Genomic DNA, 56280 nt, shown 5'->3' with positions numbered 1-56280 from the left:
CACCAGGTTGGCGTACAGCGGCAGGATCATGAACGGCAGGTAGGAATAGACCACGCCGATGTACACCGCGATGTTGGTGTTGAGGATCTGCAACGGTTCGCTGATCAGCCCGATGGACATCAGGAATCCGTTGAGCAAGCCGTTGTTGCTGAGGATGCCCATCCACGCATACACGCGGATCAGGATCGCGGTCCAGGTCGGCATCATGATCAGCAGCACCAGCACGGTCTGCATCTCTTTGCGCGCGCTGGCGATGGCGTAGGCCATCGGGTAACCGATCAGCAGGCACAGCAGCGTGCTGAAGAACGCCATTTTCAGCGAGCCCAGGTACGCGGCGATGTACAACTCGTCGTCGCCAAGCATCGCGTAGTTGGCCAGGTTGAGCACCAACTGCAGCTTCTGCTCAACGAAGGTGTAGATCTCGGTGTACGGAGGGATCGCTACATCGGCTTCGGCAAAGCTGATTTTCAGCACGATGAAAAACGGCAGGGCGAAGAACAGGAACAGCCACAGGAATGGAATCCCGATGACCACCTGCTTGCCGCTGGGGACGATGCGGAGCAAGCGCCGCTTGAGCTTCTTCATGTTCATGAGCGAAGTACCACGCCGCTGTCGTCTTCCCACCAGACGTAAACCTGATCACCCCAGGTGGGGCGCTGGCCACGGCGCTCGGCGTTGGCCACGAAGGACTGCACCAGCTTGCCGCTCGGCAACTCCACGTAGAACACCGAGTGGCCGCCCAGGTAGGCGATGTCGTGGACCTTGCCGCTGGACCAGTTGTGTTCGCAGGTCGGCATTTCGGTGGTGACCAGCAGTTTTTCCGGGCGGATGGCGTAGGTCACCGACTTGTCTTCCACCGAGGTGGCAATGCCGTAGCCTACGTAAATGTCGCGGTCCAGATCAGCGCACTTGAGCACCGCGTGGCCTTCGGCGTCGTCCACCACTTGGGTGTCGAAGATGTTGACGTTGCCGATGAACTCGCACACCAGGCGGCTGGTGGGGGTTTCATAGATATCGATCGGGCTGCCGATCTGGGCGATCCAGCCCAGGTGCATGATTGCGATGCGCTCGGCCATGGTCATGGCCTCTTCCTGGTCGTGGGTCACCATCACGCAGGTCACGCCGACGCGTTCGATGATTTCCACCAGCTCCAGTTGCATCTGCGAACGCAGTTTTTTGTCCAGGGCGCCCATAGGCTCATCGAGCAGCAGCAGCTTCGGGCGCTTGGCCAGGGAACGGGCCAGGGCCACGCGCTGGCGTTGGCCGCCGGACAACTGATGCGGCTTGCGCTTGGCGTACTGGCTCATCTGCACCAGCTTGAGCATCTCGGCCACGCGGGCGTCGATCTCGGCCTTGGGAATCTTGTCCTGTTGCAGGCCGAAGGCGATGTTCTGCGCCACGGTCATGTGCGGGAACAGCGCATAGGACTGGAACATCATGTTGATCGGCCGCTCATAGGGCGGCATATCGGTGATGTCCACACCGTCGAGGTAGATGCGGCCTTCCGTTGGCCGTTCGAAGCCCGCGAGCATGCGCAGCAAAGTGGATTTGCCCGAACCCGAACCGCCGAGCAAGGCGAAGATCTCGCCTTTCTTGATTTCCAGGGACACATCGTCCACGGCAATCGTCTCGTCGAACTTCTTCGTGACCCGGTCGATTTTGACCAGCACCTTTTTCGGTGTCTGGTCGCCCTCGAGGGCTTTCTTATAGGCGCCGGAGGCAACTGCCATTTACGAAACTCCCAAAAAAATAGACTGCGGTTCACCCGAGGCGGGCGAACCCAGGAAAGTTGTGCCTTATTTGCCCGTCTTGACCTTGGTCCAGCTACGGGTCATTAAACGCTGCACCTTCGGGGGTAGCTCGAAGTTGACGAATGTCCGGTCGAGAACCGCCTGCGGTGGGTAAACCGCTTCGTCGGTGCGTATCGATTGCTCCATCAGCTTGTCCGCCCCTGGGTTAGGGTTGGCGTAACCGACGACGTCGCTGACCTGGGCGATGACCTCAGGTTGCAGCAAATAGTTGATGAAGGCATGGGCCTCCTTGACGTTGGTGGCGTCCTTAGGGATGGCCAGCACGTCGAACCACAGGTTGCCGCCTTCTTTCGGAATGACGTAGGCGATGTTCACGCCTTTGCCCGCCTCGCTTGCGCGAGCCTTGGCCTGGAACACATCGCCAGAGAACCCGGCGGCCACGCAGATATTGCCGTTGGCCAGGTCAGAGATGTATTTGGATGAGTGGAAGTAGGTCACGTAGGGCCGCACTTTCAGCAGCTTTGCTTCGGCCTTTTTGTAGTCTTCCGGGTTGGTGCTGTTGGGGTTCAGGCCCATGTAGTTGAGCACCGCGGGCAGCATTTCATCCGCCGAATCCATGAACGACACACCACAGGTGGCCAGTTTTTTCATGTTTTCCGGTTCGAACAGTACGGCCCAGGAGTCGATATGGTCGACGCCCAGCACTTCTTTGACTTTGTCGACGTTATAGCCGATGCCATTGGTGCCCCACAGGTACGGCACGGCGTACTGGTTGCCCGGGTCGTTCTTTTCCAGGCGCTTGAGCAGTGCCGGGTCGAGGTTGGCGTAATTGGTCAGCAACGATTTATCGAGCTTCTGGAACGCCCCGGCCTTGATCTGCTTGCCGAGGAAGTGATTGGACGGCACCACCACGTCGTAGCCGGTGTGCCCGGCCAGCAATTTGCCTTCCAGGGTTTCATTGGAGTCGAACACGTCGTACACAGGCTTGATGCCGCTCGCCTTCTCGAAGTCGGCCAGGGTGTCGGTGCCGATGTAATCCGACCAGTTATAAATATGCACGGTCGGTGCAGCCTGCACGCTGATAGCCAGCGTGATACCTGCACTCAGCAGCATGGCTTTGCGAAATAAAGAAATTGGCAAGTGGAGGTCCTCTTAAATAGTTGGGCCCAAAGTTGTTGCCCGGCAACAAAACCGGCGCGCAACTTACCCTCGATAAACCGATCCGGCAAAACTTTCTGTCATTTAATTAATGTGTGGGAGAGAGTTTCCCCCTCCCACAGGTTTCAAGGCTTACTTGCCTGATTTGATCTTGGTCCAGCTGCGTGTCATTTCACGCTGGGTCGCGGCTGGCAGGTCAGCAATGGCGTAGAGCTTGGCTTGCACATCCGCCGATGGGTAGATGCCTGGGTCGCTGGTGATGTCCTTGTCGACCAGGGCGGTAGCCTTCTCGTTACCGTTCGGGAAACGCACGCTGTTGGTGATCGACGCCATGACTTCCGGCTTGAGCAGGTAGTTCATGAACTTGTAGGCCGCGTCGACATTTTCGGCATCCTTAGGAATGGCGACCATGTCGTAGAAACTGCCGGCGCCTTCTTTCGGAATGTCGTACGCCACTTTGACCTTGCCACCGGCTTCAGCCGCGCGGGACTTGGCCTGCTGGATGTCACCCGAATAACCCACGGCTACGCAGATGTTGCCGTTGGCCAGGTCGGAGATGTACTTGGAGGAGTGGAAGTAACCGATCGAAGGACGGATCTTCAGGAACAGTTCTTCGGCTTTCTTCAGGTCATCTTTCTTCTGGGTGTCGGTCGGCAGGCCCAGGTAATGCAGGGCAATCGGCAACATTTCAGTCGGCGAATCAAGGAAGCTCACGCCGCAGCTTTTGAGCTTGGCGATGTTTTCAGGCTTGAGCAGCGTGTCCCACGAGTCGATCTTGTCCACGCCCAGCGCAGCCTTGACCTTCTCCGGGTTGTAGCCAATGCCGATCGAGCCCCACATGTACGGGAAGGCGTGCTTGTTGTCAGGGTCGCTGACCGACACGGCTTTGAGCAGGGATTTGTTCAGGTTGTCGTAGTTGGACAGCTTGGACTTGTCCAGCTCCTGATAAACGCCGGCCTTGATCTGCTTGGCCAGAAAGTTGTTCGACGGTACGACGATGTCATACCCAGACTTGCCGGCCAGCAATTTGGCCTCCAGGGTCTCGTTGCTGTCGAACACGTCGTACACCACTTTGATGCCCGACTCTTTTTCAAAGTTGGCGATGGTGTCCGGTGCGATGTAGTCGGACCAGTTGTAGACGTGCAGCACTTTATCGTCTGCCTGGGCCGCGCCTGCCATTGCGCCCATCAGGGACAAGGCGAGGAGGGTCTTGCCCGCGTTCTTCAAACCTAATGCCTTCATTTGGTGATGCTCCAATTTTTTCTTTTTTGGGCCACAAGCTATGTATGTTCCGCAGCCCAGCCAATGGGCAACAAAACAGGGCGACAGTCTGGCAAGTTCAGGGGCCGGCTTTCAACCAAAGCCCCCACATTTATAACCACTCGGTGCGCTGAGCACTGAGCCTAGCACTTAGCCTTGCAATGCCGCCAAAGTCAGGTCCAGGCACTGACGAGCCTTGGTCACCAGCTCGTCGATTTCCGTCTTGCTGATCACCAGCGGCGGCGAAATGATCATGGTGTCGCCCACGGCGCGCATGATCAGGCCATTCTCGAAGCAGAACGTGCGGCAAATCATGCCCACGCCCTTGCCTTCGTAACGCTTGCGCGTGGCCTTGTCCTGCACCAGTTCAATCGCACCGAGCATGCCGACGCCACGCACTTCACCCACCAGAGGGTGATCCGCCAGCTCCCTCAGACGTTTCTGCAAATAGGGTGCCGTTTCGTCATGTACACGCTTAACAATCTGTTCATCGCGCATGATGCGGATGTTTTCCAGTGCGACTGCCGCCGCTACCGGATGACCGGAGTAGGTGAAGCCATGGTTGAAATCGCCGCCTTCGTTAAGCACGGCCACCACGTCATCGCGCACGATCAGGCCGCCCATGGGGATGTAACCCGAGGTCAGGCCCTTGGCGATGGTCATCATGTGCGGCTTGAGGCCATAGAAATCGCTACCGAACCACTCACCGGTACGGCCGAAACCGCAGATCACTTCGTCAGCGACAAACAGAATGTCGTACTTGGCGAGGATTTCCTTGATGCGTGGCCAGTAAGTCTCAGGCGGTACGATCACGCCGCCGGCACCCTGAATCGGCTCGGCAATAAAGGCACCGACATTGTCCACGCCCAGTTCCAGGATCTTCTCTTCAAGCTGGTTGGCAGCCCACACGCCGAACTCTTCGGGGCTCATATCGCCGCCTTCGCCGAACCAATACGGCTGGGCGATATGGACGATGCCCGGAATCGGCAAATCGCCCTGCTCGTGCATATAAGTCATGCCGCCCAGGCTGGCGCCGGCCACGGTGGAGCCGTGGTAGCCATTCTTGCGGCTGATGATGGTTTTCTTGTTCGGCTGGCCTTTGATCGCCCAGTAGTGGCGGACCATGCGCAACATGGTGTCGTTGCCTTCGGAGCCGGAACCAGTGAAGAACACGTGGTTCATGCCGGCTGGGGCGATGTCGGAAATGGCCTTGGCCAGTTCCAGCACCGGCGGGTGAGCGGTCTGGAAGAACAGGTTGTAGTACGGCAGTTCTTTCATTTGCTTGGCGGCGGCGTCGGCCAGTTCATCGCGACCGTAACCGATCGCCACGCACCACAGGCCGGCCATGCCGTCGAGGATCTTGTTGCCTTCGCTGTCCCACAGGTACACGCCGTGGGCTTTGGTGATGATTCGTGGGCCTTTCTCTTTCAATTGCTTGAAATCGCTGAACGGCGCTAGGTGGTGATCACTGCTCAAGGCTTGCCATTCACGGGTTTGTGGGTTGTTGCTGGACATACCGATCTCCTAGACTTTTCAGTGAAGGGCGCGCCGTTCAAAGGGCGCGCCCGGCGCATCAGACGGCAAAGAGCAGGAATTCCCGCTCCCACGAACTGATGACGCGCTTGAAGTTTTCATGCTCGGCCCGCTTGACCGCGACGTAGCCTGTGATGAATTTGTGCCCCAGGTATTTCTCGATGGTCTTGCTGTTTTCCATACGCTCCAGGGCATCTTCAATGGTCAGCGGCAAGCGCAGATTGCGTCGCTCGTAACCACGACCCACCACCGGCGCGCTCGGGTTATGGCCTTCGACCATGCCGATAAAACCGCACAGCAGGCTGGCGGCAATCGCCAGATACGGGTTGGCATCGGCGCCCGGCAGGCGGTTTTCCACGCGGCGGTTCTGCGGGCCGGCATCCGGTACGCGCAGGCCCACGGTGCGGTTTTCTTCGCCCCACTCCACGTTCACCGGCGCCGAGGTATCCGGCAGGAAGCGGCGGAACGAGTTCACATTGGGCGCAAACAACGGCAGCAATTCAGGGATGAATTTCTGCAGGCCGCCGATGTGGTTGAGGAACAGCTCACTCATGGTCCCGTCCTCATTGGAGAAGACGTTCTTGCCGGTGGCGATGTCGATGATGCTCTGGTGCAGGTGCATAGCGCTGCCGGGCTCGCCGGTCATGGGCTTGGCCATGAAAGTGGCAGCCACATCGTGCTTGAGCGCGGCTTCACGCATGGTGCGTTTGAACACCAGAATCTGGTCGGCCAGGGATAGCGCATCGCCGTGACGGAAGTTGATTTCCATCTGCGCAGTGCCGTCTTCGTGGATCAGGGTATCGAGGTCCAGTTCCTGTAGCTCGCACCAGTCGTAGACGTCTTCGAACAGTGGGTCGAATTCGTTGGCCGCTTCTATAGAGAAGGACTGCCGACCAGTTTCCGGGCGACCGGAACGCCCAATCGGCGGTTGCAGTGGGAAGTCCGGGTCTTCGCAGCGTTTGGTCAGATAGAACTCCATCTCCGGCGCCACGATGGGCTGCCAGCCTTTATCGGCGTAGAGCTTGAGGACTTTCTTGAGCACGTTGCGCGGCGACAGCTCGATGGGGTTGCCTTGCTTGTCGTAGGTGTCGTGGATCACCTGTGCGGTGGGCTCGATGGCCCAGGGCACCAGGAACACCGCGTTCTGGTCGGGGCGGCAGATCATGTCGATGTCGGCCGGGTCGAGCAATTCGTAATAAATGTCGTCTTCGACATAGTCGCCGGTCACGGTCTGCAACAGAACGCTCTCGGGCAGGCGCATACCTTTTTCGGCGATGAACTTGTTGGTCGGCGAAATCTTGCCTCGGGTGATACCGGTGAGGTCGCCAATCATGCATTCGACTTCTGTGATCTTGTGGTCTTTCAACCAATCGGTGAGCTGGTCGAGGTTGTTACTCATAAATGCCTCTGGGCTGGGTTTCCTGGCATCCATTAAAGGCCAGGCGTTGGTTGACGCAGCATCCGCGTCGTTTCTTCACTCAGGGTAGGAGCTTACCTGCCATTTGGGGTGGTAATGCATTCCTCACGCCAAAGTCGTGCAGAATCATGAGCGGCACCCGGGGTCGGCGCCCTTCAGAGGCGAAGGCGCGGTGAGTGAAGGGGCAGGAAAAAGGTCGCCCGAGGCGTCAAGAATATTGGCCGGGGCATGGGTATTCACGCAGGATGGGTGAACGGATGACAAAGCCCGTGTGAAGCAGGCCGAGACGCCGATTAGCGGCAGGCGAGACATGAAGCACCCCGGTATTATTGCTGTTATGGGTTTGAATCGAGCTTAGCCTTGTTCATTTTTTTACACAACACCCCCGTAAAAAATACAACACGGCCCGCTCAAGGCTGCGGTGCCCAAGCCGTTCAAAGCGGAAAAAACGCCCCGAAAAGCCCCAAAAAAGCCGTCACGGCGCTTTTTTAGGGCAAAAAAGGCCTCGCTTGACTTCGGCATGCCGTTCGGGTTGACTGAAACCAGAAAAGATCAATGATTGATATTTTTAACAACAAAGGTGTTGCATCATGTCGGTACCCCCGCGTGCCGTTCAGCTTAACGAAGCGAACGCGTTCCTTAAGGATCATCCTGAGGTTCTGTACGTAGACCTTCTAATTGCGGATATGAATGGTGTGGTGCGCGGCAAGCGCATCGAACGCACCAGCCTCCACAAGGTTTACGAGAAGGGCATTAACCTGCCTGCCTCTTTATTTGCCCTGGATATCAACGGCTCGACGGTGGAAAGCACCGGCCTGGGTCTGGACATCGGCGATGCTGACCGAATCTGTTATCCAATCCCCGACACCCTGTGCAATGAACCTTGGCAAAAGCGCCCTACCGCGCAGCTGCTAATGACCATGCACGAACTGGAAGGTGAACCTTTCTTCGCCGATCCGCGCGAAGTCCTGCGCCAGGTTGTAAGCAAATTCGACGACCTCGGTTTGACCATCTGCGCCGCCTTCGAGCTTGAGTTCTACCTGATCGACCAGGAGAACGTGAACGGCCGCCCACAACCGCCCCGCTCGCCGATCTCCGGCAAACGCCCGCACTCGACACAGGTCTACCTGATCGACGACCTCGACGAATACGTCGACTGCCTCCAGGACATTCTGGAAGGTGCCAAAGAGCAAGGCATCCCGGCCGACGCCATCGTCAAGGAAAGTGCCCCGGCGCAGTTCGAAGTGAACCTGCACCACGTGGCCGACCCAATCAAGGCCTGCGACTACGCCGTACTGCTCAAGCGCCTGATCAAGAACATCGCCTACGACCATGAGATGGACACCACCTTCATGGCCAAGCCTTACCCAGGCCAGGCAGGCAACGGTTTGCATGTACACATTTCGATCCTGGACAAGGACGGCAAGAACATCTTTGCCAGCGAGGATCCCGAGCAGAACGCCGCATTGCGTCACGCGATCGGCGGTGTGCTGGAGACCCTACCCGCCCAAATGGCGTTCCTGTGCCCTAACGTCAACTCCTACCGCCGTTTCGGCGCACAGTTCTACGTGCCGAACTCGCCGTGCTGGGGCCTGGACAACCGCACCGTGGCGATTCGCGTACCAACCGGCTCGGCCGATGCGGTGCGTATCGAACACCGCGTAGCGGGCGCCGACGCCAACCCTTACCTGCTGATGGCTTCGGTCCTGGCAGGCGTGCACCACGGTCTGACCAACAAGATCGAGCCTGGCGCTCCGGTGGAAGGCAACAGCTACGAGCAAAACGAGCAGAGCTTGCCGAACAACCTGCGCGATGCCCTGCGCGAGTTGGACGACAGCGAGGTGATGGCCAAGTACATCGATCCTAAGTACATCGATATCTTCGTCGCCTGTAAGGAAAGTGAGCTGGAAGAGTTCGAACACTCCATCTCCGACCTTGAATACAACTGGTACCTGCATACCGTGTAAGCGGTTGCCGCGATAAAAAAACGCCACAGGCTTTGGGTCTGTGGCGTTTTTTTTATGGGGCTGTTCTGAGAGACCGGGTCGGTCTTATCGGGGGCAAGCCCCCTCCCACACTTGGTATGTATTCACAGATCAAAAATGTGGGAGTGGGTTGCCCCCGATAGCTGCCTGGCAGACAACACAGATTCCTGCTCATACAATGCCCGCTGCCTTGTAGGAGACTTCCATGACCACCCGCCCCGCCGCCCCTCGCAAACCCCGCGCCCGCAGCCAGGCGCGGATCGATGCGATTCTCGATGCCGCCCGCACCCTGCTGGCCGCCGAAGGCGTGGCAAGTCTGTCGATCTACAGCGTGGCAGAACGCGCGCAGATTCCACCGTCGTCGGTTTATCACTTCTTCGCCAGCGTGCCGGCGCTGCTGGAGGCGTTGACCGCCGATGTGCATGGGGCCTTTCGTGCGGCGATTCAGGCGCCCATCGATCATGAACCCCTCAAGCAATGGCGCGATCTGTCCTGCATCGTCGAGCAACGCATGCTCACCATCTACGACCAGGATGCCGCCGCGCGCCAATTGATCCTGGCGCAGCATGGCCTCACCGAAGTAACCCAGGCCGACCGCCAACATGATCTGGAACTGGGCGACCTGATGTTCAAGGTTTTCAACCACCACTTCGAGGTGCCGACACTGCCCAGCGATGTGGATGTGTTCGCCCTGGCGCTGGAGCTGAGCGACCGCGTGTACGCGCGCTCGGTGCATCAGCATGGGCTGATCACGCCGCGCATGGCCGAGGAAGGCATGCGGGTGTTCGATGCGTATGTGGGGCTGTATCTACCGGCTTACCTGCCCAAGCGTTGAGCCTTGCGTTGACTGGGGCGATCCCATCGGGGGCAAGCTGAACTGGCCTAATGATTTTGGACACTTCAATCGGGCGCTATGATGGCGCCCAAATCTGAGGTGTTTGGATATGCGTAAATCTTATTCGAGTGAGTTCAAGCTCAAGGCTGCCAGCATGGTGCTGGACGAAGGCCAGCCGGTTACCGAGGTGTGTGCCAGTTTGGATATAGGCCCTACCGCCTTGCGTCGTTGGGTTGATCAGGTACGCAAAGAGCGTTTGGGCTCGACGCCGGTAGGCGCCAAGGCGATTACCGCCGACCAGCGAGAAATTCAGAGGCTCAAAGCCCTGCTCAGGGAGAAAGACCTGGACATCGAAATCCTAAAAAAGGCCAGTGCTCTCCTGCTTTTGGACGCCAAAGATCATTCACGCTGATCGATGAGCTGGACGAGCAGTACGGCGTTAATCGGTGTTGCCGGGCGTTCGGCGTCAACCGCAGCAGCTTTTACGCTTGGCGTCAGCGCCAAGGTAAGGCTAACCCTCAGCGAGAGCAGCTTAAAGCCGCGCTGGTCAAGCATCACAAGGCATCGCGAGCTTCTGCGGGAGCGAGGACTTTGGCGAAGGAGCTGCAAGAGAAAGGGCATCGCATCGGCCGGTACTTGGCTCGCAGTTTGATGCGCGAAGCGGGGATCGCCAGCCGCCAGCGCCGACGCCATAAGTACAAATCGTCCGGCGTAGAAGCTTTGGTGGCACCGCACGTGCTCAAGCGTGAGTTTGATGTCACGGCGGTCAATCAGGTGTGGTGTGGCGACGTGACGTACATCAAGGTCGGCAAGCGGTGGCTGTATTTCGCTGCGATTCTGGATTTGTTCGCCCGTCGGATCGTGGGCTGGTCGTTTTCGATGATTTCCGATGCCACGCTGACCTGCGAGGCTTTGCGGATGGCGGTTGAGCTCAGAGGTCGTCCTAAAGAGGTGCTGTTTCATTCAGACCAAGGCTGTCAGTACACCAGTCATAAGTTCAGGAATGAGCTGCTGGCGCATGGCCTGCGGCAAAGCATGAGCCGTAAAGGTGAATGCTGGGATAACGCTCCGATGGAGCGTTTCTTTGGAAGTTTGAAATCAGAGTGGGTGCCCGAGACGGGTTACGCATCAGAACATGAGGCCCGAGCAGACGTGCAGCGTTATGTCTCGCGCTACAACATCACCAGGCCCCACAGTTACAACGATTACCGGTCGCCGGTCGTCAGGGAGAGACTGGCGGCATGAACCTTAAATGGTGTCCAAGAATACTTGACCAGTTCAAGCCCCCTCCCACACTTTGACTTGTGAATACTTTCAAAAGGTAGGAGGGGGCTTGCCCCCGATGACGACCTCAAGCCAGTTCACAACTTGGCGATCGACACCTCGGTTGATTTCACAAAGGCAATCACTTCACTGCCAATGACCAGCTCCAGCTCTTTGACCGAGCGAGTGGTGATCACTGAGGTGACGATGCCGGAGGCGGTCTGCACGTCAATTTCCGACAACACGTCACCGACCACGATTTCCTTGATGGTGCCTTTGAACTGGTTACGCACGTTGATGGCTTTAATAGTCATGTCGTTCTCTCTTCATGGGGATAGGTGAGTTATTGCGCCCAACGCAATTGCGTCGGCAGCGGTGAAACAGGTTCGGGGTCGGGCGGTGTACCGGGTAGTGACAGCACGCGGTTGAGTACCTCGGCTTCCAGCGCGGCCAGGCGGTGGGAGCCACGGGCCCGTGGGCGGGGCAGGTCAACGATCAGGTCCAGACCGATTTCACCGTCTTCGATCAGGATCACCCGGTCGGCAATCGCCACGGCTTCGTTGACGTCATGGGTCACCAGCAGCACGGTAAAGCCATGCTGCTGCCAAAGGTTTTCGATCAGTTGCTGCATCTCGATGCGGGTCAGGGCATCCAGCGCGCCCAGCGGCTCATCGAGCAACAGTAGGCGCGGTTGGTGGATCAGCGCGCGAGCCAACGCCACGCGTTGCTTCTGGCCACCGGACAAGGCCGCCGGCCATTCATTGGCGCGCTCGGCCAGCCCCACCGCGTCCAAGGCTTGCAGTGCTTTGGCACGCCAGTCGCCTTTGAGGCCCAGGCCCACGTTGTCGATGATCTTTTTCCACGGCAGCAGACGCGCTTCCTGGAACATCAATCGCGTGTCTTCACGGGCCGCGCTCAGGGGTGCGGAACCGGCTAGCAGCTCTCCGCCGCTGGCGTCGTCCAACCCGGCCAGCAGGCGCAGCAAGGTACTTTTGCCGCAACCGCTGCGCCCCACCACGGCGACGAATTGCCCCGCCGGAATGTGCAGATCGATGCCCTTGAGCACTTCCCGCGTGCCGAAGGCTTTGCGCAACTTACGCACCGCCAGGGGAATCCCCTTGAGCAGGCGTGGAGGTTGTTGAGCGGTCATGCCGCACCTCCTTTATGCGTTTGGTACGCCGGATGCCAACGCAGCCACACCCGCTCCAGACCGCGCGCGGCCAGGTCCGCCAGTTTGCCGAAGATCGCGTACATCACGATCGCCAGCACCACCACGTCGGTTTGCAGGAATTCGCGGGCATTCATCGCCAGGTAACCAATACCGGAACTGGCCGAAATGGTTTCCGCCACGATCAGCGTCAACCACATAAAGCCCAGCGCAAAGCGCACGCCCACCAGGATCGACGGCAACGCGCCCGGCAGGATCACCTGCCAGAACAGGCTGAACCCGGACAACCCGTAACTGCGCGACATCTCCACCAGCGCCGGGTCGACGTTGCGAATGCCGTGGTAGGTATTCAGGTAGATCGGGAACAGCGTGCCGAGGGCCACCAGGAAAATCTTCGCCGTTTCGTCAATGCCGAACCACAGGATTACCAGCGGGATCAGCGCCAGGTGCGGCACGTTGCGAATCATCTGCACCGAGCTGTCGAGCAGGCGCTCGCCCCATGTCGACAGCCCGGTGATAAAGCCCAGAGCGAGGCCGATAGCGCCGCCGATCACAAAACCCAGGCCCGCGCGCCAGCCGCTGATGGCCAGGTGCGTCCAGATTTCACCGCTGCGCACCAGGTTAACCCCGGCCTCGATCACCGCGCTCGGCGCCGGCAGGATGCGCGTCGACAACCACCCCGCCGACACCGACACCTGCCACACCGCCAGCAACAGCAGCGGCAGCACCCAAGGCGCCACGCGATGGCTCACTTTTGCAAGGTTCATCGCGCCGCCTCAGCTCTGTGACGCCGCTTTGGGAAGAATATCGTTGGCGACCATTTCGCCGAACGGGCTCACGTATCCGGCGCTTTTCGGCAGTTCTGGACGCTCGACATCCAGGTGCGGAAACAGCAATTCGGCCACGCGGTACGACTCTTCCAGGTGCGGATAACCGGAGAAAATAAAGGTGTCGATGCCCAGCGCTGCGTATTCTTTTACGCGCTCGGCCACGGTTGCGCCGTCGCCTACCAACGCTGTACCCGCCCCGCCGCGAACCAGGCCGACGCCAGCCCACAGGTTGGGGCTGACTTCGAGGTTGTCGCGGTTGCCGCCGTGCAAGGCGGCCATGCGTTGCTGGCCCACCGAATCGAAGCGCGCCAGTGAGGCTTGGGCGCGGGCGATGGTGTCGTCGTCCAAGTGGGAGATCAGTTTGTCGGCAGCTTTCCAGGCTTCGTCATTGGTTTCGCGCACGATCACATGCAGACGAATGCCGAAGCGTACAGTGCGCCCGAGCTTGGCGGCCTTGGCCCGCACTTGTTCGATTTTCTCGGCCACGGCGGCCGGTGGTTCGCCCCAGGTCAGCACCATTTCCACCTGTTCGGCCGCCAGGTCCTGGGCCGCTTCGGAGGAGCCACCGAAGTACAGCGGCGGCCGTGGCTGCTGGATCGGCGGGTAGAGCAATTTGGCGCCTTTGACGCTGATGTGTTGGCCGTCGTAATCCACGGTTTCGCCTTCAAGTACGCGGCGCCAGATACGGGTGAACTCCACCGAGGCCTGGTAGCGCTCTTCGTGGCTTAGAAACAGGCCATCACCGGCCAGTTCTTCGGGGTCGCCACCGGTCACCAGATTGAACAACGCCCGCCCGCCGGACAAACGATCCAGGGTCGCGGCCTGGCGCGCGGCCACCGTCGGGGAAATGATCCCCGGGCGCAGTGCGACCAGGAACTTGAGACGTTGGGTCACCGGGATCAGAGAAGCGGCCACCAGCCACGAGTCTTCGCAGGAACGCCCGGTGGGGATCAGCACCCCGCCGAAGCCCAGGCGATCGGCAGCCTGGGCGACTTGTTGCAGGTAACCGTGGTCCACGGCGCGAGCGCCTTCGGCAGTGCCAAGGTAATGACCGTCGCCGTGGGTAGGCAGGAACCAGAAAATATTGAGGCTCATGGAGTTGTCTCCTGAAGAAGTCGGATTACGGCGCTTTAGCAACAGCGGCCGGAGGCGTCCAGATCACGTCCTTGATGCTCAAGGGCTTGGGGATCAATTTGAGTTGGTAAAAGCTGTCGGCGATTTTCTGTTGAGCGGCCACCACTTGCGGGGTCAGGAACAGCGCGCCGTAGCCCTGGCGTTTTACCGAGGTGAGGGTGATGTCAGCCGGCAGGCCGAGCAGCGGCGCGACTTGGTCGGTGACTTCCTGCGGGTTGGCTTTGGACCACTCGCCCACGGCACGCACCTCTTCCACCAACGCGGTGATCACGTCGGGGTGCTGTTCGGCGTAGGGTTTGGTTGCCAGGTAGAACTGATGGTTGTCGGCGATGCCAGTACCGTCACGCAGGGTACGTGCTTGCAGTTGTTGCTCGGCGGCGGCCTGGTAGGGGTCCCAGATCACCCACGCATCCACACTGCCCCGCTCGAACGCCGCACGGGCATCGGCAGGCGGCAGGAATACGGTCTGCACATCGCTGTATTTCAGGCCGGCGTCCTCCAAGGCGCGCACCAGCAGGTAATGCACGTTGGAGCCTTTGTTGAGCACGATTTTCTTGCCCTTGAGCTCGGCCACCGATTTGATCGGTGAGTCTTTGGGCACCAGGATCGCTTCGCTGGTCGGTGCCGGTGGCTCGTAGGCCACGTAGAGCAGATCGGCACCGGCCGCCTGGGCGAAGACCGGCGGGGTTTCGCCGGTCACGCCGAAGTCGATGGAGCCGACGTTCAGACCTTCAAGCAACTGCGGGCCGCCAGGAAACTCGGTCCACTGCACCTGCACGCCTTGGGCGGCCAGACGTTTTTCCAGGGTGCCCTTGGCCTTGAGCAGGACCAAGGTGCCGTATTTCTGATAACCGATCCGCAGGGTCTCGGCGGCGTGAGCTTGAACAATGGCGCCGAAGGACACAGCCGCAGCAAACAGTGCGACCAGACCACGACGCAAGATGACAGTGCGCATGGCGCTCTCTCCAAAAATGCGATGAGGGGTTTTGGCTGCACCTGCTTGGCCGTTGGCGGCTGAGTAAGGTGAGTGTTTCCAGGTTTCAGGTTTCAGGTACGGCTTAAATGCTCCAGCGAGCACTCAACAAACGTTCATTCAATACATGCGGATCAAGGGGTTTCGGGCGACGGGCCATGGCGCCGTAGAGCGTCTCCAGCGCCTCGTACAACCGCTGCTCCAGCACCGGCACCAGCTGCGCCTGGGCGCTGCCTTCGCCATAGGCGATCTGGCTGTCTTCGGCAAAAATGCCGTGGAGCAACTCCTGCGCCTTGAGCGCCGACAGCACTGGCTTCAACGCGTAATCCACCGCCAGCATGTGCGCGATGCTGCCGCCGGTAGCCATTGGCAGCACCACCTTATGAGCCAAGGCCCGCTCAGGCAGCAGATCGAGCACGGTTTTCAACGCGCCTGAGAACGAAGCCTTGTAAACCGGCGTGGCGATCACCAGGCCGTCGGCGTTGGCGACCTGCTCCAGCAGGTCGATGACCTTTGGGCTGTCGAACCGAGCGTGCAGCAAGTCTTCGGCCGGGAAGTCCCGTACCTGGTAACTCACTACTTCCACGCCTTTGTGTTGCAACCACTGACGGGTTTTTTCCAGCAAGACCCCGGAGCGGGAACGCTGGCTGGGACTGCCTCCGAGTGTTACGACCAACATGCAGGAATTCCTTGAGCAAGTGCCGGCGGTTCGCTGAAGTGGCGATGGCGCCAAGATGGAACAGACCTTATCAGCTGATTCATATATCTATAAATCTTATTTTTTCATTTGTTTATTCCTTAAAAACATATGCACTTTATCAATCGCCAGGCGAAAAAAAAGGCCGTGGAAACGGCCTGAAAACCCCTGCTTTGATTCAGTTACAGATGCGGTACATCGTCTGCGAGAGGAGGGCTTGCCCCCGAGGCGATAGCGTCAACGATTGGGCTGCGGGGTCAGCCGCAGGTACGGCTTCACTGCGCGATAGCCCTTTGGAAAGCGTTTCTTGATCTCGTCCTCGTCCTTGAGCGACGGCACGATCACCACTTCATCCCCGTCTTGCCAGTTGGCGGGCGTGGCGACCTTGTGGTTATCGGTCAATTGCAGCGAGTCGATCACCCGCAGGATTTCATGGAAGTTGCGCCCGGTGCTGGCCGGGTAGGTGATGGTCAGGCGAATCTTTTTGTTTGGGTCAATTACGAACAACGATCGCACGGTGAGGGTGTCGCTGGCATTGGGGTGGATCAGGTCGTAGAGATCAGAGACCTTGCGATCGGCATCGGCCAGGATTGGGAAGTTGACGGTGGTGTTCTGGGTTTCGTTGATGTCTTCGATCCACTTGTGGTGCGAGTCCACTGGGTCAACCGACAGCGCGATGGCTTTGACGCCGCGCTGGGCGAATTCGTCTTTGAGCTTGGCGGTGAAGCCCAGCTCGGTGGTGCATACCGGCGTGAAGTCGGCCGGGTGGGAAAACAACACTCCCCAGCTATCGCCCAACCACTCGTGGAAACGAATTTTGCCGGCGCTGGAATCCTGTTCGAAGTCGGGGGCGATATCGCCCAGTCTGAGGCTCATGGTGTGGCTCCTGATGAGTGCTTATGGAGCCCACTGTGCATGGGTTGTGGCTATTTTAAAAAGAATAAATATCGATTTATCTAGACGATAAAAGAATATTAAAAATCGTTCATTGGACGGCGAAACGGAGGCGGTGCATCATCAATTTCAAGGTTCGAGAAGGCCTTGAGACGCTGCACAAAGAGGGGTTCAGGAAGGGCTTACGGGGGTGAGCCCGACTTGAGTAAACGAAGAAACCTCGCAATATGCGAGGTTTCTTCCATACAACCTTACAAGAAGCTGTAGGTGTAGTTGAAGATCAGGCGAGTCTGATCCTGGTCTTGGATGCCGGTGCCGCTACCACGGTAAGCACCGTGACGCAGAGTGGTACCAAAGCCTTTGAGCACACCTTGTTGGATGGTGTAGTCGATACGCATATCGCGTTCCCACTCGGACTGATCACCACCACCGCCCACGGCTTTGATGTTGTCGCCATGCAGGTAGGCAATCGAGGTTTTCAGGCCTGGAACACCCAGTGCGGCGAAGTCATACGAGTATTGACCGAAAGTCGTGTTTTCACCCGCACGGACGAACGAGTTGATCATGCTGTCGGTGAACAGGTAGAAGCTCGAACCGCCAGCACCTTCGTTACGACCGCGACCATCCACGACACTGCCCTGGTTCAGCCAGACGAAACCGCCGTCATCGCTGACGCGCTGGTGGCCGACCATGAAGGCGTTGCCACCCAGGGAGTAGGTGAACATGGCGCTCCAGGTTTTGTTATCAACCTCGCCAGTGTTCTTCGCGTAGCCGCCGTTGTTGTTGAAACGGTAGCCAACGTCGCCGTTCTTGCCGTCGGAGCTGCTGTCGAAGTAACGCAGATCGGTCTTGAACGATTGACCTTCACTGATCGGGTATACGTGGACCAGGCCCAGGAAGTGCTGCTTGTAGTAGTCTTCCAGGTTGGCGTAGTAGTACTGCAGCGTCAGGTCTTTGGTGACCTTCCAGTCGGCACCGCCAAACATGAACTTGTTGCTTTCCTGGGTGCCGCCGTTAACGGCCAGCCCGGTGCTGTTGCTCGACGCACGGCCAGTAGCGTGCTCAAGTTGACCGGCGTTAAAGGTCACATTGTCGATTTCTTTGGAGGTAACAGTGCCGCCTTCAAAGGTTTGCGGCAGCAGACGACCGTCGCTCGCAATCAGGATCGGCAGGTTCGGTGCCAAAGCCCCACCCAGATGCGCTTCGGTCTTGGAGAAGCGGGCCTTGACGTTGGCACTTGCGCTGCTCCAGCTGCTCACCGCAGAACCGTCGGTGTCACTTGGCACGAAGGTGTTGCTGTTCGGGTGATGGCCTTTGCCGCCATCTAAGTGGAAACCGACCAATGCCTGAGCATCAATACCAAAACCAACCACGCCTTGAGTGAAGCCAGACAGGTAGTTGAACTTCAAGCCGGTGGCTGTTTCGCGCTGATCACTGCCGCCGTCACGTTGATCGTTATCGAAATACAGAGTGCGCGAGCTGACACTTGCCTTGCTATCTTCAATGAAACCAGCAGCGCCTGCTTGCTGAGCGATTGCGCCCAGGGCTACAGCCAATGCCAAGGTGGACTTCTTCATGTACCGCTCCTCTCGTTTCTAATTTTTGTAGTTCTTTGGTCTCGGGTCTGACGCCCTCGATCCACAGATGCGCGATTAGCGCCAGATAGTGACTACCAAGTCAATCGTAACCTAGTGTGTCTACTACTTTCGTCTAACCGCTGTTGATTTGGTCCCTGCAGGGTAATGAGTTTTTCATACACCCAAAAAGAATTGTTTCATTCTTTTTCATACTGTTTTGGAATAAGCCATTGCGTAGATCGGGTAGGTCAGAGTAGACGAACCTATCTGGATGGTAATTCCTAAAAAGTATTTTTTTTGGCGCTATTTAGATCAGTAAAAAGTAGACGTAATGCTGCATACGTCACTCACGATCAAAAAGGCGACGCCATGATGGCTAAACGCATATCCTCCCGTCAATTTGTTACAGTTTTTGTATCGCAACAGCTTCTTTTGATTACAGTGTCGTAGCAACCGAAGGGCCAGGGCAGCGTCTTCGCCACGCAATCTACGCCGTACAGCGCTTACGGTATCGGTCAAAATCAAGCTTTCTGAAGGGTTTGTGGCGCTTTACGACTGTCACGTTGTCGCACCCCAAGCGCTCGGCAAGTTCTGAAAAAGCCCACAAAAAAGTAGGCGCGAGCTGACTCGCACCTACAGTCTTACGCGGCGCTTAGAGGGCTTTTTCGAAAATCTTCGAATTGCGCTGGTAGTTGTACAGCGAGGCGCGCGCGGACGGCAGACGGTCCACGCTGCTTGGCACAAACCCACGCTCCCGGAACCAATGGGCAGTGCGGGTGGTGAGGACGAACAACGTTTTCAAGCCCTGAGCCCTGGCGCGGGTTTCGATGCGCTCAAGCAGCTCATCGCCGCGCCCGCCGTGGCGGTATTCGGGGTTCACCGCCAAGCACGCGAGTTCACCGGCATCCGAATCGGCGATCTGGTACAGCGCCGCGCAGGCGATGATCATGCCTTCGCGTTCGACCACGCTGAACTGCTCGATTTCGCGCTCCAGCACTTCCCGCGAGCGGCGCACCAAAATGCCCTGCTCTTCCAACGGGCTGATCAGGTCGAGCAGGCCACCGACGTCCTCAATCGCCGCCTCGCGCACCAACTCGAATTGCTCCTGAGCCACCAACGTACCGCCACCGTCGCGGGTGAACAGTTCGGTGAGCAGCGCGCCGTCTTCGGCATAGCTGACGATATGGCTGCGCCCTACCCCGCCCCGGCAAGCCTGGGCCGCTGCGTCGAGCAATTCGGCTTGGTAGTTGCTGCTGCCCAGGCGCTGCAAATGCGCCGGCACTTGCTGCGGACGCAACTCGCGCACCAAACGCCCATGTTCATCGATCAGGCCGAGATCGGCACCGAACAGCAGCAATTTATCGGCTCCCAAGTCGATCGCGGCGCGAGTAGCGACATCTTCGCAGGCCAGGTTGAAAATCTCTCCGGTGGGCGAGTAACCCAGGGGCGACAGCAAGACGATAGAGCGCTCGTCCAACAGGCGATTGATGCCCTTGCGGTCGACCCGGCGCACTTCGCCGGTGTGGTGGTAGTCCACGCCTTCGAGTACGCCGATGGGGCGTGCAGTTACCAGATTGCCGCTGGCCACCCGCAGGCGCGAGCCCTGCATGGGCGATGAGGCCATGTCCATCGACAGGCGCGCTTCGATGGCGATACGCAGATGGCCGACCGCATCGATCACGCACTCCAGGGTAGCGGCATCGGTGATGCGCATGCCTTCGTGGTAAGCCGGGGTGAGGCCGCGCGCTTCAAGGCGCGCTTCGATCTGTGGACGCGAACCGTGCACCAGCACCAGGCGCACGCCCAGACTGTGGAGCAGCACCAGGTCGTGGACGATATTGCCGAAGTTGGGATGGTCCACACCATCGCCCGGCAACATGACCACAAAGGTGCAGTCGCGGTGGGCATTGATGTAAGGGGAAGCATGACGAAGCCAATTGACGTATTCGGGCATAACACCTGGGCCTGTAATAAAAAGCAGCCAAAAAAGGATGAATCGTGAAAGCGCACGGCGGGCTGATGGTTATCGTCGGAACAGGCTTGGCGACACGCTCACTCTCCTTCTATGTACGAACAGGCAGGGGTTAATTTATGCGGGTTTCAGGCAGTAATGTTCGATCAAATCCCGCAATAGACGCACTGTAGGCGTCAGGCGTGACATTTCGAGGTATTCGCCCGGCTGGTGCGCACAGGCGATATCGCCAGGGCCGAGCACCAGGGTTTCACAACCAAGGCGCTGAAGATAAGGCGCTTCGGTGCCGAACGCTACTGCTTCGGCACGATGACCGGTCAAACGTTCCGCAACCCGCACCAGCTCGGCGTCTTCCGGCTGCTCGAATGGCGGCACCGCCGGGAACAGCGGCGCGTAGTCGATCTTGACTTGATGGCGCTCGGCCAACGGTTGGAGCTTCTGCCGAATGGCATCGCGCAACACTTGAGGGTCCATGCCGGGCAGGGGGCGCAAATCGAACTCCAGGGAGCATTGGCCACAGATGCGGTTGGGGTTGTCGCCGCCGTGGATGCAGCCGAAGTTCAGGGTCGGTTGCGGCACGCTGAATTGCGGATTGCGGTACTCGCGCTGCCAGGCCAGGCGCAGGCCGCGCAGTTCACCGATGGCATCGTGCATAGCTTCAAGGGCGCTATGGCCGAGGCTGGGGTCCGACGAATGGCCGCTGCGACCGAGAATGTCGATGCGCTCCATCATCACGCCTTTATGCAGGCGGATCGGTTTGAGGCCCGTCGGCTCGCCAATCACCGCCGCGCGGCCCAGTGGGCGACCGGCCTCGGCCAGCGCACGGGCGCCGGACATGGAGCTTTCTTCATCGCAGGTAGCGAGGATCAGCAAGGGCTGCTTGAACGGTTGATCCAGCAGCGGCAACACTGCCTCGATTATCAAGGCGAAAAAGCCTTTCATGTCGCAACTGCCCAATCCTACCCAGCGACCGTCGATTTCCGTCAGTTTCAGCGGGTCGGTTTTCCACAACGCGGGGTCATAGGGCACGGTGTCGCTATGCCCGGCCAGCACCAGGCCGCCAGGGCCGCTGCCGAAACTGGCGAGCAGATTGAATTTGCCTGGGCTGACGGTCTGGATGTCGATGCTGAACCCCAGGTCACCCAGCCAGCCGGCAAGCAGGTCGATCACCGGGCGGTTGGTCTGGTCCAGGGACGCCTGGGTGCAACTGACCGACGGCGCGGCAATCAACGCGGCGAACTGCTCTTTCATGGACGGCAACGGCATATACAGTCTCCCCACTTCCCGGATGAACCTCACTATAGAGGCATCTGCACGACACAATAAACCGTTGCGGCGCGTTGCCGGGCTCAGTCCTGTACACTGCACGACCTTGGCAGCCACTCTTTTCCCCGGCTGCGCTCCCGATCCTGGATTTTCCGGCCATGCAGAAAGAAACCGAAATCAAGCTCCGCGTCAGCCGCGAAACACTCGCCGCGCTGCGTGAGCACCCGTTACTGAAAAAACGCAACAAAAGTGGCTGGGAACGCCGTGAGTTGATGAACCAGTATTTCGACACCCCCGAGCGCGACCTGGCCCAGGCCAAGGTTGCCCTGCGCCTGCGCAAGGACGGTGACGACATCATTCAAACCCTCAAGACCCGTGGCCAGAGCGTCGCCGGCTTGTCGGAACGCAACGAGTACAACTGGGACTTGCCCAAAGCCAAGCTCGACGTGAAGAAACTCGACGGCGAGTGCTGGCCCGAGCAACTGGCCGAACTGGACAAAAAAACCCTCAAGCCGATTTTTACCACCGACTTCGTGCGTGAACGCGCCGAAATCGCCTGGGGCCGCGGCAAGGCCAAGGTAGTGATCGAAGCCGCTCTGGACCTGGGCCATGTAGTGGCCGGCAAACAGAAAGAAGAAATCTGCGAGCTGGAACTGGAACTGCGCGAAGGCGAGCCGGCCGCCCTGCTGGAACTGGCCGCCGAACTGGCCGCCACCCTGGCGCTGATGCCATGCGATATCAGCAAGGCCGAGCGCGGCTACCGCCTGTATGACGCCAGCAGTTACTCCCTGAGCCTGCCGGCGCCACAGCTACACGCCGAAATGCCGCTGGACGATGCTTTCGCCGCCCTGATGTGGCACCTGCTCGGCAGCAGCCAGCGCCTGGCTGAACAATACCGTTTCAACGGCCACTGGCGCCTGCTGCAGGACTGGGTCGATAACCTCGGCGAACTGCGCGCTCTGGTCGGCAGCCTCGGCCAGGCAGCTCCCCGTCAGTCCACTAGCGAACTGCGCACTGCGCTGGACGCGCTGCTGGAAGACTGGCGCCCACTGGTGCAGGCCGGTGACGATGATGAAGACATCCGTAAAGCCGCACCGGAACAATTCGCCGAAGAATTGGAAGACGTACGCTGGGGCCTGTTCTCACTCAACACGTCGCGCTGGCTGATGGCCCGCACCTGGACAGCCGACCGCAACGTACGTGGCAACCGCCAGGGCGCCGCGCAAATCGCCAACTGGTTGCCGCGCCTGCTGGCCGACGACGCCGTCGCCTTGCAACTGCCACGCTACCAGCAGCAGCCGGAAGACTTGGCCGAGCAACTGCCACGTATCGAACGCATCCAGGCCTGGCTACACCACGCCCGCCATGTGCTGGACATTCCGGAACTGGATCGTCTCTACGGCGAGCTGAACAAGTTGGCGCTACTGGCCAACCAGCCGATCACCGATGAGTCGCTGGATGCGCGGATGCACCAGGCGATTGCGGTGTATCAGAACCGTGCGTGGAAGACCCTGCTGCGTCTGTAACATTGCAATCGGCCGCCAGCCCTCCCACATTTGAAATGCATTCCAAGTGTGGGAGGGGGCTCGCCCCCGATAAGGTCCACCCGGTCAGCGCAATACTGGCAGGCTGGTGGTCGACTTGATTTCAGACAGCGCCACAATCGAATTGACCTCCTGAATCCCCGGCACCATCGACAGCTTCTCGAAGAAAAACCGTTCGTACGCCTCGATGTCCGACGTCACGATGCGCAGCAGGAAATCCACTGCCCCCATCAGCACGTAACACTCCAGCACTTCCGGAAACCCGCGAATCGCCTCGGTGAACTCGGTGAAGTTGGAACGGCCGTGAGCGTTGAGTTTGACCTCGGCGAATATCTGCGTGTTAAGGCCGATTTTCTTGCGATCCAGCAATGTCACCTGGCCGCGTATCACCCCTTCCTCCTTGAGCCGTTGAATCCTGCGCCAACAGGGCGACTGGGACAGGCCGACCTGCTCGGCGATCTGCGCGCTGGACAGCGACGCATCTTCTTGAAGCAAGGCCAGGATGCGGCGATCGTAGGCGTCCAAATCACTGTGCATAAAAATACCTTCTTTGGACCGTCTATTGGATTGAATACGTTTTTATGTCCGTATTTACGCCAATATTAGATAAGAAATCTCCGAGGTTGGATGTAAAAATTCCTCCACTCAATTTGGAGAGTCAGCATGCACGCCGTCGAAACCACTCCGCCTGTCACCCGCGTCGATGCATGGGCCGTCAACACCGCCCACTGTCAGGCCCACTACCAGATCGTCGCCGAAGCCGAGCCCGATGTGCTGTGCCGCGTGCTCAACTATTTCGCCCTGCAATTTCTTACGCCTCGGCAGGTCTCGGTGAGTCGAGACGTAGACGTACTGAATATCCAAATTGTGCTCGATGGTCTGAGCTGGCATCGGGCCCAGGTGATCGGCGAAAAGATTCGAAACCTGATCAGCGTATGTTCTCTGGACGTGTGGACGCCCGATGCACTGGGGGCCGGCGTCCAGATGGCGGTCGCCAGGTAAAAACCTGCAACACAGGTTGACGTGGAGAATGTCGGAGGCTGACTAGCCTGGGAAAACATCCAAGGCCATCCGGAAACCTCTTCATGCCTGCTGATCGTCGTTTGGAGCTGCACCCGTTGCTGCCACCCTTGGTGGAATATGGGCTGATTACGCCCGACATCGCGCACCGCTTATCGGCGCTGCCAGCCGAAACGACCCGCCACCCACTGGAGCGCATCGCGGAGCTGGGGCCATGCCTGGAACGCCTCACTCAGTGGCTTGCCGAGCAGGCCGGGCAAGTCTATCTACGCATCGACCCGCTGAAGATCGACGTCGCGACGGTGGTGCCGCTGATGTCCCATGCGTTCGCCCAACGCCACGGCATCCTCGCGGTGGCGGTGGACGCGCAAACCGTCACCGTTGCCAGTGCGCAGCCCTATGTGACCTGCTGGGAGGCCGGCCTGGCGCAGGTGCTCAAGCGTTCGATCACGCGCGTGGTGGCCAACCCGCAGGATATTCAACGCTGCATCGGCGAATTCTATCGACTGGCACAATCGGTCAACGGTGCTGAGCAGAAGGTCACCGCGCCAGGCCATCCGGACCTGCTCAACCTTGGGGGCAGCGATCAGGAGCCGGACGCTAACGATGCACACATTGTCCATATCGTCGATTGGCTGCTGCAGTACGCCTTTGCCCAGCGGGCCAGTGATATCCATATCGAACCCTGCCGGGATCAGGGTCGCGTGCGCTTTCGCATTGACGGACTGCTGCACGATGTCTATCAATTCCCATCCCAGGTTACGGTGGCTGTGGTCAGCCGCCTCAAGAGCCTGGGCCGCATGAACGTGGCGGAGAAACGTAAACCCCAGGACGGTCGGGTGAAGACCAAAAGCCCGGCGGGTACTGAAATCGAGTTGCGCCTGTCGACCCTACCCACGGCCTTCGGCGAAAAACTGGTGATGCGGATTTTCGACCCTCAGGTCCTGCTCAAGAGTTTTGACCAGTTGGGTTTGTCGGATGACGACCGGCACCGCTGGAATGCCATGACGCGCCAGACCAACGGCATCATCCTGGTCACCGGGCCTACCGGCTCAGGCAAAACCAGCACGCTCTACACCACGCTCAAACAGCTCGCGACCCGTGAGGTCAATCTGTGCACCGTGGAAGACCCGATCGAGATGGTCGAGCCGGCGTTCAATCAGATGCAGGTGCAACACAATATCGACCTGACCTTTGCCAGCGGCATCCGCGCTCTACTGCGCCAGGACCCGGACATCATCATGATCGGCGAGATTCGCGACCAGGAAACCGCAGAAATGGCTATCCAGGCCGCGCTGACCGGGCATCTCGTGCTGTCCACCCTGCACACCAACGACGCGCCCAGCGCCATCAGTCGGCTTCAGGAACTGGGTATTGCTCATTATTTGATCAAGGCTACCTTGTTGGGGGTGATGGCGCAGCGCTTGGTACGGGTGCTATGTCCTTATTGCAAGCGTATGGGCGATGACGGCCATGAAGCGGTGGGGTGTGCGGAGTGCCGTCACAGCGGTTACCGGGGAAGAGCCGGTGTTTACGAAATTATGATATTGGACGAGTCGCTCAAAGCGCTGATTACCCCGGGCGCCGATGTTCAAGCCCTGCGTCAGGCGGCGATGGCGCACGGGATGTGCAGCTTGCGCATGGCGGGCATGCAGAAGGTCAGGACGGGGCAGACCACCTTGGCTGAAGTGCTGCGGGTCACCCCCTCAGATTCAGTAACAAATCCCTAGATTACGGCGCGGGCAGATCGTTCTTATCGCAGACAACACCATTACAATCAGCAAACGTTGCGTCACTGACATCATCAGATAGGGAATCGTCATGCAAATCGGAACCGTACTGCTGCTCTTTGTAGGATTGGCCATCGCCATTCTGTTCATGGGCTTCAAAGTCGTGCCCCAGGGTTACCAATGGACGGTCGAGCGCTTTGGCCGCTATACCAACACCCTCAAGCCAGGCCTGAATATCATCATCCCGGTCATGGACCGTATCGGTCGCAAGATCAACGTAATGGAAAGCGTGCTGGATATCCCGCCGCAAGAAGTCATCACTGCCGATAACGCCACCGTGCAGATCGATGCCGTGTGTTTCTTCCAGGTGGTCAATACCGCTCAGGCTGCCTACGAGGTCAACAACCTCGAACACGCCATTCGGAATCTGCTGCAAACCAATATCCGAACCGTACTCGGCTCGATGGAACTGGATGCCATGCTGAGCCAGCGCGATGGCATCAATGAAAAACTGCTGAAAACCGTGGACGAAGCCACCGCGCCCTGGGGCATCAAGATCACACGTATCGAAATCAAAGACATCAGCCCCCCGGCCGACCTGATGGCGGCCATGTCCGGCCAGATGAAAGCCGAGCGGATCAAACGTGCGCAAATCCTTGAAGCTGAAGGGCTGCGGGCCTCGGCGATCCTCACCGCAGAGGGCAAAAAGCAGGCCCAGATTCTGGAGGCCGAAGGTAGCCGGCAAGCGGCGTTCCTCGAATCCGAAGCCCGCGAACGCCAGGCCGAGGCTGAAGCACGGGCGACCCAAGTGGTGTCGGAAGCCATCGCCTCGGGCAACGTGCAGGCGGTCAACTACTTCGTCGCGCAAAAGTATATCGACGCCCTGGGCAAGCTGGCCTCGGCCAACAACAGCAAGGTCATCCTGATGCCGCTTGAAGCCAGCCAGGTGATCGGTGCGGTCGGTGGCATCGGCGAGATCGTCAAGGCAACGTTCGATAACAAGAAGGGCTGAGGCCATCGCCATGTGGGATTTCCTGCTGCACCTGTCGTTTTGGGATTGGCTGGCCTTGGGCACAGTGCTGTTGATTCTTGAGGTCTTCGGCGCCGGTGGTTACCTGCTATGGATGGGTATCGCAGCGGCAGCGGTGGGCGTGATCAAGTTTCTGGTTCCGCCCCTCGCGCTGGAATGGCAACTGCTGTTGTTTGCCGTGCTGTCGATATTGACGGCGGTGTACTGGTGGAAACGTCAGCGCAGCAGCGCCAAGGTCAGTGACCAACCGGGGCTGAATGAACGCGGCTCAGAGTTGATCGGCCGCACATTCGTGGTGCACCAGGCGATTGTGGATGGAAGAGGTAAGGTGAAGGTCGGCGACGGTGTGTGGATGGTCAGCGGCCCCGACTGCCCGGTAGGCGCTCAAGTACGCGTGATTGCCCAGGAAGGCGTGGTGTTGAAGGTTGAAACTGTTTAGTCAATGACGGAACTCGATTGGGCTAACCACGATCCAAACGTACAGATCACCCACCCGGAGTCACCCATCATGCGTCTTAAATATGCTGTCGCAACCCTCGCTGTGCTTTCCCTTCCTGTCGGTTCAGCCATGGCCGACAGTTTCTGGCGCAATGTCATCTCCTCCGGTGCCACCACCGGCTCGACCTACCTGACATTCAAAGACCACAAACTGGTGGTCGCCGCTCAAGACGACGCCGGCAGCTTCGTGGCCAGCGACGGTGGTATCCGTGGCCCTTACCTGGAGGCCGCAATGCAGAAAGTCCGCGCCGACAACCCAGGCTTGCAAGCCACGGACATGGAGTTGGCCAACGCCATCCTCGCGAAAAACGCTGTCACTGAGTGATAGCTTCTCGCTGAAAAATGCCGCTTTTGAAGCGGCATTTTTTTGCCCGGAAGGCGACGATTCATTCACAGGCGACAGGCTATATTCAGTCGAACCGTGCAACCATGCCGGTGCGCACACGCCTCACCACCATCGCCAATCAGAACGGATGCCGTCATCGTCATGAGCCAACAGCCTTTCCTGCCGTTTTCCAAACCCACCATCGATGAAGCCACCATTTCGGCAGTAGGCGACGTATTGCGCTCGGGCTGGATCACCAGCGGGCCGAAGGTGCAGGCGTTCGAGGCGCAACTTTCGGAATATTTTGGCGGCCGTCCGGTGCGCACGTTCAACTCAGGCACCTGCACCATGGAGATTGCCTTGCGCATCGCGGGCATCGGGCCGGGCGATGAAGTCATCACCACACCGATCTCTTGGGTAGCCACCGCCAACGTCATTCTGGAAGTCGGCGCCACACCGGTATTCGCCGATATCGACCCTGTTACCCGTAATATCGACCTGGCCCAAGTGGAAGCCGCGATCACGCCACGCACCAAGGCAATCATTCCTGTCTATCTGGCCGGCTTGCCGCTGGACATGCCGATGCTCTATGCACTGGCCAATAAGTACAACCTGCGTATCGTCGAAGATGCCGCCCAGGCGCTGGGCTCCACCTGGGACGGCGAGCGCATCGGCGCCACTGGGGATTTCGTGTCGTTCAGTTTCCAGGCAAACAAGAACATCACCTGCTCCGAGGGCGGCTGCCTGGTGCTGAACAATGCCGATGAGGCGCGGCTGGCCGAAAAGTACCGCCTGCAGGGCGTGACCCGTACCGGCTTCGACGGTCTGGATGTGGATGTGCTGGGCGGCAAGTTCAATATGACTGACATTGCCGCCGCCATTGGGCAGGGACAATTCGCTCATATCGAGCAGATCACTGCCCATCGCCAGAATCTTGCGCGTCACTACTTCAACTGTTTTGGCAGTGACTTCGAAGAAAAGTACGGGGCGCAACTGCCGCCGGCCGACTTCGAAAACAGCAACTGGCACCTGTTCCAACTCGTGCTGCCGGAACGCCAGGACGGTTTGCCCGCCCGCACTACATTTATGGAGCGGATGCAGGCCCACGGTGTTGGCATTGGCTATCACTACCCGCCGATCCACCTGCTGAGCCTGTATCGGGCGCAGGGTTTCAAGGAAGGCATGTTCCCGGTGGCGGAAAAGGTCGGGCGTTTGATCGTGTCGTTGCCGATGTTCACGGCGATGACGGAGGCGGATGTGGAGCGCTCGGTGGCGGCGGTAAAGGCCGTCTTGACGGCGAGCTGAACACTCACGGCTCAATGTGGGAAGGAACTGGCGCCCTCCCACATGAGACGTGCGTTATTCGCCGATGGAAGCTTTGTAGCCGGCGGCATCCAGCAGCTTGTCCAACTCAGCCGGATTGCTTGGCTTGAGCTTGAAGATCCATGCCGCGTACGGGTCGGAGTTCAGCAGTTCAGGGCTACCGCTCAATTCCTCATTGACGGCAGTCACTTCACCTGCGATCGGGGCGTAGATATCCGAAGCGGCTTTCACCGACTCAACCACCCCAGCCTGGCCACCGGCCGCGAACGTGGCGCCCACCTCAGCCAACTCAACAAACACCACATCCCCCAACGCTTCCTGGGCGTGATCGGAAATACCGACGGTCACCGTGCCGTCAGCTTCCAAACGGGCCCATTCATGACTCTCGGCAAAACGCAGGTCGGCTGGGATATTGCTCATTGTCTGTGTCCTCAAGAAGAAATGTCAGCGGCCATTGGCCCGCCGGAATTGTTAGATCAAGGTTTTGCCATGACGTACAAAGGTCGGTTTGACCACTCGAACCGGATACCACTTGCCGCGGATTTCCACTTCGGCCCGGTCGGCGGTTGCCTTCGGTACACGCGCCAGGGCAATGGATTTGCTCAGCGTAGGAGAGAAACTACCACTGGTGATCTCCCCTTCGCCAACATTGGCGATACGAACCACCTGATGAGCGCGTAAAACCCCACGTTCTTCCAGCACCAGCCCCACCAATTTGAACTGCACACCCGCCGCCTGCTCTGCTTCCAGCGCGGCGCGACCGATGAAATTGCGCTCGGCCGGCTCCCAGGCGATGCTCCAAGCCATATTGGCTGCCAGCGGCGAAACGTCTTGGTGGATGTCCTGGCCATAGAGGTTCATACCGGCCTCAAGGCGCAACGTGTCACGAGCGCCCAGGCCGATGGGCGAGATGCCGGCCCCAACCAGATCGTTGAAAAAACCCGGTGCCTGATCGGCAGGCAGCACAATTTCCAGGCCGTCTTCGCCGGTGTAACCCGTGCGGGCGATAAACCAATCGCCATCGGCCTGGCCTTCGAAAGGCTTGAGTTGATGAATCAAGGCGCCACGCGACTGAGTGACCAGCTCGGCAATTTTATGCCGGGCTTGGGGGCCTTGGATGGCGAGCATCGCCAGTTCCGGCCGTTCACGCAGTTGCGCTTGGTACTCGCCCAGTTGCGCCTGCATCCAGGCCATGTCCTGGTCACGGGTGGCGGCGTTGACCACCAGCCGGTAACCGGTTTCGGTGCGGTACACGATCATGTCGTCCACCACACCGCCCCCCTCGTTGAGCATGGCGCTGTACAACGCATGGCCGCAGCCATGCAAACGACCGACATCATTGGCCAGCAGGTGCTGGAGCCATTCCTTGGCCTGGGGGCCTGTGACATCGATCACGGTCATATGAGATACATCGAACACCCCGCAGTCGCGTCGCACCTGATGGTGCTCTTCAACTTGCGAGCCGTAGTGCAAAGGCATATCCCAACCGCCAAAATCGACCATTTTCGCGCCGAGGGCGAGATGCAGGTCATACAGAGGCGTACGCTGTCCCATGGGTTTCTCCTTCCGGGCTTGGCGAAGGTGCGCAGCGTTGCCAAACGCGCTGAAAGCCTTGAACGACAAGGTCTGCAGTCACGCTAAGCGCGCCGATCCGAAGGATGGACCGCACCGAATGCCGCGCATTGTAGCCGCAAGCCGTAGGACTGGCACCTAACCGATTTGCCGAGCTGAACGACGGATCAGCCCGATGACCGGCAGCAGACCCACCAACACCAGCGTCAATGCCGGCAGAGAGGCCCGCGCCCACTCGCCCTCGCTGGTCATTTCAAACACGCGTACCGCCAGCGTGTCCCAGCCGAACGGGCGCATCAGCAGGGTGGCGGGCATTTCCTTGAGCACATCGACAAACACCAACAACGCCGCGCTCAAGGCGCCGGGAAGCAACAGCGGCAGATACACTTTGCAAAACAGTCGCGGACCACTCACACCCAGGCTGCGCGCAGCCTCCGGCAACGATGGACGGATTCGCGCCAGGCTGTTTTCCAGTGGCCCGAACGCAACCGCCAGGAAGCGCACCAGATACGCCAGCACCAACGCAGCGAGGCTACCGAGCAGCAACGGTCTGCCCGCACCGCCCAGCCAGCCAGACAGCGGCACCACCAGTTCGCGGTCCAGATAGCTGAAGGCCAACATGATCGACACCGCCAGCACCGACCCCGGCAAGGCATAGCCCACATTGGCCAGGCTGATCCCGGAACGAATCGCCCGAGTCGGCGACAGCCGGTTGGCGAAGGCCAGCACCAAAGCCACGCTCACAGTGATCAACGCGGCAATCGCGCCGAGATACAGGGTGTGGACGATCAAGCCGGCGTAGCGCTCATCCAGGTCGAAGCGGCCGCGTTGCCAGAACCAAGCCACCAGCTGCAGCATCGGAATCACAAACGCGCACGCAAATACCAGCCCGCACCAGGTACTCGCCGCCGCCGCTTTGAACCCTCGCAGGTGATACAGCGCCTTGCTCCGCGGCCGTTCATTGCTGGGGCGGCTGGCGCCTCGCGCGCGGCGCTCGCCGTAGAGCACCAGCATGACCAATAGCAGCAACAAGCTGGCCAGCTGGGCTGCGCTGGACAGGCTGAAAAATCCGTACCACGTCTTGTAGATGGCGGTGGTGAACGTATCGAAGTTGAACACCGACACGGCGCCAAAATCCGCCAGGGTCTCCATCAGCGCCAGGGCCACGCCCGCCCCGATGGCCGGTCGCGCCATGGGCAGCGCCACACGCCAGAACGCCTGCCAGGGCGATTGCCCCAGCACCCGCGCGGCTTCCATCAAGCCCTTGCCCTGGGCCAGGAACGCGGTGCGTGCCAATAGGTAGACATAGGGATAGAACACCAGCACCAACACGATGATTACGCCACTGGTGGAACGCACCCGGGGCAGGCGCAGGCCCGTACCGAACCACTCACGCAGCAGCGTCTGCACCGGACCCGAAAAGTCCAGCAAGCCGACAAAGACAAAAGCCAGCACATAAGCCGGAATGGCGAAAGGTAACATTAATGCCCAGTCGAGCCAGCGCCGTCCGGGAAATTCGCAGAGACTGGTCAGCCAGGCCAGGCTAACCCCCAGCAGCGTCACGCCCACGCCCACACCCAGCACCAACGTGAGGGTATTGCCCAGCAGGCGTGGCATCTGGGTATCCCAGAGGTGAGACCAGATTTGCGCATCGATGCTTTGCCAGGACAACACCAGCACGCTCAGCGGCAGCAGCACCAGGGCGGCGACGGTAAAGACCGGCAGGTACCAGCGGCGTTGGGCGGGGTGGGCCAAAGGGGGGCTCTCGGTAATGAATATCTTGAAATCACCGCAACCCAATGTGGGAGGGGGCTTGCCCCCGATGTCAGAGTGTCAGTCTACTGATCAGTGACTGATCCGCTGCCATCGGGGGCAAGCCCCCTCCCACATTTGGATCTGCGGCGTCCTACAAATAGTACTTAGTTCCAGCCGGCGCGATCCATCAACCGAATGGCTTCTGCCTGACGTTTACCGGCGACTTCCACCGGCAGGGTATCCGCAACGAACTTACCCCAGGTCGCCACTTCGGCCGACGGCGGCACTGCCGGGTTGGCCGGAAACTCCTGGTTCACGTCGGCGAAGATCTTCTGTGCTTCAGGAGTGGTCATCCATTCCACCAGGGCCTTGGCGGCCTCCGGATGTGGCGCGTATTTGGTCAAGCCGATGCCAGACAGGTTCACATGCACGCCTCGGTCGCCCTGGTTGGGCCAGAACAGTTTTACCGGCAGGTCAGGCTTCTGTTTGTGCAGACGGCCGTAGTAGTAGGTGTTGACGATGCCTACATCGCACTGGCCCGCATTGATGGCCTCCAACACGGCGATGTCATCGGAGAACACGTCGGTGGACAGGTTATTGACCCAGCCCTTGATGATTTCTTCGGTCTTGGCCGCGCCATGGGTTTCGATCAGGGTCGCGGTCAGGGACTGGTTGTAGACCTTTTTCGCCGTGCGCAGGCACAGGCGGCCTTCCCACTGCTTGTCTGCCAGGGCTTCGTAGGTGGTCAGATCGCTGGGTTTAACACGGTCGGTGGAATACGCGATGGTCCGCGCGCGCAGGCTCAAGCCGGTCCAGGCATGGGCCGATGAGCGGTATTGAAGGGGAATGTTCTTGTCGATCACCGGGGAGGTGAACGGTTGCAGGATGCCCATTTGCTCGGCTTGCCAGAGGTTGCCGGCGTCGACGGTGAGCAACAGGTCAGCGGTGGCGTTTTCACCCTCGGCCTTGATGCGCTGCATCAGCGGGGCTTCCTTGTCGGTGATGAACTTCACTTTCACGCCGGTCTTTTGGGTATAGGCGTCGAACACCGGCTTGATCAGTTCGTCGATGCGCGAGGAGTAGACCACCACCTCTTCAGCGGCCTGCGCGGCGCAGGTGCCGATGAGCGTAAGTGCCAGGGCAGTCAGGAGGCGCTTGGGTACCAGCATGGGGGCGGTCTCTCATTTGCAAATAGAGGGCAAATGATAAGGACTCACATTTGGTACCTCAATCAATCGCTCGGCGGAGGCGTTACCAGATGTTGCACGACCCGTTCAGGGCCTGGCCAACTCCGGCAAGTCCCCGCTCAAGCCCAGGGCCTGACGCACGAACAGCGCTTTGGCTTCCGGCATCTGGTCGACCATTTTCAAGCCCGCATTGCGCAACCAGCGCAGCGGCAGTTGGTCGGCCTGGAACAACCGCTCGAACCCCTCCATCGAGGCCATCAGCGCCAGGTTATGCGGCATGCGGCGCCGCTCGTAGCGGCTCAGCACTTTCACATCCGCCAAGCGCTCACCACGCTCAGTGGCCGCCAGCAGCACTTCGGCCAGCACCGCCGCGTCGAGAAACCCCAGGTTCACGCCCTGCCCTGCCAGCGGATGGATGACGTGGGCGGCATCGCCAATCAGCGCCAGGCCTTCAGCCACGTAGCGTTTGGCATGGCGCTGGCGCAATGGCACGCACACCCGCGGGTCGGCGCTCACCACGCTGCCCAGGCGGCCTTCGAAGGCGCGCTCCAGTTCACGGCAGAAGCTGTCTTCATCCAATGCCATCAAGCGTTCGGCCTCAGTCGGCGTGGTCGACCAGACAATCGAGCACCAATCCTGCTGGCCGTCACGCTCCAGCGGCAAAAACGCCAGGGGGCCGGTATCGGTAAAGCGCTGCCAGGCCGTGCGCTGGTGCGGCTGACTGCTGCGCACGCTGGTGACGATGGCGTGATGCAGGTAATCCCACTCACGGGTCGCGGTGCCGGTGAGGCGGCGCACGGCGGAGTTTGCTCCGTCGGCAGCCACCACCAGCGGCGCCCGCAGCGTGCGGCCATCGGCCAGGGTCAGCAGCCATTCATCGCCGGAACGCCGCATCTGCTCAAGTCGTGCATTGGCCAAAAGCCCGAGGTCGCAGTCGTGCAGGCGGTCGAGCAAGGCGTCCTGAACCACGCGGTTCTCGACGATATGCCCGAGCACCTCGGCGTGCACGCTGGCCGCCGAAAAGTGGATCTGCCCCGTGCCGCTGCCGTCCCACACCTGCATCTGGCCATAGGGGCTGGCGCGGCGCGAGGCGATGCCGTCCCACGCGCCCAGGCGTTCGAGGATGCGCTGGCTGGCGGCCGACAACGCGCTCACACGGGGTTCGAAGGCCGCGTCGCGGTCGAATGGCTTGACACTCAGCGGGCTGCCATCAAGCAGCAGCACCTGTAGCCCGCTGCCTTGCAACGCCAGCGCCAGGGCGCTTCCGACCATTCCGGCCCCGACAATCAGCACATCTGCGCGCATGTCCATGCTTTAAGCCTGTCTCGCTGGCGGCTTGCGCCGCACGTAAAGGGTTTTGTCGACTCGCGCCACCAGGGTGCCGGAGCCGTCATGAATCTGGACCTTGAGGTGGGGCAAGTATTTCTCGCCGCCTTCGGTCTGGCGACGCACCTCGTCGAGCAAGGTGTCGTCGATAAAAAACTCGGCATACACCGGGCCTTTACCCGGCGAGATGAAATCGATGCTGGCCGCTTTGTCCCAGACGATGTAATCGCGCCCCAGGTTCTCCATGAGCATCAGCATGTAGAACGGGTCGACCATCGAATACAGGCTGCCGCCGAATTGCGTTCCCACATAATTGCGGTTGTACCACCCCAGGCCCATGCGCACTTTGACGTGCCGAAAGTCGGCGCTCATGTGCTGCACGCTGATGCCCGCGCCCAGGTACGGCGGGTACAGGGTCATGACCCAGCGCAACAGGCGCGCCTTGCCCAGGCGCTCGATCAGCCATTTACGCATCGGGGCGCGTACCCAGGCCCATGGCCTGACGGGCGAACCAGCGCTTGGCCGGCGGTAGAAGATCCAGGCCCAGCAGGCCCACATTGCGACCCAGCGCCACCAAGGGTTGCGCGCTGCCGAACAAGCGCGTGACCTGGTCGGAGAAGCCCACGGTAAGCTTCTGGTCCATACGTTGGCGGTCACGATAGGCTTGCAGGGTCGCAAGATCGCCTGGCACGGCCGGCCCAGCCAGCAGCGCTTCGGCTAAAGCATGGGCGTCACGCAGGGACAGGTTGAAACCCTGCCCGGCAATCGGGTGCAGGCTGTGGGCGGCGTTGCCGATGATGGCCAGGTGCGAGCGCACTTGTTCTTCGGCTTCCACCAACGTCAGCGGATACAGATGACGCGCGCCAACCTGCTTGAGTGTGCCCAGGCGATAACCGAACACGCCCTGCAACTCGCTGAGGAAACTGCGCTCGTCAAGGTCGGCCAGGCGCTGGGCGTCCATGCCGACACGCGTCCACACCAGCGCGCAGCGGTTGTCGGGCAACGGCAGCAAAGCCATCGGACCATCATCGGTGAAGCGCTCGAAGGCTTCGCCGTTATGGGCTTCGCTAGGGGTGATATTGGCGATCAGCGCACTTTGGTTGTAGGGCCGGGTTTTCACGCCGACGCCCAGTTGCTCGCGCAAACCGGAACGGCCGCCATCGGCCAACACGGCCAAGTCGCACTCCAGCTCGGTTTCATCGTCGAGGGTCAGGCGATAGCCATCGGGCAGCGGCACCATGCGGGTGACTTGCGCGGGGCAGCGCCAGCTCACCACGTCGCTGTCCAGGCCTTGCCACAGGCACTGGCCCAGCCAGGCGTTTTCCACCACATAGCCCAAGGCCGGCACGCCCTCTTCCATGGCGGACAGGCGCGCGGTGGAAAAACGCCCACGGTCCGACACATGAATCTGCTTGATCGGCTCGGCGCGGCGGGCGATGGCCTGCCACAGGCCCAGGCGCTGGTAGATCTGCCGAGCGCCAAACGACAGCGCCGAGGAGCGCGCGTCGTAGCTGGGCTGGTAACTGTCGCCGGGGGCGAACGGTTCGATCAGCACGATCTTCCAACCGCGCGCCTTGGCCCCGGCCTGCAACGCCAGCGCCAGGCTGGCGCCCACCAGGCCGCCGCCGATAATCGCCAGGTTGACCCGGCTCATCGGGCGGCCGCCATCAATGCTTCGATATCGTCGACGGTCTTGGGCACGCCGCCGGTCAGGATTTCACAGCCTTGCTTGGTCACCACCACGTCGTCCTCAATGCGCACGCCAATGCCACGCCATTTCTTTGCCACGTTCTGGTTGTCCGGCGAAATATAAATCCCCGGTTCCACCGTCAGCGCCATGCCGACTTCCAGCACGCGCCACTCACCGCCCACTTTGTACTCGCCCACATCGTGTACATCCATGCCCAGCCAATGGCCGGCGCGGTGCATATAGAAAGCTTTGTACGCTTCGCTGGCGATCAATTCGTCGACATCGCCTTGCAGCAACCCCAGTTTCACCAGCCCGGCGGTGATCACCTGCACGGTGGCCTCATGGGCCTGGTTCCAATGCTTGTTGGGGGCGATCTGCGCAAACGCGGCCTCCTGGGAGGCCAGCACGATTTCATAGATCGCCTTCTGCTCCGGCGAAAACCGGCCATTGACCGGCCAGGTGCGGGTGATATCGCTGGCGTAGCAGTCGATTTCACAACCGGCGTCGATCAACACCAGATCGCCGTCCTTGAGCAGTGCGTCATTCTGCTGGTAGTGCAGGATGCAGCTGTTGCGACCAGCGGCGACGATAGACCCATAGGCCGGCATCTTTGCACCGCCCTTGCGGAACTCGTAGTCCAGCTCGGCTTCCAGGCTGAACTCGTACAAACCGGCGCGGCTGGCCTGCATCGCTCGCACATGGGCGGCGCAGGAAATCCGTGCAGCTTCGCGCATCACCTTCAGTTCCGCCGCCGATTTATACAGGCGCATGTCGTGGAGCAAATGATCCAGGGCAACAAATTCGTTCGGGGGCTGGGCACCCAGGTGGGCCTTGGAGCGGATCACGTTGATCCACTCCATCAAATGCCGGTCGAATTCGGCATTGCTGCCCATGGCCGAGTACACGCGGTCGCGGCCCTCAATGAGGCCCGGCAGGATGTCGTCGATATCGGTGATGGGGAAGGCGTCGTCGGCGCCAAAGTCACGGACCGCGCCTTCAGTACCGGCGCGCAGGCCGTCCCACAGTTCGCGTTCGGCATTGCGCTCGCGGCAGAACAGCACGTACTCGCCATGTTGACGACCGGGCATCAGCACAATGACTGCTTCAGGTTCGGGGAAACCGCTCAGGTATTGGAAGTCGCTGTCCTGGCGGTAAACATGCTCCACATCGCGATTGCGGATAGCTACAGCGGCGGCTGGCAGGATCGCGATGCTGTTGGGTTCCATCTGCGCCATGAGCGCCTTGCGGCGTCGGGTGTATTCCGCTTTGGGGATATGGATCATGGGCAGATGGGCTTCCTTTCTCAGTGCAGCGACGGCTTGGGCGCGGCAGGTTCAGCGGATTTCTTGGTCTCGGTGAACAGCAGCAGCGGCGCGACGCGCAAGTATTCCATGACTTCCATGTAATCGCTTTCGCCGTCCTCGGACTCTTCCAGGGCGTCTTGCACCTGAGAGATGGCGGCCAGGTCCTGCAACACTTCCTTGGCATCGGTACTCAGCTCCAGGCCGCCGGCGTTCACGCCGAAACCGTGGAGGAAGCCCTGGCACCATTGGCCCAGCGCTGCGGCGCGGTCGGCCAGCGGTGCGTCGTCAGTCGGCAGCAGCAGGACCACGGTGATGTCATCACCGGTCAGTTCGCCCTTGACCATTTCCTGCAGGCCGACCAGCGCATTGCGCACGTTATCTTCGGGCTCCTTTTCCAACAGTTCGGCCACATCGGCCAACCAGTTGTCGGGGTCGAAGCCGACACCGGTGCAGCTGCGGCCCAACAGCACGCCGTGCAGTTCGGCCGGGGAGCAAGGGTGGCCGCTGGCGTTCAGCAGAGCGGAGAAAGCGTCGTATGGGGAATTCTTAATGGGCATGATGAGCTAGGCGCCAGGCGGCGCGATGTCTAGAATGAAGCGCTGTATCCTAGCACCGGCAGACGCACCCGACTATCAAGGGCGTCAGATCGTTTATCCTGCAGTTGCCATTCATCAGACAAATCCAGTGGAACCCAATGGAAGACACCGACCTGCAAGCGCTGATGGCCAGACTCGAGCTGCTAATTACTCGGGTCGAGCAACTTAAGAGTCAAAACAGACTCCTATTAGCTCAGGAAAAGACCTGGCGCGAGGAACGCGCTCACCTCATTGAAAAAAACGAAATCGCCCGGCGTAAGGTCGAATCGATGATTTCGCGCCTGAAGGCCCTGGAGCAAGACTCATGAGTTCAAGCAATAGCGTCACCGTGCAGATCCTGGATAAAGAGTATTCGATCATCTGCCCCCAGGAAGAGCGCAACAACCTGGTGAGCGCCGCCCGCTACCTGGATGGCAAGATGCGTGAAATCCGCAGCAGCGGCAAAGTCATCGGCGCCGACCGCATCGCTGTGATGGCTGCGCTGAACATTACCCATGACTTGTTGCACAAGCAGGAACGCCCGGACGTACAGGCCAGCGGCTCGACGCGCGAGCAAGTGCGTGACCTGCTGGAACGCGTGGATCTGGCGCTTGCCAGCGACTCGGATGCACCCAAGGGCTGATTGCCGCGTCTGTTTAAGGTATACTCGCCCTCACTCCCTGGCGTGTTTGCCAGTCGGCGATGTCCCTGAGCCGATTCGCACTACCCTGGAAGTTGCACGTTGGGCTGGTGTGCATGTCCGCTAGACGGAAAGCCTTAAAGCCTACTGCTTCTTCCACCTTGAACTTTCGGGTTCAAGGGCTAAGTCGACAGCGGCTCTGTCGGGGAGCCTGAATTCCCAAACTCAATGCCAGTCCCAGGACTGGCATTGTTTTATGAGCCGAAAAGCCATGACCGAAACTGCGCCGCTTTCCCGTCCGCAACTTCGACACCTGTTGCGCAAGGCCCGCCGCGCCCTCACGCCGAGCGAGCAACGCCAGGCCGCTCAGGGCCTGTACCGGCAGCTGGCACAGCACCCGCTGTTTCGCCGAGCCAAACATATCTCCCTTTACCTGCCCACCGACGGTGAAATCGATCCGAGCCTGCTGCTGCGCGCTGCCCAGCGCCGGGGCAAAGCCACGTATCTGCCGGTGCTTAGCGCTTGGCCACGCACGAAGATGGTATTCCAGCGTGTGCGCCCCGGGGAAAAGCTGCTGCCCAATCGCTTTCGCATCCTGGAGCCACGGGTGAATATCCGCCGGCAACGCAAGGTGTGGGCGCTGGACCTGGTGCTGATGCCGCTGGTGGGATTCGACGATGAAGGTGGCCGCCTGGGCATGGGCGGGGGCTTCTATGACCGCAGCCTGGCGTACCTCGCACGCCGCCAGCGCTGGCGCAAGCCGACGTTGCTGGGCCTGGCCCATGAATGTCAGAAAGTCGATCGATTGGCACAGGCAAGTTGGGATGTGCCGATGGCTGGCACGGTGACGAATAAGCAATGGTATATCGCAGAAGCGTCGCTGGAATCAGCGACGCCTTGAAGCCGTATTAACGCTTGTACTGTTGCTGCACTGGTGACAATTCAACTGGGGCATCGGCCTTGTTCGACCAAAGACTTTGCGCATACCCGGTGGTCACGACGCCCAGACCAAACAAAATAACCAATATCCATAGTAAATCCGGTTTACGTTGCATCGATTGCCCCCCTTCAGGCACCTCGTACACGATGACAACAACGTTCCAAAGTAGCCCGTTGCAGCTGAGTCAAGCTTAAAATCCCGGCATTTTGCGTTAACGTGAACCAACACGCAAACCTTGGCGCCAACCGACTGTCGGTTTGTGCGGCAATTGCCCGACAACTTGCCCAATGCCTGTTTGAGGAGCCTAAAAATGGCCTATTGGCTGATGAAATCCGAGCCCGACGAACTGTCCATCAAGGGCCTGGAAAAACTCGGAAAAGCCCGCTGGGATGGCGTGCGTAACTACCAGGCACGTAACTTTCTGCGCGCCATGGCGGTGGGTGACGAATTCTTCTTTTACCATTCCAGCTGCCCCGAACCGGGCATCGCCGGCATCGGCAAAATCATTGAGGCGGCCTACCCGGACCCAACCGCACTGGAGCCCGACAGCCATTACTTCGACGCCAAGGCCAGCCCGGAGAAAAACCCGTGGAGCGCGATCACGGTCGCCCATGTCCAGACCTTCCCCAAGGTGCTGGGCCTGGGTTACCTGAAACAGCAGGCGGCACTCGCCGAACTGCCCCTGGTGCAAAAAGGCAGCCGCCTCTCGGTCATGCCGGTGACCGCCGAGCAATGGGCCGCCGTACTGGCTCTGCGCTAGGCGCCAGAACCCTACAGTCACGCTCGCGACGCATGCGCTTGGGCCGCAATCGCGCTAGGCTTGCGCTTCATTTGACCGGTATCAACGCCCACAGCGGCAATACCGTCAAACTAGGACGCTAACGCCGCAGGATGCTTCCATGTCGACGAACCATCGCACCTCTCAGCTGTTTGCCACGCTTCTGATCGCATTGTTGCTCGCCGCCGGCGGGTTCGGTTACTGGAAATCCACTCAAGACCGCCTGCCCGAAGGCCTGAGCATGGGCAATGGTCGCCTGGAATCCACCGAAGTGCAGATCGCCGCCAAAATTCCCGGTCGCCTGGCCGAAGTGCGGGTGGACGAAGGCGACAAGGTGCTCAAGGGCCAATTGCTGGCGCGCATGGACACCCGCACGCTAGAGGCCCAGCGCGCCCAGGCCGAAGCCGAAGTGTTGCGCGCCAAGGAAAATCTCGCCGCCGCCGAAGCCAATGTGCAATTGCGCCAGAGCGAACAGTTGCTGGCCAACCAGGAACTCAAGCGCACCCAAGAGCTGTACAAGCGCGGCTTCGCCAGCAGCCAACTGATCGATCAGCAACAGGCGCGGCACAACACCGGCAATGCTGCCGTAGTCGCCGCACAGGCCCAGGTCAATTCGGCCAAGGCCGCCATCGGCGCCGCCCAGGCGCAGGTGGCCCAACTCAGCAGCGAAATCGATGACAGCAGCCTGCGCGCCCCCATCGACGGCATCATTCAACTGCGCCTGGCCGAGCCCGGTGAAGTGCTGGGTGCCGGTGGCCGCGTGTTGCTGCTGATCGATCCCGAAGATCAATACATGAACCTGTATTTGCCCGCGTCGGTGACCGGTCGCCTGACGGTGGGCAGCGACGCCCGCATCCTGCTCGATGCCCTGCCCCAGCAAGCGCTGCCGGCGAAAATCACCTTTGTCGCGGCCAAGTCGCAGTTCACCCCCAAAGAAGTGGAAACCCGCGATGAGCGGCAAAAACTGGTGTTCCGCGTCAAGCTGCGCCTGACCCAACCCAGCGCCGTGCCCCAAGCCAAACCCGGCATGCCGGGCGCAGGTTATGTGCGCACGGCCGACATAGACTGGCCGGCCAACCTGCAATGACCGGCCTGGCGCTGCACGCCACGGGGATCAACCACCGCTATGGCCAGCAACAGGCGCTGGTCGATATAGCCTTCAGCCTGCCCGCCGGTACGCGTTGCGGGCTGATTGGCCCGGACGGCGCGGGCAAGTCCAGCTTGCTGGGCTTGATTGCCGGGGTTAAAAAGCTGCAGGACGGCCAGCTCGACGTACTCGGCGGCGCCATCACCGACCGCCGCCACCGCAACAGCTTGTACCCGCGCATCGCCTTCATGCCCCAGGGACTGGGCGGCAACCTGTACCCCGAGCTGTCCATCTGCGAAAACATTCGCTTCTTCGCCACTCTGTTCGGGTTGTCGAAGGCCGAGTGTGACCAGCGCATGCACAGCCTGCTGCTGGCCACCGACCTTGAACGCTTCGCCGAGCGCCCTGCCGGCAAGCTGTCCGGCGGGATGAAACAAAAGCTCGGCCTGTGCTGCGCGTTGATCCATGAACCTGACCTGCTGATCCTCGACGAGCCAACCACTGGTGTCGACCCGCTATCGCGCCGACGTTTCTGGGAACTGGTCGAAACGGTGCGCGGCGAACGCCCGCAACTGACGCTGCTGGTCGCCACCGCCTACATGGAGGAAGCCGAGCAGTTCGAACACTGCCTGATGCTTGATCGCGGCACGCTGATCGCCAATGGCTTGAGCCGTGAACTGGCCGCCGCCACTCCCAGCGGAAAATTGGATGAAGCGTTCACACACTTTCAAGGCGACGGCGCTCACGACAAACCGCCGCTGGTGATTCCACCGAGGGAAAGCACCAGCGCCGACATCGCCATCGAGGCCCACGACCTGACCCTGCGCTTTGGCGACTTCACTGCGGTCAACAAGGTCAGCTTCGCGATTGGCCGTGGGGAAATTTTCGGTTTCCTCGGTTCCAACGGCTGCGGCAAGACCACCACCATGAAGGTCCTCACTGGGCTGATGCCCGCCACTGAAGGCAGCGCGAAACTGTTGGGCAAGACGGTGGACGCCAAAGACTTGGCTACCCGCAAGCGCGTGGGGTTCATGTCCCAGAGTTTTTCCCTGTATGGCGAACTCAGCGTGCGCCAGAACCTGGCGCTGCACGCCCAACTGTTCGACTTGCCCAAGGCCGACAGCGGCCCGCGCATCGACGAACTGATCCAACGCTTCGAGTTGGGCGACGTGGCCGGGCAACCGTCGGGGGAGTTACCCCTGGGCCTGCGTCAGCGCCTGTCCCTGGCGGTCGCGGTGCTGCATCGCCCGGAAGTGCTGATCCTCGATGAGCCGACCTCCGGCGTCGACCCGGCCGCCCGTGATGATTTCTGGCGGTTGCTGATCGAGCTGTCCCGCGAGCAAGGGGTGACGATATTTCTGTCCACCCACTTCATGAACGAGGCCCAGCGCTGCGACCGCATCTCACTGATGCACGCAGGTAAAGTGCTGGCCTGCGACACGCCGCACGCGCTGCAACAACAATTCAAGGGCGAGACCCTAGAAGCCGCGTTCGTCACCTGCCTGGAGCAGGCTCAAGGCGAAGCCGAACCCGCCGCGCCGAGCCAAACCGTCAGCGAAGCCAGCGCACCGCCGCAGAGCAAGCGCGGCTTCAGCCTGGCGCGCCTGTTGGCGGTGGCCAGCCGTGAAGGCAAAGAGCTGTTGCGCGACAAAGTGCGCATGGCCTTCGCGCTGCTCGGGGCGATGTTCATGATGGTGATCTTTGGCTACGGCATTTCCCTGGATGTGGAAAACCTGGCGTTCGCCGTTTATGACCAGGACCAGACCCCGCAAAGTCGCGCCTACTTGGAAGCGTTTCGCAGCTCGCGCTATTTCGCCGAACGACCGCCCATTCAAGATGCGAACGAACTGCACCGGCGCCTGCAACGCTCGGAAATCAAACTGGCATTGGAAATCCCACCGGGCTTTGGCCGCGACCTGTACGCCGGGCGCCAACCCACGGTGGCCGCATGGCTCGACGGCGGCATGCCGTTCCGCGCGGAAACCAGCCGTAACTATGTCGAAGCCGTACACTTGGGCAACCTCCAGCAATTGGCCGAGCTGAGCAGCCTGCCGCGCGGCAGCCAGGGCGCCGCCAAACTCGAAACCCGCTTTCGCTACAACCAGGACGTCGTCAGCGTGAATGCCATCGGCCCTGGGGTGATGGCACTGATCCTGGCGTTTATCCCGGCCATGCTTACCGCGTTGGGCATCGTGCGGGAAAAAGAGCTGGGCTCGATCACCAATTTTTACGCAACACCCCTGACGCGCCTGGAGTTTCTGCTGGGCAAACAGGCGCCATACCTGGTGGTGAGTCTGGTCAACCTGGCCGTGCTGGTGGCCATGAACCGCTGGCTGTTTGGCGTGCCGTTCAAGGGCAGCGGCCTGACGCTGGCGTTCGGTGGGCTGCTGTATGTGCTGGCCACCACCAGCATGGGCCTGCTGATTTCTGCATTCACGCGCACCCAGATCGCGGCGATCCTCGGCACGATGATCATCACCAGCCTACCGACCATCCAGTTCTCCGGGCTGATCGTGCCGCGCTCATCCCTGGAAGGCGCTGCAGCGCTGATGGGCATGCTGTTTCCGGCCGGGCACTTTTTGGATATCGCGGTGGGCACTTTTACCAAGGCTCTGGATCTGCGCCAGCTGTGGCCGCAATGCCTGGCGCTGTTCGGGTTCTTTGTCGGGTTCACCGGGTTGAGCTTGGTCATGCTCAAGAAGCAGGAGGTCTGATGCATAAGTTCGCGCACATCCTGCGCTTGGGCCTGAAAGAACTCACCAGCCTGCGCCACGACAGCGTATTGCTGCTGTTTCTGTTCTACGCGTTCACCGTGGCCATCTATATGCCCGCCGCCGGCTCAGTGATCGGTGTGCATAACGCCAGCGTGGCGCTGGTGGATGAAGACCACAGCGCCCTGTCCCGACAACTGGGCGAAGCACTGCAACCGCCGGAGTTCCAGACGCCAGCGCCGTTGCCTTACAACCTGTTGGACAAAGCCATGGACAGCGGCGAGTACACGTTCGTGATCAATGTGCCGGCCAATTTCCAAGCCGACTTGCTGGCCGGGCGCCAACCCAGCGTGCAGGTCAACGTGGATGCAACGGCCATGAGCCAGGCATTCATGGGTGCCGGTTACATTGGCAGGATTTTCCAGCGCGAATTGTTGAGCTACAGCGGCCAGGCCGATGCCGCCGCACAGACACCGGCGCTGCTGACCACCCGCTCGCTGTTCAACACCAACCTGGAAGGCGGCTGGTTTTTGGCGGTGATCCAGATCGTCAACAACATCACCATCCTGGCCATCGTGCTGACCGGCACCGCCCTGCTGCGCGAACGCGAACACGGCACGCTCGACCATTTGCTGGTGCTGCCCCTGACGGCGCTGGAAATCATGCTGGCAAAAATCTGGAGCAACATGCTGGTAGTGGTGCTGTGCACGTGGGTGTCGTTGGAAGTGGTGGTCAAAGGCTTGCTGGGTGTGCCGCTGGCAGGCTCATTGGGGTTGTTTCTGTTTGTGACGGCGTTGTACTTGTTCGCCAGTACGGCGCTGGGGATTTTCCTCGCCACCCTCGCCCGCTCGACCCCGCAATTCGGGCTGCTGGCGATTCCGGTGATCATCCCAATGCTGTTGCTATCCGGCGGCAGCACGCCTCTGGACAGCATGCCGGAGTGGCTGCAATGGGTGATGCAGGGCTCGCCGTCGACGCATTTTGTGAGCTTGAGCGCGGCGATTCTATTCCGCGATGCGGGGGTAAGCGTGGTATGGCCGGATTTGCTGGCGCTGGCAGGGATCGGCCTGCTGTTTTTCGCCGTGGCGCTGGCGCGGTTCAGGAAGAGCCTGGCGTCCTGAAACCGCGCACCTGGCGCGCTTACTGGATGATCAAGTTGTTGAACAACAGGTCTTCGACCATGGGCTTGCCGGTCTCGTCGTTCATCACTTGCTGGGTTTGCTTCAGGGCTTCCTGGCGCAGTTTTTCCTTGCCCTCCACGGTGCTCATCGCCTCGTTGGTCTGCTGGGTGAACAACGCCACCAGTTGATTGCGGATCAACGCGTCGTTGGCTTTAACGGCGGCGGCGGCTTCGGTGCCGGTCACGCGCAGGGCGATGTCGGCCTTGAACACCTTGAGTTTCGCCGTGCCATCCAGGCCGTAATTACCCACGAACGGCGGGCTCAAGCTGATATAGCTGACTTTCGGCGCCTCGCCCTCTTTGCCTTCCTTGGCTTCTTCGGCCTGTACCGCCATCGGCAGGATCAGGGCCAGCATCAACAGAATCCGCGCTTTCACAATTCATTCCTCACATTCGGTGCCCGGTAGCATAACGCTAGCAAGGCTGAGCACAAGCTTATGGCGACTTATCAGGCCGGGGCATGCTTGTTGACCCTGGGGCCTGCCCTCCTACACTTATCGGCCACGACGCCAAAAGGAATAGTCCGATGAAAGCTGTGCTGTGCAAAGCCTTCGGCCCCGCCGAAACCCTGGTGCTGGAAGATGTCGCCAGCCCGGCGATCAAGAAAAACGAAATCCTGCTGGACGTGCATGCTGCCGGGGTCAACTTCCCGGACACGCTGATTATCGAGGGCAAATATCAGTTCAAACCGCCCTTTCCGTTCTCGCCGGGGGGTGAAGCCGCAGGGGTGGTCAGCGAAGTCGGGGAGAAAGTCAGCCACCTGAAGGTCGGCGATCGGGTCATGGCCTTGACCGGCTGGGGCAGCTTTGCCGAACAGGTCGCAGTGCCGGGCTATAACGTGCTGCCGATCCCACCCAGCATGGATTTCAACACCGCCGCCGCGTTCAGCATGACCTACGGCACCTCAATGCACGCGCTCAAACAACGGGCCCACCTGCAACCCGGCGAAACCCTGCTGGTGCTCGGCGCCTCCGGTGGCGTGGGCCTGGCCGCGGTGGAAATCGGCAAAGCCATGGGCGCCCGGGTGATTGCTGCCGCCAGTAGCGCCGACAAGCTCGCAATCGCCAAGGCTGCGGGCGCCGACGAATTGATCAATTACAGCGAAGCCAGCCTGAAGGATGAGATCAAGCGCCTCACCGACGGCAATGGCGCGGATGTGATCTACGACCCAGTGGGCGGCGACCTGTTTGACCAGGCTATTCGCGCGATTGCCTGGAACGGCCGCCTGCTGGTGGTGGGGTTTGCCAGCGGACGCATTCCCGAGTTGCCGGTGAACCTGGCGCTGCTCAAGGGCGCGGCGGTGGTCGGCGTGTTCTGGGGCTCCTTCGCCCAGCGCCAGCCGCAGGATAACGCGGCGAATTTCCAGCAATTGTTTGGCTGGTATGCCGAGGGCAAGCTCAAGCCGCTGGTGTCGCAGGTGTACCCGCTGGAACAGGCGGCCCAGGCTATCAATGATCTTGGGCAGCGCAAGGCTGTCGGGAAAGTCGTCGTCCAGACCCGCTGATCGCCGTCTGAATGTGAGTAATGTGGGAGGGGCAATCCCCCCACATTTCCTAGAAAAGCCTAAAACGACATAAACCTGCCTATTTGCGGCATGTTCATAAAAGAACATGCAGTTACGCCGTTTTCCTGTGTTTGACCTCAAGAGGCGATGCTATTTTCGGTAACGAAACTGTAACATTCGCATCCGCAGTCAAAACAAGAAATCTGGAGCTCTTGAATGTTTGCTTTCTTTCGCCCTGCCGTGCACCAGGCGCCCCTGCCTGAAGAAAAAATCGACAGTACCTACCGACGTCTACGCTGGCAGATCTTCGCCGGCATTTTCTTCGGTTATGCCGGGTACTACCTGCTGCGCAAAAACTTCTCCCTGGCCATGCCCTACCTGATCGAAGACGGTTACAGCCGCGGCGAACTGGGCCTGGCGATGTCGGCTATCGCGATTGCCTACGGCCTGTCCAAGTTCCTGATGGGCCTGGTGTCCGACCGTTCCAACCCGCGCTACTTTCTGCCCTTTGGCCTGTTGGTCTCGGCGGGCGTGATGTTCATCTTCGGTTTCGCGCCTTGGGCGACGTCCAGCGTGACCATGATGTTCATATTGCTGTTCATCAATGGCTGGGCCCAGGGCATGGGTTGGCCGCCGAGCGGGCGCACCATGGTGCATTGGTGGTCGCAGAAAGAACGCGGCGGCGTGGTGTCGGTGTGGAACGTGGCGCACAACGTCGGCGGCGGCCTGATCGGCCCGCTGTTCTTGCTGGGCATGGCCTGGTTCAACGATTGGCACGCGGCATTCTACGTGCCTGCCACGGTGGCCTTGGCAGTGGCGGCGTTTGCGTTCATCACGATGCGTGACACCCCACAATCGGTTGGCCTGCCGCCTATCGAGCAATACAAGAACGACTATCCCGAAGGCTACAACGCCAGCCACGAAGACGAATTCAGCGCCAAGGAAATCTTCGTCAAATATGTGCTGCGCAACAAAATGCTCTGGTACATCGCCTTCGCCAACGTATTCGTCTACCTGCTGCGCTATGGCGTACTGGACTGGGCACCGACTTACCTCAAGGAAGCCAAACACTTCACGGTAGATAAATCCTCGTGGGCGTACTTCTTCTATGAGTGGGCGGGTATTCCGGGCACGCTGCTGTGCGGCTGGATGTCGGACAAAATCTTCCGTGGCAACCGTGGCCTGACCGGCATTGTGTTCATGGGCCTGGTGACCGTGGCGACGCTGGTGTACTGGCTCAACCCGCCGGGCAATCCGACGGTGGACATGATTGCGCTGGTCTCGATCGGCTTCCTGATCTATGGCCCGGTAATGCTGATCGGCCTGCAGGCGCTGGAGCTGGCACCGAAGAAAGCCGCCGGCACCGCTGCGGGTTTCACGGGTCTGTTCGGTTACCTGGGCGGCTCGGTGGCGGCAAGTGCGGCGATGGGCTACACCGTTGACCATTTCGGCTGGGACGGTGGCTTTGTGCTGCTGATCGGCGCGTGCCTGCTGGCCATCGCATTCCTGATCCCGACCCTGTGGCACACCAACAGTGTTAGCTCGGCCCGTTAAGCGCCTGAGCATCCTTTTGCACACCGCTTGAGCCGCGCCTCCAGGTTTTTATCTGGCATGGCGTGGCTGCGCAGGGCGTTGACGGTCTGCTCGACATAATCGCGGGTCGTACCGTAACGCCCACTCGCGCTTTGCAGCACATGGTTAAGCACGATATCAGGCAAGTTGCCGGCGTAGCTGGGCAAATGCCGCTCCAACACAAACCCCAGCGCTTGCACCTGCGTGCCATCCTCCAACCGACAACTGAGCCAGTGCGGCCGGTACGAGGGATAAGGCATCTCCCGCTGCCACAAGGCATACAGCGAGGCTTCCAGCTGATCTTCCGGCAAGCGATAAGCAAACCCGCTGCATGATCCGCCGCGATCCAAACCGAATACCAACCCCGGCAATTCCGGCGTACCACGGTGCTCGTGAGACCACAAATACAGGCCACGGTGATATCCGTGGACCCGGGCCCGCACCCGCTCGGTCGACGAGCATTCCGGCCGCCAAATCAATGAACCATAAGCAAATAGCCAGACCGGCCCACCCTTATGCCGGGCCATGGTGGCCTGCATGGAGCTCATTAACTGTTCGTGGGTAAGTTGCGGTCCCAGATCGAGCCGCGGAGGGTAAGCCAACTGCAGAAGATCGGTTTCAATGGCGGTCATGGCGAAAAGCGGTGCGCCTCCTGTGTAACCAGCTGTAAGCGACTTTAGCGCAATAAAACGCGCCGCAGGAACCGTTTAGGCCAAAAGTATGGGGTGTGCTGAACCTGCGACCTTGGGGATATAGCTTAGGGATATCCACCGGGGACAATAAATACCGGAAGTGAATAAGCAGAGATATAAGGCCAACGGCCATTCGTCAGGATTGAAACCCATAATCCCGCTACTTTCAGCCCCGGTTCAGCCTGGGGCACGTTCCTGCCGTCAAAATGATGTGCCGATCACGACCCACTAGCCGCCGCCCCCACCGACTACCGAGGTCGCCCCATGAAAAAATTTCGACTGCCAGGACTGTTGTTTCTGGCCCAGGCCACTACCGCACTGGCCGCCGAAGCGCCGCCTGGCGAAGACGACAAAGGTTTCTGGTATGCGCAGACCAGCGTCTACACCCGGCATTTCTCCCCCGATCCAGACCACAATAACCATCAGGACCTGATCGGCCTGGAACGCAATGAAGCCTCAGGATGGTTGTATGGCGGGGCGACCTTCCGCAACTCGTTCAGCCAGCGTTCGTACTACGTCTATGGGGGCAAACGCTATGACATGGCGGATTACCCGGTGTACGTAAAACTGACCGGGGGCGCGCTTCAGGGCTATCGCGGCAAGTACCGCGACAAGATCCCATTGAACGGACTCGGCGTGGCGCCGGTGATCATTCCGTCGGTGGGCACCCATCACGGGCCGATGGCGGCGGAGCTGGTGCTGTTGGGCTTCAACGCGGCAATGCTCACCGCGGGCGTGCGCTTCTAGGGTCGGGGGGCGTAGGCAAATACGTCAGCGCGCATCTGATGCGCGTCCATGCCGGCTTCGACCAGCGCATCCAACGTGCCATAGATCATCGCCGGTGAACCGCTGGCATAGACGTGCACGGCCTTCAGGTCGCGGATGTCTTCGCACACCGCTTCATGCAATAGCCCACAGCGCCCTTCCCAACCGCACAGGTCGCTGACGACCTTGTGCAGAAACAGGTTGGGCAGTTGCTGCCATTGCGTCCAATGCTCGATTTCGTAGAAGTCCTCCGGACGGCGCACGCCCCAGTACAGATGCACCGGGTGCTTGAAACCGGAAGCGCGGCAATGCTCGATCAGGCTGTGCATTTGCGCCATACCGGTGCCTGCGGCGATCAGCACCAGCGGGCCGTCGGGCAGCTCGGCCAGGTGAGTGTCGCCAAACGGCAGTTCCACACGCGCTATCTGATCACGCTGCAGTTGGGCCAGCAGGTTGCGTGCGCTGTCTTCACGGGCCAGTACATGCAGTTCCAGCTCACGCCCAGAATGGGGTGCCGAGGCCAGGGAAAACGCCGACTTTTCGCCGTTATCCCGTTCGATCATCAGGTATTGCCCGGCGTGGTAACGCACCGCCTTGCCGGCGGGCGCGCGCAGGCGCACACGCCACACATCGCCACCCACGTCGACGCACTCGCTCAATTGGCACGCCAACTTGCGCAGCGGCAGCTCGCCGGGGGCCAGCACGCCATCCCACAACACAACGCAGTCTTCCAGCGGCTCGGCGATGCAGGTGAAGAATTCACCGTGGTCACGCACTTCACCGGCTTGCTGCACGCGGCCTTCCACCAGCAGTGCGGCGCACACATGGCATACACCGTTGCGGCAGGCCTGGGGGCATTCATAACCCAGGCGACGGGCGCCTTCGAGAATCCGCTCGCCAGGGACCAGCTCCAGTACAGCACCGGAAGGTTGCAGGGTTACACGCATCAATCTATTCCCAATTCTTTCCAGATCGCATCGACACGCGCGGTCACGGCTGCATCCTTGACGATCACCCGGCCCCATTCGCGGGTGGTTTCACCCGGCCACTTATGGGTGGCATCCAGGCCCATCTTCGAGCCCAGGCCCGACACCGGCGACGCAAAGTCGAGGTAGTCGATTGGCGTGTTATCGATCATCACCGTATCGCGCTTGGGGTCCATGCGCGTGGTGATGGCCCAGATCACATCGTTCCAGTCCCGGGCGTTGATGTCGTCGTCGGTGACAATAACGAACTTGGTGTACATGAACTGTCGCAAAAACGACCACACACCCAGCATGACCCGCTTGGCATGGCCTGGGTACGACTTCTTCATAGTGACCACGGCCATGCGGTACGAGCAGCCTTCCGGCGGCAGGTAGAAATCGGTGATTTCCGGAAATTGCTTCTGCAGGATCGGCACGAACACTTCGTTGAGGGCCACGCCGAGGATGGCAGGCTCATCCGGCGGCCGGCCGGTGTAGGTGCTGTGGTAGATCGGCTTGATCCGATGAGTGATGCGTTCGACCGTGAACACCGGGAAGCTGTCGACTTCGTTGTAATAACCGGTGTGGTCGCCATAGGGGCCTTCATCGGCCATCTCGCCGGGATGAATCACACCTTCCAGGATGATTTCCGCGGTGGCCGGCACTTGCAGGTCGTTGCCGCGGCACTTGACCAGTTCGGTGCGGTTGCCACGCAACAGGCCGGCGAAGGCGTATTCGGAAAGGCTATCCGGCACCGGCGTTACGGCACCGAGGATGGTGGCCGGGTCGGCGCCCAAGGCCACGGAGACCGGGAACGGCTGGCCGGGGTGTTTTTCACACCACTCACGGAAGTCCAGAGCGCCGCCACGGTGGCTCAGCCAACGCATGATCACTTTGTTGCGGCCGATCACTTGCTGGCGATAGATGCCCAGGTTCTGGCGATCCTTGTTCGGGCCTCTGGTGACGGTCAGGCCCCAGGTGATCAACGGGCCGACGTCGCCGGGCCAGCAGGTCTGCACCGGGAGCATGCCCAGGTCGACATCATCGCCTTCGATGACCACTTCCTGGCACACGGCGTCTTTGACCACTTTGGGCGCCATCGCAATGATCTTGCGGAAAATCGGCAGCTTGGACCAGGCATCCTTCAAGCCCTTGGGCGGCTCGGGCTCCTTGAGGAATGCCAGCAGCTTGCCAATTTCACGCAACTCGCTGACCGACTCGGCACCCATGCCAAACGCGACGCGCTCGGGCGTGCCGAACAGGTTGCCCAGCACCGGGATATCGAAGCCGGTCGGCTTTTCGAACAGCAGCGCCGGGCCCTTGTTACGCAGGGTGCGGTCGCAAATCTCAGTCATTTCCAACACCGGGGAAATCGGCATCTGGATACGTTTCAACTCTCCGCGCTGCTCAAGTTGCTGCACGAAATCCCGAAGATCCTTGAATTTCATTAACCATGCCACCCGTAAAATAGGCGTACATCCTACCTGCTCTGAAGGCGGCTGGCAGCTTAATTGGCCGTCAGCCCCCGTGACTTGAGTGAACGGAACAGCGGCTCCAGAAAGGCTTCGATGTGCCGCGCCCCAACCTCAGAAAGATGGTTATCGTCGGTATACAGCGCTTGCCCATTGAGTTCGACCCGGCACAAACCGTCGGCACCGCATAGCAAAGGCGCCGGATCCAAGACCGTTACGCCGCTATCGGCCGCCGCCAACTCGTCGAACACCTGGGTAATGAAGGCCTGGCGCTTCACATGCTCGGCTACGGGAAGCCCCTCGCCGTCCACCGGCCGGTTCATCATCGCCAGTCGACTGAGGCGATAAGGCACGATGATTTCCTGCAAAGGAACCTCCTTGACCAGCCACACGCGATGTCCGGTAGCGCGCAATTGCTTTACACGCTGGCGCAGGCCCTCAGCGAACCGTTGTTCGGCCACGGCACGCACATACTTGCCTGTGCTCGGGTCCTTGAGCGCATGCTCTTTGTCACCGGACATTTGTCCGTAGACATATAGACTCCAGCGAGCCGCCAGCACCACATCGCTGAAGGTCTGCTCAGCCATGGCCTTCTCGACCCGGTGGTTGAAATGCGCACAACGGGCAATATTCTCCAGACCATCCAACGGTATGCAGCCAGCAAAACTGGCCCCTACCAGGCTGATGTCGTGCCGATCAGCACCGTCCTTGAGTGCAGGAATCAATGCAGTCGCATGGCTGTCGCCCCACACCAGCGCTGACATGGAGCGACCAGTTGGACCGAAATGGCAGAACAGCCGCTCATCGGGCGTGTCTTTATCGGCCATGCACGCCAATAAATCCGGGCTCCACTTCTTGGCCTGGGCGTAACGCAGCGCCTGTTCGGATAACCGCGAGGGCACGCCGTCGGCTTTGCGGATGGCCAGGCCGGTAAAACCGAGACATAAGATGCCGATCAGCGCACTCGCCAGAATCGCCTGGCGTCCGGCCAGCAAGCGCTTCTCACGGAATGGCGTTTCAATGAAGCGCCAGGAAAGGTAGCCCAGGATCAGCGAGAGCAGCATCAACCCGGCCAATTCCAGCGCACTCAAACCATCTACCGCTGCGTAATTGGCATACACGAAGACCGGCCAATGCCATAGGTACCAGGAATAGGAGATCAGCCCGATGCCCACCATCACCCGAGAACTCAACAGACGGGAAACCCAGGTGTGTTGCTGCCCATTGGCCCAGATCAAACCGACAACCCCCAACACCGGCAGCAATGCCGTGGGTCCAGGGAATGGCGTGGTCGCGTCGTAGCCCAGCACCGCGATCAGTATCAGCGCCATAGACCCCAGACTGACGCCCTGCGCCAGGGCAGCAGGCGCACGCCAGTCACGCTTGGGCATCACGGCCAACATGGCGCCGGCCAGCAACTCCCAAGCGCGCAGGTGCAACAGGAAGAATGCCTTTTGTGGTTGATGTTCGACCGCCCAGACACTCATGCCAAACGATGCCAGCAACACCGCAAACAACGCCAGGCGCCAGTGCTTCAAACGGCTGGAGAGCAATATCAGCAGCAGCGGGAAGACAATGTAGAACTGTTCTTCTACCGCCAACGACCAGGTGTGCAGCAAGGGCTTGATGTCAGAGGCGGAGTCGAAATAACCATGCTGACGCGAAAACAACAGGTTGGACGTAAACGTCACTTGATAATGCGCAGACCGCCCAAGATCCTTGTAATCCTTGGGCGCCAACAGAAACCATCCCACTACCAGTGTGACCGCAATCATCACAAACAACGCCGGCAGGATGCGCCGCGCGCGCCGAGCCCAGAAATCGATAAAACTGAAGCGGCCGGCCTGGCGTTCACGCCAGATAATCGAAGTGATCAGGAAGCCGGAGATGACGAAAAACACGTCAACGCCAACAAAACCGCCGGTAATGCCAGGAACTCCGAAGTGAAACAACACAACAGCAAGGACAGCGATAGCACGCAGGCCATCGATGTCTCTGCGGTAAGCAAGAATGGTCATAAGAAATCTGGTCAGTCTGTGACGAAAAGGGTAAGCGTAGTCGCGCGTACAATTTTTGTTACTTAACGGACACTTATGCCATAAAAATTGCTGCATCACGACGCAAAAAAAATGGCGCCCTAGTCGGGCGCCATTTTTCGAAGCGGAAGCGTCGTATTACTTGCGCTTCATCGACAAGAAGAACTCATCGTTGGTCTTGGTGGTTTTCAGTTTATCCACCAGGAACTCGATGGCCGCAACTTCGTCCATCGGATGCAGCAGCTTGCGCAGGATCCACATACGCTGCAGCTCGTCGTCGGCGGTCAGCAACTCTTCGCGGCGGGTGCCGGAACGGTTGATGTTGATGGCCGGGAAGACGCGTTTTTCCGCGATACGACGGTCCAGAGGCAGTTCCATGTTGCCGGTACCCTTGAACTCTTCGTAGATCACTTCGTCCATCTTTGAGCCGGTCTCAACCAGCGCGGTGGCGATAATGGTCAGCGAGCCGCCTTCTTCGATGTTCCGCGCGGCGCCGAAGAAACGCTTGGGTTTCTCCAGGGCGTGGGCATCGACACCACCGGTCAATACCTTGCCGGAGCTAGGGATGACGGTGTTGTAGGCACGGGCCAGACGGGTGATGGAGTCGAGCAGGATCACAACGTCTTTCTTGTGTTCGACCAGGCGCTTGGCCTTCTCGATCACCATCTCGGCAACCTGCACGTGGCGGGTTGGCGGCTCATCGAACGTGGAGGCAACCACTTCACCGCGCACGGTGCGCTGCATCTCGGTCACTTCTTCCGGACGCTCATCGATCAGCAATACGATCAGATGAACTTCAGGATTGTTACGTGCGATGTTCGCTGCAATGTTCTGCAGCATGATGGTTTTACCGGCTTTCGGCGGCGCAACGATCAAGCCACGCTGGCCCTTACCGATCGGCGCGCACAGGTCGATCACGCGGCCGGTCAAGTCTTCGGTGGAACCGTTACCGGCCTCCATCTTCATGCGCACGGTCGGGAACAGCGGCGTCAGGTTCTCGAAGAGAATCTTGTTTTTCGCGTTCTCAGGACGATCGAAGTTGATCGTATCGACCTTGAGCAGGGCGAAATACCGCTCGCCTTCCTTCGGAGGACGGATCTTGCCCACGATAGTGTCACCGGTGCGCAAGTTGAAGCGGCGGATCTGGCTCGGCGAGACATAAATATCGTCTGGGCCGGCGAGGTAGGAAGCGTCTGCAGAGCGGAGGAAGCCGAAGCCGTCCTGGAGAATCTCCAGCACGCCATCACCGGAGATTTCCTCGCCGCTTTTCGCGTGCTTTTTCAGCAGGGAGAAAATCACGTCCTGCTTGCGCGAACGGGCCATATTTTCTATGCCCATTTCTTCGG

Annotated in this window: 54 protein-coding genes and 1 other RNA gene (2 of these 55 only partly in view); 22 read left to right on the top strand and 33 right to left on the bottom strand. The window is 60.0% G+C overall.

Going from position 1 to position 56280, the window contains the following annotated elements; translation table 11 throughout:
- The 6 genes from K1567_RS17490 to K1567_RS17465 all read right to left on the bottom strand — a co-directional run.
- Window positions 1-591: the 5' portion of an ABC transporter permease subunit gene (locus K1567_RS17490; RefSeq protein ID WP_034101353.1), read on the bottom strand. 330 nt of this gene lie to the left of the window's left edge; only the first 591 of its 921 coding nucleotides appear in the window; the start codon lies at window positions 589-591; the stop codon falls past the left edge of the window.
- Window positions 588-1730, bottom strand: a complete 1143-nt coding sequence (locus tag K1567_RS17485; protein ID WP_034101355.1) for an ABC transporter ATP-binding protein — start codon at window positions 1728-1730, stop codon at window positions 588-590. The genes K1567_RS17490 and K1567_RS17485 overlap by 4 nt, the downstream gene beginning before the upstream one ends.
- Window positions 1731-1796: 66 nt before the next feature.
- Window positions 1797-2891, bottom strand: a complete 1095-nt coding sequence (locus K1567_RS17480) for a polyamine ABC transporter substrate-binding protein (protein ID WP_034101356.1) — start codon at window positions 2889-2891, stop codon at window positions 1797-1799.
- A gap of 150 nt (window positions 2892-3041) precedes the next feature.
- Window positions 3042-4136, bottom strand: a complete 1095-nt coding sequence (locus K1567_RS17475) for a polyamine ABC transporter substrate-binding protein (RefSeq protein WP_034101766.1) — start codon at window positions 4134-4136, stop codon at window positions 3042-3044.
- 183 nt (window positions 4137-4319) lie between these two features.
- The gene (locus K1567_RS17470; RefSeq protein ID WP_034101357.1) at window positions 4320-5684 is read right to left on the bottom strand and encodes an aspartate aminotransferase family protein; all 1365 of its coding nucleotides are present in this window, start codon (window positions 5682-5684) and stop codon (window positions 4320-4322) included.
- Between the two features lie 58 nt (window positions 5685-5742).
- A complete protein-coding gene (locus K1567_RS17465) occupies window positions 5743-7101 on the bottom strand; it encodes a glutamine synthetase family protein (protein WP_034101358.1) in 1359 nt (452 codons plus the stop codon).
- A gap of 608 nt (window positions 7102-7709) precedes the next feature.
- Between K1567_RS17465 and K1567_RS17460 the strand changes: the two genes are divergently transcribed.
- The 4 genes from K1567_RS17460 to K1567_RS17450 all read left to right on the top strand — a co-directional run bounded on the left by K1567_RS17460 (window position 7710) and on the right by K1567_RS17450 (window position 11184).
- Window positions 7710-9086 (top strand): glutamine synthetase family protein, encoded by a 1377-nt coding sequence (locus tag K1567_RS17460; protein WP_034101359.1) that lies wholly within the window; start codon window positions 7710-7712, stop codon window positions 9084-9086.
- A 223-nt stretch (window positions 9087-9309) separates the two neighbouring features.
- Window positions 9310-9939, top strand: a complete 630-nt coding sequence (locus K1567_RS17455; protein ID WP_034101360.1) for a TetR/AcrR family transcriptional regulator — start codon at window positions 9310-9312, stop codon at window positions 9937-9939.
- A 109-nt stretch (window positions 9940-10048) separates the two neighbouring features.
- The gene (locus K1567_RS28040; protein WP_040267329.1) at window positions 10049-10351 is read left to right on the top strand and encodes a transposase; all 303 of its coding nucleotides are present in this window, start codon (window positions 10049-10051) and stop codon (window positions 10349-10351) included.
- Window positions 10348-11184 carry an IS3 family transposase gene (locus K1567_RS17450; RefSeq protein ID WP_405046002.1) on the top strand — a complete coding sequence of 279 codons (837 nt, stop codon included), beginning with the start codon at window positions 10348-10350 and terminating at the stop codon, window positions 11182-11184. Before K1567_RS28040 ends, K1567_RS17450 begins: the two co-directional genes overlap by 4 nt.
- Window positions 11185-11300: 116 nt before the next feature.
- On the opposite strand, the gene K1567_RS17445 is transcribed toward K1567_RS17450, so the two are convergent.
- The 10 genes from K1567_RS17445 to argE form a co-directional block, all read right to left on the bottom strand.
- Complete coding sequence (locus K1567_RS17445) at window positions 11301-11516, bottom strand: molybdopterin-binding protein (protein WP_003176783.1); 216 nt, start codon at window positions 11514-11516, stop codon at window positions 11301-11303.
- Window positions 11517-11545: 29 nt separating this feature from the next.
- Window positions 11546-12352 (bottom strand): aliphatic sulfonates ABC transporter ATP-binding protein, encoded by an 807-nt coding sequence (gene ssuB, locus K1567_RS17440; protein WP_034101361.1) that lies wholly within the window; start codon window positions 12350-12352, stop codon window positions 11546-11548.
- Window positions 12349-13137 (bottom strand): aliphatic sulfonate ABC transporter permease SsuC, encoded by a 789-nt coding sequence (gene ssuC, locus K1567_RS17435; protein WP_220698680.1) that lies wholly within the window; start codon window positions 13135-13137, stop codon window positions 12349-12351. The genes ssuB and ssuC overlap by 4 nt, the downstream gene beginning before the upstream one ends.
- 9 nt (window positions 13138-13146) lie before the next feature.
- A complete protein-coding gene (gene ssuD / locus K1567_RS17430; RefSeq protein ID WP_034101363.1) occupies window positions 13147-14295 on the bottom strand; it encodes an FMNH2-dependent alkanesulfonate monooxygenase in 1149 nt (382 codons plus the stop codon).
- Window positions 14296-14320: 25 nt separating this feature from the next.
- A complete protein-coding gene (locus K1567_RS17425) occupies window positions 14321-15289 on the bottom strand; it encodes a sulfonate ABC transporter substrate-binding protein (protein WP_034101364.1) in 969 nt (322 codons plus the stop codon).
- A gap of 103 nt (window positions 15290-15392) precedes the next feature.
- Window positions 15393-15986: an NADPH-dependent FMN reductase gene (gene ssuE / locus K1567_RS17420; RefSeq protein ID WP_034101365.1), complete on the bottom strand. Its 594-nt coding sequence runs from the start codon at window positions 15984-15986 to the stop codon at window positions 15393-15395.
- A 255-nt stretch (window positions 15987-16241) separates the two neighbouring features.
- Window positions 16242-16880, bottom strand: coding sequence for a peroxiredoxin (locus K1567_RS17415; RefSeq protein WP_034115410.1), 639 nt, complete (start codon window positions 16878-16880; stop codon window positions 16242-16244).
- Between the two features lie 269 nt (window positions 16881-17149).
- Window positions 17150-18475, bottom strand: a complete 1326-nt coding sequence (locus K1567_RS17410; protein ID WP_034115411.1) for an OprD family outer membrane porin — start codon at window positions 18473-18475, stop codon at window positions 17150-17152.
- A 652-nt stretch (window positions 18476-19127) separates the two neighbouring features.
- Entirely contained in the window at window positions 19128-20429 is a 1302-nt protein-coding gene (gene argA, locus K1567_RS17405; protein ID WP_034101368.1) for an amino-acid N-acetyltransferase, read from the bottom strand.
- A 135-nt stretch (window positions 20430-20564) separates the two neighbouring features.
- Window positions 20565-21713 (bottom strand): acetylornithine deacetylase, encoded by a 1149-nt coding sequence (gene argE / locus K1567_RS17400; protein ID WP_034101369.1) that lies wholly within the window; start codon window positions 21711-21713, stop codon window positions 20565-20567.
- 158 nt (window positions 21714-21871) lie between these two features.
- On the opposite strand from argE, the gene K1567_RS17395 reads away from it, so the two are divergent.
- Window positions 21872-23239, top strand: coding sequence for an inorganic triphosphatase (locus K1567_RS17395; protein WP_034101370.1), 1368 nt, complete (start codon window positions 21872-21874; stop codon window positions 23237-23239).
- An 84-nt stretch (window positions 23240-23323) separates the two neighbouring features.
- Here K1567_RS17395 and K1567_RS17390 read toward each other — a convergent pair whose 3' ends face one another.
- Entirely contained in the window at window positions 23324-23794 is a 471-nt protein-coding gene (locus K1567_RS17390) for an Lrp/AsnC family transcriptional regulator (protein WP_169867613.1), read from the bottom strand.
- Between the two features lie 126 nt (window positions 23795-23920).
- Here K1567_RS17390 and K1567_RS17385 point away from each other — a divergent pair, with 126 nt between their 5' ends.
- From K1567_RS17385 to K1567_RS17360, 6 genes are all read left to right on the top strand, one after another.
- Window positions 23921-24259 carry a hypothetical protein gene (locus tag K1567_RS17385; protein ID WP_034101371.1) on the top strand — a complete coding sequence of 113 codons (339 nt, stop codon included), beginning with the start codon at window positions 23921-23923 and terminating at the stop codon, window positions 24257-24259.
- Between the two features lie 83 nt (window positions 24260-24342).
- Window positions 24343-26007, top strand: a complete 1665-nt coding sequence (locus K1567_RS17380; protein WP_169867614.1) for a GspE/PulE family protein — start codon at window positions 24343-24345, stop codon at window positions 26005-26007.
- A gap of 91 nt (window positions 26008-26098) precedes the next feature.
- Window positions 26099-27019, top strand: a complete 921-nt coding sequence (locus tag K1567_RS17375) for an SPFH domain-containing protein (protein WP_010207363.1) — start codon at window positions 26099-26101, stop codon at window positions 27017-27019.
- A gap of 10 nt (window positions 27020-27029) precedes the next feature.
- Entirely contained in the window at window positions 27030-27476 is a 447-nt protein-coding gene (locus K1567_RS17370; protein WP_034101373.1) for an NfeD family protein, read from the top strand.
- A 69-nt stretch (window positions 27477-27545) separates the two neighbouring features.
- Entirely contained in the window at window positions 27546-27860 is a 315-nt protein-coding gene (locus K1567_RS17365; RefSeq protein WP_003176799.1) for a DUF2388 domain-containing protein, read from the top strand.
- Window positions 27861-28022: 162 nt separating this feature from the next.
- Window positions 28023-29165: a DegT/DnrJ/EryC1/StrS aminotransferase family protein gene (locus K1567_RS17360; RefSeq protein WP_220698679.1), complete on the top strand. Its 1143-nt coding sequence runs from the start codon at window positions 28023-28025 to the stop codon at window positions 29163-29165.
- A 54-nt stretch (window positions 29166-29219) separates the two neighbouring features.
- Here the strand turns inward: K1567_RS17360 and gcvH are convergent, their stop codons facing one another.
- The 9 genes from gcvH to K1567_RS17315 form a co-directional block, all read right to left on the bottom strand.
- Window positions 29220-29603, bottom strand: a complete 384-nt coding sequence (gene gcvH, locus K1567_RS17355) for a glycine cleavage system protein GcvH (RefSeq protein ID WP_034101375.1) — start codon at window positions 29601-29603, stop codon at window positions 29220-29222.
- A 51-nt stretch (window positions 29604-29654) separates the two neighbouring features.
- The gene (gcvT, locus tag K1567_RS17350; protein ID WP_220698678.1) at window positions 29655-30737 is read right to left on the bottom strand and encodes a glycine cleavage system aminomethyltransferase GcvT; all 1083 of its coding nucleotides are present in this window, start codon (window positions 30735-30737) and stop codon (window positions 29655-29657) included.
- Between the two features lie 156 nt (window positions 30738-30893).
- The gene (locus K1567_RS17345) at window positions 30894-32510 is read right to left on the bottom strand and encodes an iron ABC transporter permease (RefSeq protein WP_169867615.1); all 1617 of its coding nucleotides are present in this window, start codon (window positions 32508-32510) and stop codon (window positions 30894-30896) included.
- Between the two features lie 164 nt (window positions 32511-32674).
- Complete coding sequence (locus tag K1567_RS17340; RefSeq protein ID WP_220698677.1) at window positions 32675-33679, bottom strand: extracellular solute-binding protein; 1005 nt, start codon at window positions 33677-33679, stop codon at window positions 32675-32677.
- A gap of 105 nt (window positions 33680-33784) precedes the next feature.
- Window positions 33785-35002, bottom strand: coding sequence for a 2-octaprenyl-3-methyl-6-methoxy-1,4-benzoquinol hydroxylase (locus K1567_RS17335; RefSeq protein ID WP_167389870.1), 1218 nt, complete (start codon window positions 35000-35002; stop codon window positions 33785-33787).
- A 9-nt stretch (window positions 35003-35011) separates the two neighbouring features.
- Window positions 35012-35497, bottom strand: coding sequence for a DUF4442 domain-containing protein (locus K1567_RS17330; RefSeq protein ID WP_034101380.1), 486 nt, complete (start codon window positions 35495-35497; stop codon window positions 35012-35014).
- Entirely contained in the window at window positions 35490-36677 is a 1188-nt protein-coding gene (gene ubiH, locus K1567_RS17325) for a 2-octaprenyl-6-methoxyphenyl hydroxylase (protein ID WP_034139737.1), read from the bottom strand. The genes K1567_RS17330 and ubiH overlap by 8 nt, the downstream gene beginning before the upstream one ends.
- Complete coding sequence (gene pepP, locus K1567_RS17320) at window positions 36674-37996, bottom strand: Xaa-Pro aminopeptidase (RefSeq protein WP_047881751.1); 1323 nt, start codon at window positions 37994-37996, stop codon at window positions 36674-36676. Before pepP ends, ubiH begins: the two co-directional genes overlap by 4 nt.
- Before the next feature lie 20 nt (window positions 37997-38016).
- Window positions 38017-38574, bottom strand: a complete 558-nt coding sequence (locus K1567_RS17315) for a YecA family protein (RefSeq protein WP_034101383.1) — start codon at window positions 38572-38574, stop codon at window positions 38017-38019.
- Between the two features lie 137 nt (window positions 38575-38711).
- Here K1567_RS17315 and K1567_RS17310 point away from each other — a divergent pair, with 137 nt between their 5' ends.
- From K1567_RS17310 to K1567_RS17295, 4 genes are all read left to right on the top strand, one after another.
- A complete protein-coding gene (locus K1567_RS17310) occupies window positions 38712-38921 on the top strand; it encodes a TIGR02449 family protein (protein WP_034101384.1) in 210 nt (69 codons plus the stop codon).
- Window positions 38918-39235 (top strand): cell division protein ZapA, encoded by a 318-nt coding sequence (locus tag K1567_RS17305; protein WP_034101385.1) that lies wholly within the window; start codon window positions 38918-38920, stop codon window positions 39233-39235. Before K1567_RS17310 ends, K1567_RS17305 begins: the two co-directional genes overlap by 4 nt.
- A 31-nt stretch (window positions 39236-39266) precedes the next feature.
- A non-coding RNA gene (gene ssrS, locus K1567_RS17300) (6S RNA) lies at window positions 39267-39445 on the top strand.
- A gap of 58 nt (window positions 39446-39503) precedes the next feature.
- Complete coding sequence (locus K1567_RS17295) at window positions 39504-40133, top strand: 5-formyltetrahydrofolate cyclo-ligase (protein ID WP_220699042.1); 630 nt, start codon at window positions 39504-39506, stop codon at window positions 40131-40133.
- Window positions 40134-40140: 7 nt separating this feature from the next.
- Here the strand turns inward: K1567_RS17295 and K1567_RS17290 are convergent, their stop codons facing one another.
- Complete coding sequence (locus K1567_RS17290) at window positions 40141-40287, bottom strand: hypothetical protein (protein WP_099312898.1); 147 nt, start codon at window positions 40285-40287, stop codon at window positions 40141-40143.
- A 195-nt stretch (window positions 40288-40482) separates the two neighbouring features.
- Between K1567_RS17290 and K1567_RS17285 the strand changes: the two genes are divergently transcribed.
- The 4 genes from K1567_RS17285 (at window position 40483) to K1567_RS17270 (ending at window position 45869) form a co-directional block, all read left to right on the top strand.
- The gene (locus K1567_RS17285; RefSeq protein WP_034101387.1) at window positions 40483-40932 is read left to right on the top strand and encodes an EVE domain-containing protein; all 450 of its coding nucleotides are present in this window, start codon (window positions 40483-40485) and stop codon (window positions 40930-40932) included.
- A 139-nt stretch (window positions 40933-41071) separates the two neighbouring features.
- Entirely contained in the window at window positions 41072-42037 is a 966-nt protein-coding gene (locus K1567_RS17280) for an HlyD family secretion protein (protein ID WP_034101388.1), read from the top strand.
- Window positions 42034-44751: a ribosome-associated ATPase/putative transporter RbbA gene (gene rbbA, locus K1567_RS17275; protein WP_220698676.1), complete on the top strand. Its 2718-nt coding sequence runs from the start codon at window positions 42034-42036 to the stop codon at window positions 44749-44751. The genes K1567_RS17280 and rbbA overlap by 4 nt, the downstream gene beginning before the upstream one ends.
- Complete coding sequence (locus tag K1567_RS17270; RefSeq protein ID WP_034101390.1) at window positions 44751-45869, top strand: ABC transporter permease; 1119 nt, start codon at window positions 44751-44753, stop codon at window positions 45867-45869. The genes rbbA and K1567_RS17270 overlap by 1 nt, the downstream gene beginning before the upstream one ends.
- Before the next feature lie 19 nt (window positions 45870-45888).
- Here K1567_RS17270 and K1567_RS17265 read toward each other — a convergent pair whose 3' ends face one another.
- On the bottom strand, window positions 45889-46305 hold the full coding sequence (locus K1567_RS17265) for a flagellar basal body-associated FliL family protein (protein WP_034101391.1): 417 nt from the start codon (window positions 46303-46305) through the stop codon (window positions 45889-45891).
- Between the two features lie 149 nt (window positions 46306-46454).
- Between K1567_RS17265 and K1567_RS17260 the strand changes: the two genes are divergently transcribed.
- Both K1567_RS17260 and glpT read left to right on the top strand, forming a co-directional pair.
- The gene (locus tag K1567_RS17260; RefSeq protein WP_034101392.1) at window positions 46455-47432 is read left to right on the top strand and encodes an NADPH:quinone oxidoreductase family protein; all 978 of its coding nucleotides are present in this window, start codon (window positions 46455-46457) and stop codon (window positions 47430-47432) included.
- Window positions 47433-47648: 216 nt separating this feature from the next.
- Window positions 47649-48986 carry a glycerol-3-phosphate transporter gene (gene glpT / locus K1567_RS17255; RefSeq protein ID WP_034101393.1) on the top strand — a complete coding sequence of 446 codons (1338 nt, stop codon included), beginning with the start codon at window positions 47649-47651 and terminating at the stop codon, window positions 48984-48986.
- Here the strand turns inward: glpT and K1567_RS17250 are convergent.
- Window positions 48983-49636: a gamma-glutamylcyclotransferase gene (locus K1567_RS17250; protein ID WP_034101394.1), complete on the bottom strand. Its 654-nt coding sequence runs from the start codon at window positions 49634-49636 to the stop codon at window positions 48983-48985. The genes glpT and K1567_RS17250 overlap by 4 nt on opposite strands.
- A 324-nt stretch (window positions 49637-49960) precedes the next feature.
- Between K1567_RS17250 and K1567_RS17245 the strand changes: the two genes are divergently transcribed.
- Complete coding sequence (locus K1567_RS17245; protein WP_034101395.1) at window positions 49961-50443, top strand: hypothetical protein; 483 nt, start codon at window positions 49961-49963, stop codon at window positions 50441-50443.
- Here K1567_RS17245 and K1567_RS17240 read toward each other — a convergent pair.
- The 4 genes from K1567_RS17240 to rho form a co-directional block, all read right to left on the bottom strand.
- Window positions 50440-51408, bottom strand: a complete 969-nt coding sequence (locus K1567_RS17240) for a CDP-6-deoxy-delta-3,4-glucoseen reductase (protein WP_034101396.1) — start codon at window positions 51406-51408, stop codon at window positions 50440-50442. The two genes, K1567_RS17245 and K1567_RS17240, sit on opposite strands and share 4 nt — an antisense overlap.
- Window positions 51408-52874, bottom strand: a complete 1467-nt coding sequence (ubiD, locus tag K1567_RS17235; RefSeq protein ID WP_220698675.1) for a 4-hydroxy-3-polyprenylbenzoate decarboxylase — start codon at window positions 52872-52874, stop codon at window positions 51408-51410. Before ubiD ends, K1567_RS17240 begins: the two co-directional genes overlap by 1 nt.
- 59 nt (window positions 52875-52933) lie before the next feature.
- Window positions 52934-54916, bottom strand: a complete 1983-nt coding sequence (locus K1567_RS17230; RefSeq protein ID WP_169867621.1) for an acyltransferase family protein — start codon at window positions 54914-54916, stop codon at window positions 52934-52936.
- A 156-nt stretch (window positions 54917-55072) separates the two neighbouring features.
- Window positions 55073-56280, bottom strand: partial view of a transcription termination factor Rho gene (rho, locus tag K1567_RS17225; RefSeq protein ID WP_016973082.1) — the 3' portion only. It continues 52 nt past the right edge of the window; 1208 of the gene's 1260 nt are visible here — the last part of the coding sequence; its start codon lies off the right edge, out of view; its stop codon occupies window positions 55073-55075.

The sequence above is a fragment of the Pseudomonas sp. S5F11 genome (assembly GCF_019641515.1).
Lineage (GTDB): Bacteria > Pseudomonadota > Gammaproteobacteria > Pseudomonadales > Pseudomonadaceae > Aquipseudomonas > Aquipseudomonas rhodesiae.
The sequence above is the reverse complement of the archived record's forward strand: the minus strand, read 5'-3'. Positions and strand labels throughout refer to the sequence as shown.

Excerpts from the sequence above, each read along its gene's own strand:
- K1567_RS17485 (WP_034101355.1), bottom strand. The coding sequence starts at position 1,730 with ATGGCAGTTGCCTCCGGCGCCTATAAGAAAGCCCTCGAGGGCGACCAG.
- K1567_RS17470 (WP_034101357.1), bottom strand. The coding sequence starts at position 5,684 with ATGTCCAGCAACAACCCACAAACCCGTGAATGGCAAGCCTTGAGCAGT.
- K1567_RS17465 (WP_034101358.1), bottom strand. The coding sequence starts at position 7,101 with ATGAGTAACAACCTCGACCAGCTCACCGATTGGTTGAAAGACCACAAG.
- K1567_RS17460 (WP_034101359.1), top strand. The coding sequence starts at position 7,710 with ATGTCGGTACCCCCGCGTGCCGTTCAGCTTAACGAAGCGAACGCGTTC.
- K1567_RS17455 (WP_034101360.1), top strand. The coding sequence starts at position 9,310 with ATGACCACCCGCCCCGCCGCCCCTCGCAAACCCCGCGCCCGCAGCCAG.
- K1567_RS28040 (WP_040267329.1), top strand. The coding sequence starts at position 10,049 with ATGCGTAAATCTTATTCGAGTGAGTTCAAGCTCAAGGCTGCCAGCATG.
- K1567_RS17445 (WP_003176783.1), bottom strand. The coding sequence starts at position 11,516 with ATGACTATTAAAGCCATCAACGTGCGTAACCAGTTCAAAGGCACCATC.
- ssuB (WP_034101361.1), bottom strand. The coding sequence starts at position 12,352 with ATGACCGCTCAACAACCTCCACGCCTGCTCAAGGGGATTCCCCTGGCG.
- ssuC (WP_220698680.1), bottom strand. The coding sequence starts at position 13,137 with ATGAACCTTGCAAAAGTGAGCCATCGCGTGGCGCCTTGGGTGCTGCCG.
- ssuD (WP_034101363.1), bottom strand. The coding sequence starts at position 14,295 with ATGAGCCTCAATATTTTCTGGTTCCTGCCTACCCACGGCGACGGTCAT.
- K1567_RS17425 (WP_034101364.1), bottom strand. The coding sequence starts at position 15,289 with ATGCGCACTGTCATCTTGCGTCGTGGTCTGGTCGCACTGTTTGCTGCG.
- ssuE (WP_034101365.1), bottom strand. The coding sequence starts at position 15,986 with ATGTTGGTCGTAACACTCGGAGGCAGTCCCAGCCAGCGTTCCCGCTCC.
- K1567_RS17415 (WP_034115410.1), bottom strand. The coding sequence starts at position 16,880 with ATGAGCCTCAGACTGGGCGATATCGCCCCCGACTTCGAACAGGATTCC.
- K1567_RS17410 (WP_034115411.1), bottom strand. The coding sequence starts at position 18,475 with ATGAAGAAGTCCACCTTGGCATTGGCTGTAGCCCTGGGCGCAATCGCT.
- argA (WP_034101368.1), bottom strand. The coding sequence starts at position 20,429 with ATGCCCGAATACGTCAATTGGCTTCGTCATGCTTCCCCTTACATCAAT.
- argE (WP_034101369.1), bottom strand. The coding sequence starts at position 21,713 with ATGCCGTTGCCGTCCATGAAAGAGCAGTTCGCCGCGTTGATTGCCGCG.
- K1567_RS17395 (WP_034101370.1), top strand. The coding sequence starts at position 21,872 with ATGCAGAAAGAAACCGAAATCAAGCTCCGCGTCAGCCGCGAAACACTC.
- K1567_RS17390 (WP_169867613.1), bottom strand. The coding sequence starts at position 23,794 with ATGCACAGTGATTTGGACGCCTACGATCGCCGCATCCTGGCCTTGCTT.
- K1567_RS17385 (WP_034101371.1), top strand. The coding sequence starts at position 23,921 with ATGCACGCCGTCGAAACCACTCCGCCTGTCACCCGCGTCGATGCATGG.
- K1567_RS17380 (WP_169867614.1), top strand. The coding sequence starts at position 24,343 with ATGCCTGCTGATCGTCGTTTGGAGCTGCACCCGTTGCTGCCACCCTTG.
- K1567_RS17375 (WP_010207363.1), top strand. The coding sequence starts at position 26,099 with ATGCAAATCGGAACCGTACTGCTGCTCTTTGTAGGATTGGCCATCGCC.
- K1567_RS17370 (WP_034101373.1), top strand. The coding sequence starts at position 27,030 with ATGTGGGATTTCCTGCTGCACCTGTCGTTTTGGGATTGGCTGGCCTTG.
- K1567_RS17365 (WP_003176799.1), top strand. The coding sequence starts at position 27,546 with ATGCGTCTTAAATATGCTGTCGCAACCCTCGCTGTGCTTTCCCTTCCT.
- K1567_RS17360 (WP_220698679.1), top strand. The coding sequence starts at position 28,023 with ATGAGCCAACAGCCTTTCCTGCCGTTTTCCAAACCCACCATCGATGAA.
- gcvH (WP_034101375.1), bottom strand. The coding sequence starts at position 29,603 with ATGAGCAATATCCCAGCCGACCTGCGTTTTGCCGAGAGTCATGAATGG.
- gcvT (WP_220698678.1), bottom strand. The coding sequence starts at position 30,737 with ATGGGACAGCGTACGCCTCTGTATGACCTGCATCTCGCCCTCGGCGCG.
- K1567_RS17340 (WP_220698677.1), bottom strand. The coding sequence starts at position 33,679 with ATGCTGGTACCCAAGCGCCTCCTGACTGCCCTGGCACTTACGCTCATC.
- K1567_RS17335 (WP_167389870.1), bottom strand. The coding sequence starts at position 35,002 with ATGCGCGCAGATGTGCTGATTGTCGGGGCCGGAATGGTCGGAAGCGCC.
- K1567_RS17330 (WP_034101380.1), bottom strand. The coding sequence starts at position 35,497 with ATGCGTAAATGGCTGATCGAGCGCCTGGGCAAGGCGCGCCTGTTGCGC.
- ubiH (WP_034139737.1), bottom strand. The coding sequence starts at position 36,677 with ATGAGCCGGGTCAACCTGGCGATTATCGGCGGCGGCCTGGTGGGCGCC.
- pepP (WP_047881751.1), bottom strand. The coding sequence starts at position 37,996 with ATGATCCATATCCCCAAAGCGGAATACACCCGACGCCGCAAGGCGCTC.
- K1567_RS17315 (WP_034101383.1), bottom strand. The coding sequence starts at position 38,574 with ATGCCCATTAAGAATTCCCCATACGACGCTTTCTCCGCTCTGCTGAAC.
- K1567_RS17310 (WP_034101384.1), top strand. The coding sequence starts at position 38,712 with ATGGAAGACACCGACCTGCAAGCGCTGATGGCCAGACTCGAGCTGCTA.
- K1567_RS17305 (WP_034101385.1), top strand. The coding sequence starts at position 38,918 with ATGAGTTCAAGCAATAGCGTCACCGTGCAGATCCTGGATAAAGAGTAT.
- K1567_RS17295 (WP_220699042.1), top strand. The coding sequence starts at position 39,504 with ATGACCGAAACTGCGCCGCTTTCCCGTCCGCAACTTCGACACCTGTTG.
- K1567_RS17290 (WP_099312898.1), bottom strand. The coding sequence starts at position 40,287 with ATGCAACGTAAACCGGATTTACTATGGATATTGGTTATTTTGTTTGGT.
- K1567_RS17285 (WP_034101387.1), top strand. The coding sequence starts at position 40,483 with ATGGCCTATTGGCTGATGAAATCCGAGCCCGACGAACTGTCCATCAAG.
- K1567_RS17280 (WP_034101388.1), top strand. The coding sequence starts at position 41,072 with ATGTCGACGAACCATCGCACCTCTCAGCTGTTTGCCACGCTTCTGATC.
- rbbA (WP_220698676.1), top strand. The coding sequence starts at position 42,034 with ATGACCGGCCTGGCGCTGCACGCCACGGGGATCAACCACCGCTATGGC.
- K1567_RS17270 (WP_034101390.1), top strand. The coding sequence starts at position 44,751 with ATGCATAAGTTCGCGCACATCCTGCGCTTGGGCCTGAAAGAACTCACC.
- K1567_RS17260 (WP_034101392.1), top strand. The coding sequence starts at position 46,455 with ATGAAAGCTGTGCTGTGCAAAGCCTTCGGCCCCGCCGAAACCCTGGTG.
- glpT (WP_034101393.1), top strand. The coding sequence starts at position 47,649 with ATGTTTGCTTTCTTTCGCCCTGCCGTGCACCAGGCGCCCCTGCCTGAA.
- K1567_RS17250 (WP_034101394.1), bottom strand. The coding sequence starts at position 49,636 with ATGACCGCCATTGAAACCGATCTTCTGCAGTTGGCTTACCCTCCGCGG.
- K1567_RS17245 (WP_034101395.1), top strand. The coding sequence starts at position 49,961 with ATGAAAAAATTTCGACTGCCAGGACTGTTGTTTCTGGCCCAGGCCACT.
- K1567_RS17240 (WP_034101396.1), bottom strand. The coding sequence starts at position 51,408 with ATGCGTGTAACCCTGCAACCTTCCGGTGCTGTACTGGAGCTGGTCCCT.
- ubiD (WP_220698675.1), bottom strand. The coding sequence starts at position 52,874 with ATGAAATTCAAGGATCTTCGGGATTTCGTGCAGCAACTTGAGCAGCGC.
- K1567_RS17230 (WP_169867621.1), bottom strand. The coding sequence starts at position 54,916 with ATGACCATTCTTGCTTACCGCAGAGACATCGATGGCCTGCGTGCTATC.